43 protein-coding genes (1 of these 43 running past the window's edge) are annotated in these 57,671 nt (G+C 63.3%); 19 read left to right on the top strand and 24 right to left on the bottom strand.

Going from position 1 to position 57,671, the window contains the following annotated elements:
* The 8 genes in view from ilvC to leuB are tightly spaced (at most 35 nt apart) and all read left to right on the top strand, a layout consistent with a single transcriptional unit that may run on beyond the window.
* Positions 1–488, top strand: the 3' portion of a protein-coding gene (gene ilvC, locus QZ266_RS02040; RefSeq protein WP_295691240.1) for a ketol-acid reductoisomerase. The gene continues 529 nt to the left of window position 1, outside the view; 488 of the gene's 1,017 nt are visible here — the last part of the coding sequence; its start codon lies off the left edge, out of view; it ends in the stop codon at positions 486–488.
* A 35-nt stretch (positions 489–523) separates the two neighbouring features.
* The gene (gene ilvG / locus QZ266_RS02035) at positions 524–2,245 is read left to right on the top strand and encodes an acetolactate synthase 2 catalytic subunit (protein WP_295691238.1); all 1,722 of its coding nucleotides are present in this window, start codon (positions 524–526) and stop codon (positions 2,243–2,245) included.
* 2 nt (positions 2,246–2,247) lie between these two features.
* Positions 2,248–2,568: an ACT domain-containing protein gene (locus QZ266_RS02030; protein WP_295691236.1), complete on the top strand. Its 321-nt coding sequence runs from the start codon at positions 2,248–2,250 to the stop codon at positions 2,566–2,568.
* Positions 2,550–4,139: a 2-isopropylmalate synthase gene (locus QZ266_RS02025; protein ID WP_295691234.1), complete on the top strand. Its 1,590-nt coding sequence runs from the start codon at positions 2,550–2,552 to the stop codon at positions 4,137–4,139. The genes QZ266_RS02030 and QZ266_RS02025 overlap by 19 nt, the downstream gene beginning before the upstream one ends.
* A gap of 14 nt (positions 4,140–4,153) precedes the next feature.
* Positions 4,154–5,110: a branched-chain amino acid transaminase gene (locus tag QZ266_RS02020; protein ID WP_295691232.1), complete on the top strand. Its 957-nt coding sequence runs from the start codon at positions 4,154–4,156 to the stop codon at positions 5,108–5,110.
* On the top strand, positions 5,100–6,539 hold the full coding sequence (leuC, locus tag QZ266_RS02015) for a 3-isopropylmalate dehydratase large subunit (protein ID WP_295691230.1): 1,440 nt from the start codon (positions 5,100–5,102) through the stop codon (positions 6,537–6,539). The genes QZ266_RS02020 and leuC overlap by 11 nt, the downstream gene beginning before the upstream one ends.
* Positions 6,532–7,131, top strand: a complete 600-nt coding sequence (gene leuD, locus QZ266_RS02010; RefSeq protein ID WP_295691229.1) for a 3-isopropylmalate dehydratase small subunit — start codon at positions 6,532–6,534, stop codon at positions 7,129–7,131. The genes leuC and leuD overlap by 8 nt, the downstream gene beginning before the upstream one ends.
* Positions 7,128–8,189 (top strand): 3-isopropylmalate dehydrogenase, encoded by a 1,062-nt coding sequence (leuB, locus tag QZ266_RS02005; protein WP_295691228.1) that lies wholly within the window; start codon positions 7,128–7,130, stop codon positions 8,187–8,189. Before leuD ends, leuB begins: the two co-directional genes overlap by 4 nt.
* Positions 8,190–8,235: 46 nt before the next feature.
* On the opposite strand, the gene QZ266_RS02000 is transcribed toward leuB, so the two are convergent.
* The 9 genes from QZ266_RS02000 to QZ266_RS01960 form a co-directional block, all read right to left on the bottom strand.
* Complete coding sequence (locus QZ266_RS02000; protein ID WP_295691227.1) at positions 8,236–9,399, bottom strand: membrane dipeptidase; 1,164 nt, start codon at positions 9,397–9,399, stop codon at positions 8,236–8,238.
* 111 nt (positions 9,400–9,510) lie between these two features.
* Positions 9,511–10,419 carry a hypothetical protein gene (locus tag QZ266_RS01995; RefSeq protein ID WP_295691226.1) on the bottom strand — a complete coding sequence of 303 codons (909 nt, stop codon included), beginning with the start codon at positions 10,417–10,419 and terminating at the stop codon, positions 9,511–9,513.
* A 135-nt stretch (positions 10,420–10,554) separates the two neighbouring features.
* Positions 10,555–11,421: an ATP-binding protein gene (locus QZ266_RS01990; protein ID WP_295691225.1), complete on the bottom strand. Its 867-nt coding sequence runs from the start codon at positions 11,419–11,421 to the stop codon at positions 10,555–10,557.
* Complete coding sequence (locus QZ266_RS01985) at positions 11,411–12,604, bottom strand: SpoIIE family protein phosphatase (RefSeq protein WP_295691224.1); 1,194 nt, start codon at positions 12,602–12,604, stop codon at positions 11,411–11,413. Before QZ266_RS01985 ends, QZ266_RS01990 begins: the two co-directional genes overlap by 11 nt.
* Before the next feature lie 7 nt (positions 12,605–12,611).
* On the bottom strand, positions 12,612–12,914 hold the full coding sequence (locus QZ266_RS01980) for an STAS domain-containing protein (protein ID WP_295691223.1): 303 nt from the start codon (positions 12,912–12,914) through the stop codon (positions 12,612–12,614).
* A gap of 34 nt (positions 12,915–12,948) precedes the next feature.
* Positions 12,949–13,278, bottom strand: coding sequence for an Hpt domain-containing protein (locus tag QZ266_RS01975; RefSeq protein WP_295691222.1), 330 nt, complete (start codon positions 13,276–13,278; stop codon positions 12,949–12,951).
* 141 nt (positions 13,279–13,419) lie between these two features.
* Positions 13,420–14,463 carry a LacI family DNA-binding transcriptional regulator gene (locus tag QZ266_RS01970; RefSeq protein WP_295691221.1) on the bottom strand — a complete coding sequence of 348 codons (1,044 nt, stop codon included), beginning with the start codon at positions 14,461–14,463 and terminating at the stop codon, positions 13,420–13,422.
* A gap of 121 nt (positions 14,464–14,584) precedes the next feature.
* Entirely contained in the window at positions 14,585–15,256 is a 672-nt protein-coding gene (locus QZ266_RS01965; RefSeq protein ID WP_295691220.1) for a ChrR family anti-sigma-E factor, read from the bottom strand.
* A complete protein-coding gene (locus tag QZ266_RS01960; RefSeq protein ID WP_295691219.1) occupies positions 15,253–15,837 on the bottom strand; it encodes a sigma-70 family RNA polymerase sigma factor in 585 nt (194 codons plus the stop codon). Before QZ266_RS01960 ends, QZ266_RS01965 begins: the two co-directional genes overlap by 4 nt.
* Positions 15,838–16,057: 220 nt before the next feature.
* Here QZ266_RS01960 and QZ266_RS01955 point away from each other — a divergent pair, with 220 nt between their 5' ends.
* The 4 genes from QZ266_RS01955 (at position 16,058) to QZ266_RS01940 (ending at position 21,752) form a co-directional block, all read left to right on the top strand.
* The gene (locus QZ266_RS01955; RefSeq protein ID WP_295691218.1) at positions 16,058–17,410 is read left to right on the top strand and encodes an NAD(P)/FAD-dependent oxidoreductase; all 1,353 of its coding nucleotides are present in this window, start codon (positions 16,058–16,060) and stop codon (positions 17,408–17,410) included.
* Complete coding sequence (locus QZ266_RS01950) at positions 17,407–18,198, top strand: DUF1365 domain-containing protein (protein ID WP_295691216.1); 792 nt, start codon at positions 17,407–17,409, stop codon at positions 18,196–18,198. The genes QZ266_RS01955 and QZ266_RS01950 overlap by 4 nt, the downstream gene beginning before the upstream one ends.
* Complete coding sequence (locus tag QZ266_RS01945) at positions 18,198–19,439, top strand: cyclopropane-fatty-acyl-phospholipid synthase family protein (protein WP_295691214.1); 1,242 nt, start codon at positions 18,198–18,200, stop codon at positions 19,437–19,439. The genes QZ266_RS01950 and QZ266_RS01945 overlap by 1 nt, the downstream gene beginning before the upstream one ends.
* A 168-nt stretch (positions 19,440–19,607) precedes the next feature.
* Positions 19,608–21,752, top strand: coding sequence for an EAL domain-containing protein (locus tag QZ266_RS01940; protein ID WP_295691213.1), 2,145 nt, complete (start codon positions 19,608–19,610; stop codon positions 21,750–21,752).
* 22 nt (positions 21,753–21,774) lie between these two features.
* On the opposite strand, the gene QZ266_RS01935 is transcribed toward QZ266_RS01940, so the two are convergent.
* The 6 genes from QZ266_RS01935 to QZ266_RS01910 form a co-directional block, all read right to left on the bottom strand.
* A complete protein-coding gene (locus tag QZ266_RS01935; RefSeq protein ID WP_295691212.1) occupies positions 21,775–23,298 on the bottom strand; it encodes an MFS transporter in 1,524 nt (507 codons plus the stop codon).
* Positions 23,299–23,425: 127 nt separating this feature from the next.
* Positions 23,426–24,460, bottom strand: a complete 1,035-nt coding sequence (locus QZ266_RS01930; RefSeq protein WP_295691210.1) for a LacI family DNA-binding transcriptional regulator — start codon at positions 24,458–24,460, stop codon at positions 23,426–23,428.
* A 49-nt stretch (positions 24,461–24,509) separates the two neighbouring features.
* Positions 24,510–25,862 (bottom strand): MFS transporter, encoded by a 1,353-nt coding sequence (locus tag QZ266_RS01925; RefSeq protein ID WP_295691208.1) that lies wholly within the window; start codon positions 25,860–25,862, stop codon positions 24,510–24,512.
* Positions 25,863–25,885: 23 nt separating this feature from the next.
* Complete coding sequence (locus tag QZ266_RS01920) at positions 25,886–27,238, bottom strand: gluconate:H+ symporter (RefSeq protein WP_295691206.1); 1,353 nt, start codon at positions 27,236–27,238, stop codon at positions 25,886–25,888.
* Positions 27,229–28,254, bottom strand: a complete 1,026-nt coding sequence (locus QZ266_RS01915; protein WP_295691204.1) for an SMP-30/gluconolactonase/LRE family protein — start codon at positions 28,252–28,254, stop codon at positions 27,229–27,231. The genes QZ266_RS01920 and QZ266_RS01915 overlap by 10 nt, the downstream gene beginning before the upstream one ends.
* On the bottom strand, positions 28,251–30,575 hold the full coding sequence (locus QZ266_RS01910) for a glycoside hydrolase family 3 N-terminal domain-containing protein (protein ID WP_295691202.1): 2,325 nt from the start codon (positions 30,573–30,575) through the stop codon (positions 28,251–28,253). Before QZ266_RS01910 ends, QZ266_RS01915 begins: the two co-directional genes overlap by 4 nt.
* Positions 30,576–30,923: 348 nt before the next feature.
* Here QZ266_RS01910 and QZ266_RS01905 point away from each other — a divergent pair, with 348 nt between their 5' ends.
* The 3 genes from QZ266_RS01905 (at position 30,924) to QZ266_RS01895 (ending at position 36,323) form a co-directional block, all read left to right on the top strand.
* Positions 30,924–32,816 (top strand): glycoside hydrolase family 9 protein, encoded by a 1,893-nt coding sequence (locus tag QZ266_RS01905; protein WP_295691200.1) that lies wholly within the window; start codon positions 30,924–30,926, stop codon positions 32,814–32,816.
* Positions 32,817–32,882: 66 nt separating this feature from the next.
* Positions 32,883–35,456: a glycoside hydrolase family 3 protein gene (locus tag QZ266_RS01900; protein ID WP_295691197.1), complete on the top strand. Its 2,574-nt coding sequence runs from the start codon at positions 32,883–32,885 to the stop codon at positions 35,454–35,456.
* A gap of 81 nt (positions 35,457–35,537) precedes the next feature.
* Positions 35,538–36,323 (top strand): enoyl-CoA hydratase-related protein, encoded by a 786-nt coding sequence (locus QZ266_RS01895; RefSeq protein ID WP_295691195.1) that lies wholly within the window; start codon positions 35,538–35,540, stop codon positions 36,321–36,323.
* 3 nt (positions 36,324–36,326) lie between these two features.
* On the opposite strand, the gene QZ266_RS01890 is transcribed toward QZ266_RS01895, so the two are convergent.
* The 3 genes from QZ266_RS01890 to QZ266_RS01880 all read right to left on the bottom strand — a co-directional run bounded on the left by QZ266_RS01890 (position 36,327) and on the right by QZ266_RS01880 (position 41,843).
* Complete coding sequence (locus tag QZ266_RS01890; protein ID WP_295691194.1) at positions 36,327–39,449, bottom strand: efflux RND transporter permease subunit; 3,123 nt, start codon at positions 39,447–39,449, stop codon at positions 36,327–36,329.
* Positions 39,446–40,573 carry an efflux RND transporter periplasmic adaptor subunit gene (locus QZ266_RS01885; protein WP_295691191.1) on the bottom strand — a complete coding sequence of 376 codons (1,128 nt, stop codon included), beginning with the start codon at positions 40,571–40,573 and terminating at the stop codon, positions 39,446–39,448. The genes QZ266_RS01890 and QZ266_RS01885 overlap by 4 nt, the downstream gene beginning before the upstream one ends.
* Before the next feature lie 124 nt (positions 40,574–40,697).
* On the bottom strand, positions 40,698–41,843 hold the full coding sequence (locus tag QZ266_RS01880) for an endo-1,4-beta-xylanase (RefSeq protein WP_295691188.1): 1,146 nt from the start codon (positions 41,841–41,843) through the stop codon (positions 40,698–40,700).
* A gap of 682 nt (positions 41,844–42,525) precedes the next feature.
* On the opposite strand from QZ266_RS01880, the gene QZ266_RS01875 reads away from it, so the two are divergent.
* Positions 42,526–44,238, top strand: a complete 1,713-nt coding sequence (locus tag QZ266_RS01875) for a glycoside hydrolase family 43 protein (protein WP_295691186.1) — start codon at positions 42,526–42,528, stop codon at positions 44,236–44,238.
* Between the two features lie 338 nt (positions 44,239–44,576).
* Here the strand turns inward: QZ266_RS01875 and QZ266_RS01870 are convergent, their stop codons facing one another.
* Entirely contained in the window at positions 44,577–47,006 is a 2,430-nt protein-coding gene (locus QZ266_RS01870) for a glycoside hydrolase family 3 N-terminal domain-containing protein (protein WP_295691184.1), read from the bottom strand.
* Between the two features lie 232 nt (positions 47,007–47,238).
* Between QZ266_RS01870 and QZ266_RS01865 the strand changes: the two genes are divergently transcribed.
* Positions 47,239–48,012: a FadR/GntR family transcriptional regulator gene (locus tag QZ266_RS01865; protein WP_295691181.1), complete on the top strand. Its 774-nt coding sequence runs from the start codon at positions 47,239–47,241 to the stop codon at positions 48,010–48,012.
* A gap of 131 nt (positions 48,013–48,143) precedes the next feature.
* Positions 48,144–49,928 (top strand): IlvD/Edd family dehydratase, encoded by a 1,785-nt coding sequence (locus QZ266_RS01860; RefSeq protein WP_295691178.1) that lies wholly within the window; start codon positions 48,144–48,146, stop codon positions 49,926–49,928.
* A gap of 46 nt (positions 49,929–49,974) precedes the next feature.
* Here QZ266_RS01860 and QZ266_RS01855 read toward each other — a convergent pair whose 3' ends face one another.
* The 5 genes from QZ266_RS01855 to QZ266_RS01835 form a co-directional block, all read right to left on the bottom strand.
* Positions 49,975–50,835, bottom strand: coding sequence for an SMP-30/gluconolactonase/LRE family protein (locus tag QZ266_RS01855; RefSeq protein ID WP_295691177.1), 861 nt, complete (start codon positions 50,833–50,835; stop codon positions 49,975–49,977).
* Between the two features lie 83 nt (positions 50,836–50,918).
* A complete protein-coding gene (locus QZ266_RS01850; RefSeq protein WP_295691174.1) occupies positions 50,919–52,352 on the bottom strand; it encodes a sugar porter family MFS transporter in 1,434 nt (477 codons plus the stop codon).
* A 49-nt stretch (positions 52,353–52,401) separates the two neighbouring features.
* A complete protein-coding gene (locus QZ266_RS01845; RefSeq protein ID WP_295691173.1) occupies positions 52,402–53,160 on the bottom strand; it encodes an SDR family NAD(P)-dependent oxidoreductase in 759 nt (252 codons plus the stop codon).
* Positions 53,157–54,320, bottom strand: coding sequence for a fumarylacetoacetate hydrolase family protein (locus QZ266_RS01840; RefSeq protein WP_295691170.1), 1,164 nt, complete (start codon positions 54,318–54,320; stop codon positions 53,157–53,159). The genes QZ266_RS01845 and QZ266_RS01840 overlap by 4 nt, the downstream gene beginning before the upstream one ends.
* A 113-nt stretch (positions 54,321–54,433) precedes the next feature.
* Positions 54,434–55,483 (bottom strand): LacI family DNA-binding transcriptional regulator, encoded by a 1,050-nt coding sequence (locus QZ266_RS01835; RefSeq protein ID WP_295691168.1) that lies wholly within the window; start codon positions 55,481–55,483, stop codon positions 54,434–54,436.
* Between the two features lie 440 nt (positions 55,484–55,923).
* On the opposite strand from QZ266_RS01835, the gene QZ266_RS01830 reads away from it, so the two are divergent.
* A partial coding sequence (locus QZ266_RS01830; protein WP_295691165.1) for a sialate O-acetylesterase occupies positions 55,924–57,671 on the top strand: 1,748 nt, incomplete at its 3' end.

The raw sequence follows: 57,671 nt of genomic DNA, 5'->3' as shown, positions 1-57,671 counted from the left end.
GCGGCGCCAATTCCGGCGTGATCGAGACGACTTTCGCCGAGGAAACCGAGACCGATCTGTTCGGCGAGCAGGCCGTCCTGTGCGGCGGCGCAACCGAGCTGGTCATGGCGGGCTATGAGACCCTGGTTGATGCCGGCTACCAGCCGGAAGTGGCCTATTTCGAATGCCTGCACGAGCTCAAGCTGATCGTCGACCTCCTCTATGAAGGCGGAATGGCCAAGATGCATGAATTCATCTCGGAGACCGCCATTTACGGCGATCTGCGCTCGGGACCCCGCGTCATCAATGACGAGACCCGCGCGCGCATGCGTGAGGTTCTCAAGGACATCCAGGACGGCACTTTCGCGCGCGACTGGATCACCGAGAACCAGGCCGGCAAGCCGCAATACCAGGCCCTGCTGCGCAAGGATCTGGAACATCCGATCGAGAAAACCGGCGCCGCCCTGCGCGCCGACATGCCGTGGCTGCAGCCCGGCGCGAACGCCTGACCGGCGCACGACGAGAAGAAGAAGGACGAGATGTGATGACGGCCCTGCCCGCCACCGAGATCGACGACACGGCCTCCGCTGCCGACGCCGCACAGACGCGTACCCGCCAGACCGGGGCGCATGCGGTCGTACGGACACTGGAAGCGTTGGGTGTGACCCGGGTCTTCGGCTATCCGGGCGGGGCCATCATGCCGGTCTATGACGCGCTGACCGGCTCGTCCCTGAAGCATATCCTGGTCCGCCACGAACAGGCCGCCGCATTCGCGGCCGATGCCCAGGCGCGCCTGACCGGCAAGGCCGGCGTCTGTCTGGCCACGTCCGGACCGGGCGCCACCAACCTCCTGACCGGCATCGCCAATGCCTATCTGGACAGCGTCCCGATGATCATCCTCACCGGCCAGGTTCCGTCCGGACTGATGGGGACCGACGCTTTCCAGGAAGTCGATGTCTTCGGCATGTCCATGCCGGTCGTGAAACATTCGATCATTATCCGCGATCCGATGCGGATCCCGGAAATGATCGCGGAAGCCTTCCAGATCGCGGAGGGCGGACGCCCCGGCCCGGTCCTGATCGATCTGCCGAAGGATGTCCTACAAGCCGAGGCGTACCCCACCTTTCCCCCAGGGTCTCGGCCTGAGGCCGGGCCGCCGAGCCCGCCAGAATCAGACCTGGCGAGCGCGACGGCCCTGCTGGCCCAATCGGACCGCCCCGTCCTCTACATCGGTGGCGGCGTCACCTTGGGCGGTGCCGTCGACGCCGTGCGCGACTTCATGGCGCGCACCGGCATACCCGCAGTCGCCACACTGAAGGGCCTGGGCTGTGCCCACCCCGACAGCGAGACCTATCTCGGCATGCTGGGCATGCATGGCGGACGCGCGGCCAATGTGGCGGTCGATGAAAGCGATCTGCTGATCTGTTGCGGTGCGCGCTTCGATGACCGGGCGACGGGTCGTCTGGACAGTTTCGCGCCCGGCGCCCGGATCATTCATATCGACGGCGATGCCGCCGAGATCGACAAGCTGCGCCGGGCCGAGATCGGCCTGGCCGGCGACATCACGGAAATCCTCGCCGGCATCACCAATGACTGGCTGGATATTGCGGCGTGGCGCGACACCTGTATCGAGCGCAAACACCGTCACGCCTTCCGCTATGACGCGCCAGGTTCCGGCGTTTATGCCCCGGCCATGCTGAAGGAATTGTCGGAAGTCGCTGGCGATGACTTCATCGCCGCCTGCGATGTCGGCCAGCACCAGATGTGGGTGGCCCAGCATTGCCGTTTCTCGCGCCCGGAACACCATCTGACCTCAGCGGGCCTGGGCGCGATGGGCTATGGCCTGCCTGCCGGAATCGGCGCTGCGATGACGCGGCCGGATGCCAAGGTCGTCACCATCACCGGCGACGGCTCGATCATGATGAATATCCAGGAATTGGCCACGGCCCGCCGCTATGGCGTGCCGGTCAAGATTTTGCTGCTGGACAACGCCTCGCTGGGCCTGGTTCGGCAATGGCAGGAGTATTTCTTCGAAGAGAATTTTTCCGAGATCGACCTCTACGACAACCCCGATTTCGCGGAAGTGGCCCATGCCTTCGGCATCGAGGCGTTCACCGTTCACAGCCGCGAGGAAGTGCCCGCGGCGATCGACCGCCTGCTCAAGGCACGCGGCCCCATACTGGCGCACGTCCTGATCGACCCGCGTGAGAATGTCTGGCCGCTTGTGCCGCCGGGCGCGTCCAATGCCGACATGATGGAGAACTGATCATGCGCACCTTGCTTCGTATTGATATCGCTGACGCAGAAGGCGCCCTGATGCGGCTTATCGGTCTTGTCGAACGCCGCGGCTTCACCATTGCAACGCTCGACAAGGCGGCCTCATCGAACGGTCAGTCCACAGTGACCATGTCGCTCGATGCCCGCGATGACGCGCGCAACATGGATGTGCTGGCCCGCCAGGTCGCGCGCCTGCTCGACGTGCGCGGCGTCTTCACGCCCGATTTCGAGCCCCAGATTGCCCCGGAAATCGCTGCCCAGGCAGCCGGTACGCCCCATCGATGGAGGCAAGCATGCCCGCCCCGACACTGACATCTGTGAACACCCCGCAGCCGGACCGGTTGCATATCTTCGACACCACGCTGCGCGATGGTGAACAGGCTCCGGGCTTCTCCATGAACCCGGCGGAAAAACTGGAAATTGCGCACCTGCTCGAGGCCATGCGGGTCGATACGATCGAGGCCGGCTTCGCTGCGGCCTCGCCCGGCGACAGCGAGGCCATCCGCCTGATCGCATCGGAAATCCGCAATTCCACCCTGTGCTCGCTGGCGCGCGCCAATGAGAAGGACATCGATGCGGCTGCCCACGCGCTCGAACCGGCGCATCGCAAACGCCTGCATATCTTCATCGCGACCAGTCCCATCCATCGCGAGGCCAAGCTGCGCATGTCGCGCCGCGAAGTGCTGCAGACGATCGAGCGTTGCCTCCGGCACGCGGCGGGCACATTCGATGAGATCGAATTCTCCGCCGAAGATGCCCTGCGCACCGAGCCGGATTTCCTGGTCGAGGCCATGGCCTGTGCCGCCGCCCATGGCGCCGATGTCCTGAACGTTCCCGACACGGTCGGCTATTCCGAACCGGACGAGATCCGCGCCGTGTTCGAGAAACTTGTCGCCCAGGTCCAGCGCCCGGACCATGTGATCTTCTCCGCCCATTGCCACAATGACCTGGGACTGGCCGTCTCCAATTCGCTCGCCGCCGTAAAGGGCGGGGCCCGCCAGGTCGAATGCGCGATCAACGGGATCGGCGAGCGCGCCGGCAATTGCTCGCTGGAGGAAATCGTCATGGCCTTGCAGGTCCGGGCCGACATCTTCCCGGCTGTCAGCCATGTCGACGCCACCAAGATCTGGTCGGCCAGCCAGCGCCTGGCCCGGGTGACCGGTACCGCGGTCGCGCCCAACAAGGCTATCGTCGGCAAGAATGCCTTTGCCCACGAGGCCGGCATCCATCAGCACGGCATGATTTCCGACCGCCGGACCTATGAGATCATGACACCGGAAAGCGTCGGAGCGCCGGGCTCGGCCCTGGTGCTGGGCAAGCACTCAGGCAAGCACGCCCTGGTCCAGCGCCTGGCCAAGCTGGGCTATCAGCCCGACCCGGACAAGCTGAACCAGGTCTTCAAGGATTTCAAACACCTGGCCGATGAGCTGGGCGAAGTGAATGATGCCGATCTGGTTGCCATGATGGAAGGCTTCTCCCCCAGCGGTTCGCGCTGGACCGTTCTGCGCACCGAGTTGCGCACAACGGCCGGTCGCCAACCCAAACAGTTTGCCCGCATTGAACTGGAGCATCCCGACCGCGGCCGCGTCTCCGACATCGCGTCCGGCGACGGCCCGATTGCGGCCGCCTTTGCGGCGGTCCAGCGTATCACCGGCACGGACGCCACCGTGACGGCTCTGGAGACCCGCATGCGATCGACCGCGACCGGTCGCGAATTCGTTGCCGATATCAGCATCGACATTGACGGCACGATCTTCTCCGGGCGCGCGCGTGGCCCCGATATCGTCACCGCAGCCATCGACTCGCTGCTCTTCACACTCGATCGCGGTGAGGCCTATGGCCGGGCCGACATGACCCAGAAACAACCGGCTCAGGCCGTCTGACAGGACACAGTAAAATGGCAATCCAGGAAACCGACTTCATCTGGCGCAACGGCGAACTGATCGACTGGCACGAAGCCCAGACGCATGTTCTCTCACACGCTTTGCATTACGGCTCCTCCGTCTTCGAGGGGATCCGCTGCTACGACACGCCGACCGGCCCGCACATCTTTCGGCTGACCGACCACATCAAGCGACTGTTCAACAGCGCCAAGGTCTATCACATGCCGATCGAGCACACCGAAGCAGAGGTCGAAGCGGCCTGCCGGATGGTGATCCGGTCCAATCATCTGAAGGACGCCTATATTCGCCCGGTCGCCTTTTTCGGCTATGGCGGGATCGGTGTCCTGCCGGGTGCCGACAGCAAGCCTGAAATCTGCATCGCCGCCTTCCCCTGGGGCGCCTATCTCGGTGAGGAAGCGCTGACCAAGGGCGTGGATTGCTGCATTTCCTCGTGGAGCCGACCGGCCCCGAACACCATTCCAACCGGCGCCAAGGCGGGCGGAAATTATCTGTCTTCCATGTTGATCAGCCATGAGGCGCATTCGCGTGGCTTCGACGAAGGCATTGGTCTGGACGTCAATGGTCTGGTGTCGGAAGGCGCCGGGGAGAACATCTTCGTCGTCTCCGATGGCGTCATCCGCACCCCGCCGAGCTCGGCCTCCATCCTGTCAGGCCTGACCCGGGATTCGGTGATGAAACTGGCCGAGGCGGAAGGTTTCGATGTCCGCGAGCAGACCCTGTCCCGCGAGAGCCTCTACTTCGCCGACGAGATTTTCTTCACCGGCACGGCAGCAGAGATCACTCCGGTCCGCTCGGTCGACGGACATGTTGTTCGCGCGGGCGGTCGGGGACCGATAGCGGAACTGATGCAGGAGCGCTTCTTCGGCCTGTTCTCCGGCGATACGCCGGACCGTCATGGCTGGCTGCAGCCGGTCCAGGACAATGCGATGGAGGTTCAGCATGTCGCCTGAGACTGAGCGCACGGGCGAGGCCCCGCGCTCCCTGTTCGACAAGGTCTGGGAGGCTCACCAGGTTCGGGACGAAACGGTGGAGACGCCGGGTCTGCTCTATATCGACCTGCATCTCGTGCATGAAGTGACCTCACCGCAGGCTTTCTCCGTGCTCGATGAGCGCGGGCTGGGCGTGCGTCGCCCCGACCGCACCCTGGCAACGATCGACCATGCCACGCCGACGCTCGACTTTGCGCCGGGCGAGACGCCGCCCTATGCGACCAAGGCGGCGCAGAGCCAGGTCGAGCGCCTGCAGGACAATGCGAAAAAGCACGGCATCACCCTGCATGGCTGGGGCAGCGGTCATCGCGGCGTTGTCCATGTGATCGGGCCGGAACTGGGCGCGACACAACCGGGCATGACAATTGTGTGCGGTGACAGCCATACGGCCACTCATGGCGCCTTCGGGGGCCTCGCCTTCGGCATCGGCACCACGGAAGTCGGCCATGTCCTGGCGTCGCAATGCCTTCTGCAGCGCAAGCCGAAATCCATGCGCGTGACCGTCGATGGCGAGATCGCGACGGGCATTTCGGCCAAGGATATCATCCTCGCCATCATCGCCGAACTCGGAGTCGATGGCGGCACCGGGTGCGTAATCGAGTATGCTGGCAGCGCGATCGAGGCCCTCGACATGGAAGGCCGGATGACGGTCTGCAACATGTCAATCGAGGCTGGTGCCCGTGCGGGCATGATCGCGCCGGACGAAACCACTTTCGACTGGCTGAAAGGCCGCGAACACTGCCCGCAAGGCGCCGAGTGGGACGCCGCGGTCGCCCATTGGGCGACTCTGCGCAGCGACCCGGGAGCCCGCTTTGACCAGGAGGTCATGATTGACGCCGCGTCGATCCGGCCGATGGTGACCTGGGGCACAGCCCCGGATACCGGCATCGCCGTCAACACGCCCATTCCGACGCCGCGCACCGCATCCCAGAAGAAGGCGCTCGCCTATATGGGCCTCGAGGCCGGAAAGCCGGTGGCCGGCGCACGCGTTGATCAGGTCTTTATCGGCTCCTGCACCAATTCCCGCATCACCGATCTGCGCGAGGCGGCCGCCATCATGAGCGGTCGGCGGGTGGCGGACGGCATTCGCGCGCTCATCGTGCCCGGTTCGGTTGCCGTCAGGGCCCAGGCCGAGGCGGAAGGTCTCGACCGGATCTTCATCGAAGCCGGCGCCGAATGGCGTCAGCCCGGCTGCTCCATGTGTATCGCGATGAACGGCGATCGGGGCGAACCCGGCCAGTTGGTCGTCTCGACTTCGAACCGGAATTTCGAAGGCCGCCAGGGCCCTGGCGTCCGTACCATATTGGCCAGCCCGGCAACCACCGCGGCCGCCGCGATTGCAGGGCATGTCATCGAACCCGCCGAATTGATGGAGCCCGCCCATGCCTGATCCTGCTCCAAAGACTCAGGATGATGTCCGCCAGATCGACAGCCGGACCTTTGTCATCGATCAGGAAGACATTGATACCGACCAGATCATTCCGGCCCGTTTCCTGACCACGACCACACGGGACGGTCTGGGCAGGCTGGCCTTTCATGACTGGCGTTATGACGGAGACGGCAGGCCGCTTGATGCCGTTTCACTGAACAGCCTCGACACCGCTGCCTGCCGGGTTCTCGTTGCCGGTCGCAATTTCGGATGTGGCTCGTCGCGCGAACATGCGCCCTGGGCCCTGCATGATTTCGGCTTCCGGGCCGTCATCTCCAGCGAGTTCGCCGACATTTTCCGCTCGAACTCTGCCCGCAACGGACTGCTTCCGATCGTCGCGCCGGAGGCGGCTCATCACTGGTTGCTCGCCAATCCCGGCATTTCAATCAGGATCGATCTGGCCAGCCAGCATGTTGATCTGGGCAATGGCCCGAGTTTCGATTTCGAGATCGAACCCTTTGCCAAACACTGCCTGATGGAAGGCACGGATCCGCTCGGCTTCCTGATGAGCCATGCCGACGCCATCGACGCTTACGAGGCTGACATCGCATGAACTATCGCATCACCCTCCTGCCCGGTGACGGGATCGGACCGGAAATCACCGCAGTCGCCCGCGCCGTGCTCGAACATGTCGCCGCGCTGGAAGGCTTCCGAATCGAGTTTGAGACCTGTGCCTTTGGCGGTGCCTCCATCGATGCATTCGGGGAGCCGCTGACAGACCAGACGCTTTCGGCCTGCCGGGCGGCCGATGCGGTTTTTCTTGGCGCGGTGGGGGGGCCGAAATGGGATCGGGCCGACGCCCGGCCGGAAGCCGGCCTTCTGTCCCTGCGCAAGGCGCTGGGCGTCTATGCCAATCTGCGTCCGGCCGCCGTGCATCCGGCTCTGGCCGGAAAATCACCCCTGCGCCCGGACCTCGTCGCGGGCACGGATGTGCTGATCGTGCGCGAATTGACCGGTGGCATCTATTTCGGCGAACGTGAACGGACCGCCGACACAGCCAGCGATAAATGCACCTATTCACGCAGCGAGATTGAGCGGGTGGCGCGCATCGCCTTTCAGCAGGCCCGACTGCGCCGCGGCAAGCTGACCTCGGTCGACAAGGCCAATGTGCTGGAAACCAGCCGTCTCTGGCGCGATGTCGTCAGCGAGATGGGCGCCCGCGATTTTCCGGATGTCGCGCTCGACCACATGTATGTCGACGCCGCCGCCATGCACATGCTGCGCGCACCGGCGAGCTTCGATGTGATCGTCACCGAAAACATGTTCGGCGATATTCTCTCCGACGAGGCCTCCATGCTGCCCGGTTCGATCGGACTGCTGGGATCGGCGTCGCTGGGCGACAGCAAGCCGGGCCTGTTCGAGCCCATCCACGGCTCCGCGCCGGACATTGCCGGCCAGGACAAGGCCAACCCGTTCGGGGCCATCGAAGCCGCCGCACAATTGCTGGAAAGCCTCGACGAAAACGCTGCCGCAAAACGACTTAGAGACGCGGTCAATGCGATGCATGAAGCCGGCGAATGGACCGGTGATCTGGGCGGAACGCTCAGCTGCTCGCAGGCCGGGGTCAAACTGGTTGAACGCCTCGAGGCCGAGGCGGTGGCGGCGGAATAGCCGCCGCCACCAGCGCCTGTTCGGTCAGCGCCTGTTTGGGCAGCGCCTATTCCGCCGGCAGATTCTCGAGAAAGAAGCGGATCATGTTCTCGCCCATCACCTGGCGCACCTCGTCCTCGCCCAGACCGGCAGCGAGCAGCCGGTCGGTGAGCACGGCATATTCAGAGGCGTCAAATGTCGTCGTGACCGTTCCGTCATAGTCGGAGCCGAGCGCGACATGGTCGATACCCACCAGATCGATCGCGGCCAGCAATGTCGCCGCCACGCCTTCGGGGCTGTCATCACAGGTGACATCGGCCCAGAAGCCGATCCCGATCAGGCCGCCGCCGGCTGCAATCCGCTGCATGAGCGCGTCGGGAATATTCCGCTTCACTGCGCAGTGGCCGTGCACGCCCGTATGGGACACCACGAGGGGGCTGTCCGTCATGGCCAGCACATCCTCGACGACTTGCGGGGACGAGTGGGCAACATCAATGATGAGGCCACGCTCATCCATGCGGTGAATGACCTCGCGCCCAAAATCGGTCAGCCCGTCATTGGATACACCATGCAGGGAGCCGCCGAGCGCATTGTCGAAGAAATGCTGCAGGCCGAGCATGCGATAGCCGGCATCCCAGAGCACATCAACATTCCCGATTTCCCCCTCAAGCGGATGGGCTCCCTCGGTTTCAAGCAGGCCCGCCATCGCGGCCGGATCGGTTTCGCGCGCCGCCAGGACCGCTTCGAGATCGGCCCGGGTCCGCACCACGGTGAAGCTGTCATCGCGCTCTGCCAGGCGGTTCAGCCGATCGGCATGATAGACCGCGCGTTCCAGGATCGAATCCCAGGTCCGCATCGGCCAACGCTGGACGATGGCGAGCGCCGTGATGTCGTCACTGTCGGCGGTGTTGCTATCGTAATTCTGGCCAGAGGGCGTCTTTGTCACGCTGGAGAAGACCTGGAAGGCGACCTGCCCGGCCCGAAGGCGCGGCAGATCGGTATGACCCCGACCATTCCATCGGGTCGGATCGCGCATCCACAACAGCATGTCGGAGTGTAGATCGCCGACCCGGAGCGTGCCGTGCAGCGCCTCGGCCTCAGCGGTCAGACCATAGGGTTCGTGGGGTGTGACGACATTCATGTCGGCATCGATCCGGGCCGGTAGAATGAAGAAGACAAACCCCACAGCGACGAGCAGGACGCCGACGCAAACAGCCAGAATGAAACGCATGAAGACCCACCTCGATAACCACGGCCAAAGGCATAAACCGGAATTCCGGACAGAAAAAGGGCGGCCGGTAAGAAGCGGCCGCCCTGAAATCCGTCACGCTGAAAGCGTCGACTACTCGCTGTAGAGCTCGGAAATCGACAGCGTGGCATCGGCATTCTGGCCCTGGCTGTACGAGCCAATCCAGATGTCATAGGTGCCGGAAGCCGGATTGGAGAAAGTCAGCGACGGGTTGAGGCCGACATTGCCGCCATCATCATCGCAATACCAATTCCCATTGGGATCATTGACGAGAATGGTCGTGTCCGAGTTCGATGCCGCGGACAGGATCAGCGGGAGCGAACCGGCGCTGAAGCTCAGTTCGAAGTCCGGAGCTGACGACACCCATCCAGCACACCCATTGCGCACTTCCGAGGCGCGGTGTGTGCCGCCGGAGATGATGTTGACCCGATAGGGATCCGGAGCGAAACCGCCGCTCAGATTGGCACCGCCGAAATTGGCCGGAAGGGACCAGTCAATGCTCTGATAGCTGCCGCCACCCTGGGAGGGCTGGCCGCCAGCCATGCCGAGTTCGGAAATCGACAGGGTCGCCTGGGCATAATCGCCCTCGGAATAGGAGCCGACCCAGATGTCGTACCGACCGGAAGCCGGATTGGCGAATGTCATGCTCGGATTGAGGCCTTGGCCGCTGTCATCGTCGCAATACCAGTTGCCGGCCGGCCCGTTGACCACGAGCGTCGTGTCGGAACCGGAAACCGAGCTGATGGTCAGGTCGAACATGTTGCCGGCCTGGTAATAGACCGAATAGTCAGGCGCATTGGCGATCCAGCCACGACAGGAGCTGGAGAGGTTGCTGGCGTGCAACTGTCCACCCGATGTCAGCGTGACGTTATACGGATCCGGCGTGAAGCCGGAGCTTAGATTGACCGACCCGAAAGACGGCGGCGCGGTAAAGTCTTGCGCGGTGGCCGCGCCAGCCAAAAATGCGGATGCGATGACGCTCGCAATAATCTGGGTTTTCATCTGGATCCCCTCCCTGTAGTCCGTGTGGAACACCCCTGCGTTCCGAATAACACGTCTTGTCTGTGGAAGATTAGAGGATTTCCCGACTGAACCATAGCTGAACGCGAAAATATTCGGATTGCGGCGTCCGGGCCGCTAGCCACGCCCGTTCTTCGGCAGAAGGATGGTGGCCTCGACGATATTTCCGGCTCCCAGATAGGTCAGGGACGAGAAGGCCAGGTCCTTCGCCATCGCGATGCCGCGACCCCGATATCCGTCCATCGGGCGCATGTCCGCCAGATAGCGGACATGATCAAATCCGTCACCTTCATCCTGGATTGTCATCGAGATGATGCGGTCGCTGCGCTTGAAGCTGAAGATCACCACCCGGTGCGCAAAGGCCGGATTGCCGAGGCGGGCCTCGACTTCCTCGCGCCAGCATCCCTCCAGCAAAAGATCGTGCTTCAAGGCGGCATCGATTTCCAGATTGCCATGCTCGACGGCATTGATCAGCAATTCCTGCAGCCCGACCGCGACAAGGTCCGAATTGGGGCAGGCAAGCGCGACCATGGTCGCCAGATTGCGGGCTTCATCCAGGGTGCGAAAGACAAATTGTCCATTGATAATCGTGCCAATCGCCGACTTTCGTCGGGCGACATCGGCGCGCAGGGACATCACCTGATCGCGGAAATCCTTGGTCGAGCGAACGACCGACATGACGGATTCAAGATCGACATCGCTGTGCAGAACGAAATCAGCCCGCGTCCCGGTGGTCGGGTCATCGGTGATGAGAATGGACTGGAGCGCGCCGGCATTGTGGTCAGCAGCCCGGCCTATCTCTCCGCCGTGGGCATCATCGGCGATCACAAGGCCGACCGTCGCGCCTTGCGGAAGCTCCGCCTCGAGAACAACCAGCTCCCCATAGCGCTCCACCATTGATTGGCGTATCGCGATCGCCAGCGGCGTCTCATCAAGGCGGACCCAGATTGCGTCGGATAGCGTCTTCGTGGTCTCACCTGTCACCGGTCACCTCCAGGAGCAGGAGTGTGAGGTCGTCGCGGCTCTGGGCCTCGGGATCATCGAATACCTGCCCGATCATGGCGCTCATGAAACCGGCGCCACCTTCCCGCGAGACCACGTCATGCGCGAGCCGCGCGAGATCTTCCGGCTCCAGTGACAGATCGGGCTGTTCGAAATTTTCGTACAGCGCGTCGCTGTAGCAAAGCAGCCGGTCACCCTGCTTCAGGCTGGTTTTCCAGGTGTCATAGCTGACCCCCGGGGCGCATCCGAGAATAAGGCCGCTGCCACCCAGAGCCTGCCAACCGCCCGAGGCTTCCAGCAGGATTGGAGGCGGGGCCCCGGCAATCGCGTAATGCAGGTGGCCGGAGGCGGTATCGATCACCGCATAAAAGGCGGTGGCGAAATGCTCTACCGGCAGGATCTGGTACAGGTAGTCATTCACCGCGGCCAGCCAAAGCCCTGGCTCGGACCGGTCGTGGCGCAGTGTGTCGGTCAGCATGTGAACGCGAAAGGCGTTGATCGCGGCGGCCACGCCATGCCCCGACAGATCGATCATCAGGATGCCAAAACGGGTTTCATCGATCTCGAAGACCTGCCAGAGGTCGCCGCCCAGCTGATTGGAGGCTTGATAGAAGGTCCACAAATCTGCACCACGCGGGCGGGCAATCGCGGCGACGTCCTCATCGGATTTGAGGAGCGAGATCTGCATCGCCTCGGCCGCCTTCAGCTCCTCCTCCATCCGGCGCCGATAGCGCTGGAGGCTGTTCATCATGCGGCGACGTTCAAGATGCAACCGCACCCGCGACACGATCTCGTGGGGGTGAATGGGTTTGGAAATCACATCCGAGGCACCGGCATCAAAGGCCGACGCCCTCTGGTCGGCATCCTCAAGGGCTGTCTGAATCAGGATCGACACAGGCAGGTTCAGGCGTTGCCGGACTTCCCGGCAGACATCAAACCCGTCCTTGTTCGGCATAACGATATCGAGAACGACGATCTCGACCGGCTCACGTTCGAGAACGTCCAGCGCCTCCACACCGTCACTGGCAAACAGGTGATTGGTGAAGCCCGCGGCCTCGAGCACAGCGGCAATCATCAGGCGCGAGGATTTCTGGTCATCAACGATCAGGATGAGCGCGGTATCCACTGCGTGGTCTGACAGGAGTGACTCGTCGGGCCCTGACATCGCCACCTCAGACGATCTTGATCAGCTGGTCTACCTTGGACAGCTCGACCACTTTGGCAACATGCCCGGTCACGCCTGACAGCACGAGGGCCTTGCCCGACTTGTCAGCCTTGTCCTTGGCCAGAAGCAACATGCCGATACCGGCAGAGTCGATCATCTTGGTGGTCGTGAGGGAAAGTTCCACAAGCTCAGGCGTGCAAGCCGCGATCTCGTCAACAATCCGTCGGAAAGGCTCGTGGTCGTCAAAGGTGATCACACCGGATATCCACACGAGAAGTCGGTCGTCCCGGTTTTCAGTCCTGTATTCCATCGAATCTTCCTCCGTGCCGTCTGGGGCATCAAGCTCAGGATGCGGACTCCAGACGAGAAATCGAGCGATCGAGAACCTCGGTCAACGCCGCGCCCGGATCGCTGGCATCGCGTTCCAGCTCGGCGGCAATCTGGCTGAGCTGAACCAGGCCAATATTGGAGGCGGCCCCCTTGAGAGCATGCGCCGAAGCCTTGGCCTGATCTTCATCAGAATTGGCAAGCGCCTCATAATAGGCTTGCCCGAGAGACCGCAAATCCGTGACGAACTGGTCTTTCATTCCGGCAAACACCTCGACGCCGACGGCATTGACCAGGGTCTGGATTATGAGCGGATCGATTTCCGGTTGAGTGCGCCAGTCGCTCACATGTCTCTCCCCGATTGCTCATCCCGGCCCAAGAAGGCCGAGCTCGCTGCCAACCCTGCATCAAGGCCGCTAACAATCCCTGAAATTCGGGGACATTCAGACAGCTGCCACAGAGTGCAGCCTTCCGGGAGATTTGTGAAGCTAAGAGGCCGGTGCGGCTGAGGAATCGCGGATCACGATCTCGGAGCGAATTTCACGGCGCGCGGCGGCGGCCTCATCGCCATTGAGATGGCTGGCCAGCAATTCGATGGCCGCACTGGCCATGTCCGAAATCGGCTGTCGAACCGTGGTCAGTTGGGGCCAGATCGCCGTCGCCGTCTGGGTGTCATCAAAACCCACCACCGTGAGATCACGCGGCACATCAAGCGCATGCTTGTGTGCCAGAGCGATCACAGCCACCGCCATGTCATCATTGGAGGCGAAGATCGCGGTCGGTCGATCGGCGAGCGACAACAGGCGATCCGCCGCTTCCAGGCCCGATTTGTACGTAAATGCACCCGGCGCGATCAGGGCAGGATCGCTTTCCAGCCCATGCGCTGCGAGTCCTTCGAGGAAGCCGGCATGTCGTTCCCGACTGGCGCCATGCTCTTCCGGACCCAGCACGAAGCCGATCCGCCTGTGGCCAAGCTCGATGAGATACTCAGTCATTCGACGCGACGCGGCGCGGTCATCGGTCAGCACACAGGGAGCGCGATCCAGATCATTGTCGGGCGCGATGCGGACATGTGGAATACCCGCCTCCGCAACGGCAACAAGCACGTCTGCATTGTCGCAAACCGGCGGCGGCATCACGATGCCGTCGAAATTCGAGGTGCGCAGCATGGCCGCGATCTCGGCGGCCCAGTCCTCGCCGGCAGCGCCACAGCTCTCCAGCACCAGATGATATCCGGATGTACGACAGCGGTTCAGCGCGCCGATCAGCAATTCACTGATATAGCCGGCGCTGGGATTGTCGTAGAGGAGGCCGATGAAATAGGCGTTCGCGCGGGCAAGGTTTCGCGCCGACAGGTTTGGCCGGTAGTTGAGTTCCTTGATGGCAGCCTGGACGCGCTCGCGCGTCGCGGGGCGGACATTCGGCTCGGCATTGAGCACACGCGAGACGGTCATCGCGGACACGCCTGCCGCACTTGCCACATCCTTGATGGTCGCGCCGGACTGCTTGTTCGCCCGTGTCTTCACACTCATGCTGGCCGTCACCCCGGGACCTGACGAAATCACGTGAGCCGGCATGGTAGCGCAAACGCCGCGCGACCGCACCCGCCTTCGTCACTCGCCGGGGGACCCAGTGTCGGCAAGCCTCACCGGCTCAGAGACCGGTAAAGACCTGAAATGCCCGAAGAAGCGGATTGTCAAAACGAAGCTTGCCGCAGGTCAGTGCCAGACAGACACACACGCCCGACGGATCGATCCGGATATCGTGCTCGATATCGGGATGCGCCTCTTCCACATCGCCGCGCCGGTACTCCTGATCGCCATCCCAGAAACTTCCCTTGAGGACGAGCGTCAGTTCGGAACCATTGTGACCGTGATGTGGAATGGCAACGCCGGGTTCGGCCTTGAGCAACCAGAGACGCTCGTCTTCATCACCGCGCCAAAGCACGGCCTTGCGCAGGCCCGGCCCGAGAAATTCCCATTTTACCTGTACGCCCGTGCGTTCCAGATAGGCGGCAAGCGCCGGCGGGATATCGACATCTGCGAGCTCTGCGGGGGTCGCTGCAGAGGCAGGATCCGTGACCTCGTCTTCGCTTCCATCGACTAGGTCGAGCAGATCATCGGCTGAGAAAGGCAATGCCTCTCCTGTCGGCAGCTGCTCAAGCAGGGAGCCGCCTATTCGGTCGAGGCGCGCCAAACGGGCCCCGGCTTCGTCATTGAGTTCAATGTGGGAGCGAACAAGCACGCCCTCGGCTTCGCTCGCCAGTGCTCCGGCGGCGTAGTCGAGATACCAGGTATCGTCCAGCACATGACCGCGTTGGGTCATACCAAGTCTCCAAGTGTCGTCTTCAGCTTGCCCATGGCGAGCCTTATTCGTGATTTTACTGTACCGAGCGGCAAGTCGAGCCGGTCGGCGATTTCGCTGTGAGACAGCCCTTCCGTGAAGGCCATGTCGATGACCTGACGCTGGTCAGGTGACAGGGTTTCGAGTGCGGCCCCGACGCTTTGCGCCGACTCCGACATCTCGCACAAATCGTCCGCGGCAGGCGCGGGTTCCGGCTGCAGGGACGGATCGGTTTCGTCCATCTGCTCCGCCCGCTTCGCCTTGCGGAACTGGTCAATGTGCTGATTGCGGGCAATCGTGTAGATCCAGGTCGAGGCGCCGGCCTTGGCCGGGTCAAAACTGGCCGCGCGGCGCCAGACCGCCAACATCACGTCCTGCGTGATATCCTCTGCCTGCGCCTTCGGCACGCGACGCTGAAGCAGGAATGACCGGATCCGTGGCGCGAAATGATCGAACAACGCCCTGAAGGCCTGACGATCGCGCGCCTGTCCGACCCGCACGAGCAGGTTGGACATGGCCCGGCTGTCGACCGCAGCACTCGGGCGCTCAGTCAGATCCGTCATGAACCCCTTTCCCGGGTCGAAAGCCCGGCGGTTGGCCGGACGAGCAGGTATCTGGACAGCAGCGTACATGGTTCGGCTTACGAAGACAGCGTCGGACCGGATCACTCCTCAGTTGGATAAATGCGCAGCCTACGCGCGACGCGCGTGTGATCCGCTTTGGGATCGGAGGCGTAACTGTCCCCGAGAATATTTCTGAAGCCTCCCTCACGCGAGAACCTCCATGACCCAATCACCCAAGCGCCGCGTCGCGGTCATCGGTTCCGGTATTTCAGGCCTGGCCGCCGCCTGGCGGCTGTCAGGGACTCACGAGGTCACGGTCTTTGAAGCGGCTGACCGCCTGGGCGGCCACGCGAATACGGCGACGGTCGAGCTCGAGGGCCGGTCCTTCGGGGTCGATACCGGCTTCATCGTCTATAATCCGCGCAACTACCCCAACTTCGTCAGCCTTATGGACAAGCTGGACGTCGAGACAGCCGAAAGTGACATGTCCTTCGCGGCATCGATCGGCAATGGCGGGTTCGAGTATTCGTCCAATCCGAGCGGGCTCTTCGCCCAGCGTCGCAATCTCGTTCGCCCGCGCATGTGGCGGATGATCGCCGACATTCTGCGTCTGAACCAGCACGCGCGTGACAGCCAGAGCACCGAGACCAGCCTCACCCTCGACGAGTTTCTGAAAGAGAAGGGTTATTCCCGCACCTTCCGGGAAGATCACATTCTGCCCATGTGTGCAGCCATCTGGTCCTCGCCGGTTGATCAGATGCGGGGCTTCCCGGCCGACAGCTTCTTTCGCTTCTTCCTCAATCACGGCCTGCTGCAACTGACCGACAGGCCTCAATGGCGCACGATTGCTGGCGGCAGCCAGGCCTATGTCAAAGCGTTGGCGAAGGCGATTGACGGTAGTATCCGGGTCGGCGAGCCGGTTCAGGGCCTGCAACGGTCAGAACAGGGCGTCACGGTCTCACTGTCTGACGGCACGCTTGAATCGTTCGACGATGTCGTGCTGGCCTGCCACTCCGACCAGGCTCTGAAACTGGTGTCGGATGCGGATCCGGAAGAAAGAACACTCCTCTCGGCGATCCGCTACCGGCCGAATACGGCTGTGCTGCACACGGATACGCGCCTCATGCCCCGCCGCCGCTCCGCCTGGGCGAGCTGGAACTATCTCGAGCGCCGGCGCGGTGACACTCATGAAATCAGCCTGACCTACTGGATGAACCGGTTGCAGCCGCTGCCCGTTGAGACCCCGGTCCTGGTAACCCTCAACCCGCAGACCGAGCCGGATCCCGACACGGTCCTGCGCGTCGATTCCTATGACCATCCGGTCTTCGATCAGGCTGCCATCTCCGCTCAATCTGCCATCGGCCAGATCCAGGGCCGGGGCGGCATCTGGTATTGCGGCGCCTGGCTCGGCTCCGGTTTCCACGAGGACGGCCTGCAGTCAGGACTGATCGTCGCCGACGCGCTGGGCGCGACGGCGCGACCATGGTCGCGGTCGAACATGAACGCACGGATCGCCTGGCCCGGCTCCGCTTCAGCGGCGACAAGCGACGCCCTGCCTATCGCCGCCGAATGACACCGCGCCCCGCCTCACTTCTCATTGGCCAGGTCGGCCATACGCGGCGCGGGCCGCGTCATCACAGCCTGCGTTACCGCATGGCGTCCGTCCTCGTTGATATCGACGGACCGGATGTCCCGCGCTCCCGCCGGCTCGGCTTCGGCTTCAATCGCGCAGCCCTGGTGAGCCTGTTCACCCGTGACCATGGCGGTGCGGACATGGCGTTGCGGGACTGGGTCGAGACCCGTCTTCGGGAGGCCGGCGTGTCGGGCCCCTTTGGCCGCATCCAGCTGCTCGCCGCGCCGCGCGTACTCGGTCTGGCCTTCAACCCGGTCTCCGTATTCTTCGCGCACGCCCCAGACGGCAGGCTGATCGGCCTGATTTTCGAGGTCAGCAATTTCCATAGCGGGCGCTGCGCCTATGCCTTCCCCGTGGAGACAGAAACCGTGGAGACAGAAACCGACGCCGACGGATCTGTCCGCCTGACCACCGAAAAGCGGTTCTTTGTATCGCCCTTCAATCCGGTCGCCGGGACCTACCAATTCCGGATCAATCGCGATGCCGGTGTCTACCGGCTGGGTATTCAGCTGATCCGCGATGACGCCGTTGTGCTCAGCGCGGCGCACACCGCCCGGCTGGAGCCGCTCGAACCTGCCCGACTGCGCGCCGCCGCCTGGCTCGTCGCAACCAATACGGGGCGCATTTTTTTTGGTATCCTGTGGGAGGCGTTGAAATTGCGTCTCAAGGGGCTGGCGATGTTCGCCCCACGCCGCGGAACCATTGACACCATGCCGGGGAGGCATTGATGGACGCGTATAGTAACCAATCCACGACGGGGAGTATTCACCCGTCCCGACTTCAAGCCTTCGCCGCGCGTCGGATCACCCGGGCGCTCGATGGACTGACCTCTGCCCGCCTGCGGGTCGAATTGCCCGGCGGCTACCGATTTGCGGTTGGACCCGATCACGCGAAGATGGTCGCTGACTGGACCATCAGTCGCTGGAATGCCCTGCTGCGCATCGCTGCCAGCGGCGTGCTGGGCTTCTCCGAAGGCTATGTGAATGATGAATGGCAGACCTCTGACCTGCCGGCGCTCCTCACGGCCCTCGCCACCGAATTGGACAAGGTTCACGCCGCAAAAGGCCGGGGCGGACCGAGCCGTCTCCTGGCACGTCTGCAGCACTGGATGAACGCCAATACGCGCCGCGGGAGCAGACGTAATATCTCCTTCCACTACGATCTCGGCAACGCCTTCTACGAGCAGTGGCTCGATGAGAGCATGACCTATTCCGCGGCCCTGTTCGAAAGCGAAGACGACACGCTGGCGCAGGCCCAGACCCGAAAATACCGGCGGATCTGCGAGAGCCTGAATCTCAAACAAGGAGACCGCATTCTGGAAATCGGCTGCGGTTGGGGCGGGTTCGCCGAAGTCGCAATCCGTGATTTTGGATGTCATGTTACCGGGCTGACCCTTTCCAGGGAGCAGCTGGAATATGCCCAGTCACGCCTGGAGAAGGCCGGGCTGGGCGACAAGGCCGATCTTCGATTGCAGGACTATCGGGACGTCTCGGAGCGTTTCGACGCGGTCGCCTCGATCGAGATGTTCGAAGCGGTCGGCGAAGCGCATTGGCCGATCTATTTCAAGCAAGTCCATCACTGTCTCAAGCCAGGTGGGCGAGCCGCGCTGCAAGTCATCACCATTCGCGAAGGCGATTTCGACCGCTATCGCAGCGCGGTCGATTTCATCCAGAAATACGTCTTCCCGGGCGGCATGCTGCCGCCAGCCCCCCTGTTGGACACGCTCGCCGGCGAGGCCGGCCTGGTCGCCAAGGACAGCTTGATGTTCGCGGATGGCTATGCCCGCACCCTGGCGGCCTGGCACCAGGCCTATCGAGCGAGCTGGCCGGATATCGAGCCGATGGGATTTGATGCCCGTTTCGACCGGATCTGGCGATTTTACCTCGCCTATTGCGAAGCCGGCTTCAGAACCGGCCGGATTGATGTCGGACAATTCGTCTACGCCAAGCCTGGACACGAGGCCGGCTAGATCTTCCGCGCCAGATTGCCCGCGCCAGATTTTCCGCCCGCCCGGGGCGGTGGTCCTGCCCCGCGGGCGATTGCTTCGATTTGAATCAAATCATAACCCGGCGCTGACCGGACCTTTACCTCTTTGCGCCATGTTCCGCCTTTCCAAGAAGACCAACAGGTGGACTGGATGGGACAGACACTCGACAGCACGCTGAGCCGCTACATCAATGTGGCGACACTGGTGAGTCTGATTGCCTCGGTGTTGACGATCTACTTCTTCGTCGGCGCCCTGAATCGCAATGCCGTCGAGCATGATCGCCAATTATTGAGCGCGGGCATCGAGGCGGCTTCGCGCCAGAATGAAACCTGGGTGGCGGACTATGGCTGGTGGAGCGAATTGCTCACACTCTGGGATGAGCGAGAAAAAGCCATCCTGTCAGATAGCCTCGCCTCGTCCTTCTCGGACCATACCGCTTTTGACTTCGTCACGATTATCGGCGCCGACGACGTTCGCAGCATGGCGTGGCATCGCGAGTCCGGCCAGCAGCTCCGGACCGACGTCCTCAATCATGAACAGGTTGCAGCCCTGCGGGCCGACCTCGCGGCCGGTTATGAGGCCGAGCATTTTATTTCGACCCATTTCCTGAAAGTTCGAGGCCAGCTCTACATGGCCTCCATCACGGTCCTGGGTGAGTTTGAAGACCGCACCTCGATGACGGACCCGTCCGTCGATCCGGTGATCATCATTGGCACAGCCGTCGATCGGAGCTTCCTGGGCGAGCTCGAAGACGTTTTCCAGGTTTCGGATGTGTCGCTTCACCAAGGCGCGCTCCCGCACGCCAATGCCGGCCTCGAAATGACCGACGATGCGGGCCACTCCATCGGCTGGCTCGGCTGGCAAGCCTCGCGCCCCGGCAATGAAACACTGCGTTTCGCCTTCCTGCCGCTCCTCGCCTACATCCTCGCCTTCTTCGTTGGCGCCCAGTTGATTGCGCTCAAGGCGCGCACCCTGGCGCGTCACGCCGCCAGCAATGAAAAGCGCGCCATCATTGCCGCCGGCACCGACAATCTCAGCGGCCTGCCAAACCGGCTCGGCTTCACCAGCTTCGTCGAGAGCACGGCAGCGACCAGGGCGGCCGAAGACGGCAAGGCGGCGGTGATCTATATCGATCTCAACGGCTTCAAGGCCGTCAATGACAAGGCCGGACACCGCGCGGGCGATGATGTTATACGGCGTGTGGCGCACCGCTTCAGCCGTGCGGTGGATGCCCATATCCATATCGCCCGGGTCGGCGGCGACGAGTTCGCCTGTGCGCTCGTGGGGGCAGACGATACCCGCGAAGCGCTGAATATCGCCCGCAGCCTGTCAGAGAGCCTGGCGCGACCCTTCGAGATCGATGGACGCCCCTTCGAGATCGGCGCCGCAATCGGCATCGCCCATTCCGATGAAGGCGCGCCCAAGACATTCAGCCAGCTCATTCATGATGCTGACCTGGCGATGTATCGGGCCAAGGCCGATCAACTCGACAAACCGCTTATCTTCAATGCAAGCCTCGGCCTTGAAGCCGATGCCCGCCGGGCGCTTGAAGCTGATATCGAAGCGGGCCTGGATCGCGACGAATTCTTCGTGGTCTATCAGCCCATTGCCCGTGCCAGTGATGCCAGCACAGCGTCGGTTGAGGCGCTTCTGCGTTGGGAGCACCCGACGCGAGGCGCCGTGCCTCCGGATGTCTTTATCCCGGTCGCCGAGGATTCCAAACTGATCCGGCGGCTGGGCGATTTCGTCGTTGAATCGGTCTGTCGCGAGATTGGCCCGGATGCGCCGCACACGGTTTCGATCAACCTGTCTCCGGCCCAGCTCAATGATGGACGCCTGTGCGAACGCTATCTGCGTGAGCTGACATCACATGGCATGACCCCGGATCAGGTCGAATTCGAGCTGACCGAGGCGGTCCTGGTTGATGATTTTGAACAGGCCCAGAGCCGTTTGATGGAACTCCATGAGGCGGGTTTCAAGGTCAATCTGGATGACTTCGGAACCGGCTTCGCTTCCATGGGGTATCTGCACATGCTCCCCTTCTCGAAGATCAAGATCGACAAGACTTTCGTGCAATCCATCGGGCGCGGCGAAGGCCCGAACAAGATGCTGCAAGCCCTGGCTCTGCTCGGCGACGCCCTGTCGCTCGACATGGTCGCGGAAGGTGTTGAAACCGAGGGTCAGGCCGCCATGCTCCGCCTGCTCGGTTTCGACTATCTGCAAGGCTGGCATTTCGGTTACCCGCTCCGGTCCGAACAGCTCAAGATCCGCAAGGCGAGTGACCAGGCCGCCTGACGCCGCCGGGTCACTTTCACGCTCAACTTGTCGTCTGCTCCGCTTCGGCAGTACGCGCTTTTCGCTGCTCCCGCCTGGCGAGCCCGGCATGCAGTCGCGCATGCCGGCTCGAGGTGAGCGGGTAACCCCAGATCAGCGGGACAGAGAGCGCGTAAAGTGCGATCGGTCCCAGACAATAGACCAGTCGCAGGGAGAGCACGCCGATCTCCGTCGACGCCTCGACCCCGCCCGATGCGTGATAGCCGAGCAAGCCGACAATGTTCAAAGCCAGACCGGTAAAGATCGCCGCTGCGAGCTTCTCCGACAGGCCGAGCACCGCAAAATACGTCCCGGCCCGCCGACCGCCCGTGCGCGCGCTGTCGATATCCACCACATCCGCCAGCATCGCCAATGGCAGGAATTGCAGACCACCAAAGGCAAAGCCCTTGAACAGGAACAGACAGAAGAAGGCGAAATAATCCCCCTGCCCCAGCAGGAGATTGCACGCACTCACGACGCTCACGAAACCGAGCGTGACCATGAAGGCCCGGTGCTTGCCGATGGTCCGGCCCAGCCAGAGCCAGAACGGAATCGCGGCGATGCCGGAGATAAAATAGAGGAAATAGGCCGCGCCAATCGTCGGAATACCGATGATGTCGCGGATGAAGAAGAGTGACACGGCATTGCGCAGGCTCTCACCGGCAATGACCAGAAAAGCGATGATCAGCACGCGCCGCATCGGCCCGTTGCGCCAGAGATGACGAAAGCCCTCGATCATGGGGACGCGCTCGCGCGGCGCAGGCGGCGGCTCCTTGACCGTCGTGATGATCAACGTGGAGAGCAGCGGCACCGCAATGATGATGGCGATGGCCAGACCCATCAGGACCGGCCCGGTCAGGGCAGCCCGACTGGTTGGCGTCCGGGTCATCAACTCGCCGGTAAAGGCACCGGTGATGTCCCGCCAGATCGCGACGAAAATCTCGGTAACAGCGCCGCCATCCGCGAAAATCTCGATCACCATTGGCACTGCCGCAGCCATCAGAAGACCGGTCAGGTAATAGAATTCCCGCGCGGCCGTGACCTGGCTGCGGACATGGTAATTCCCGGACAATTCGGCACCCCACGCCCGGAAGGGGATCTGGATCATGGTGGCGCTGGCGAAGAAAAGTGTCAGCCAGACCAGGAAATAGAGAATGCCTGCGCCCTCATGGGGCACGAAAAGGAACCAGGTCGAGACCATCAGGGCCGGCGCACCCAAGGCGATATAGGGCTTGCGGCGTCCGAACCGGGTTCGCCCGCGATCCGATATCTCGCCCATCAAGGGGTCGGTAAATACATCGGTGAAACGGGCGACCATGATGATCAGACCAATCACCGACAGGGACAGACCGAGCTGCCCGGCGTAATGCGCCGGCAACCAGATCGCCAGCGGATAGCCATAGACAGCCAGTGGCAGGGCCAGGGATCCGTGCAGGAAAATTGTCGAGCGCTTGACCGGCGGTTCTCCGCCCGCCCCTGCAGCCATATCTGGCCCAGCGGCCGGATCGGCCGTCACCTTTTCACCCATAATTTACCTCCCAGTACAGCCGACCCTGTTTGTTTTATTGGAGGGTCCGGCGATTTTCCAAGTTTGAGTATGCCGGGAGGCCGGTGTCAAATTAAACAAGATCCAGGACACAGGAGCGTGGCTGGCATCAGGACTGACGGACCGGGCCCGTCGAGTCGCGATGGATGATCTCATAGTCGAGATACTCATTCGGTGCGCCCGACAGAGCCGGGTCGGACTGGGTCGCCGCGTCAATCAATTGCCGGGTCGCCTCATTCCCCATCGCCAGGAGCGGCTGACGCACCGTCGTCAGGGCCGGCCACATTTTCTCGGCAATCTCTGAATCGTCGAAGCCGACAACCGACACATCGCCGGGGACATCGAGGCGTAATCGGTGCGCCGCCATAAGCACACCGGCGGCCATGTCGTCATTGGCGGCGAAGACGGCCGTCGGCCGATCGGCCAGGGCGAACAGGGCATCACCCGCCTTCAATCCGGTCGAGAAGCCGAAATCCCCGGGGTGCACCAGAGTCTCATCGAGGACGAGACCAGACTGGTCGAGCGCCTCCTTATACCCGGCGAACCGCTCATGCGTGGCATTCTGGTCCTCCTTGCCGCGCACGAAGGCTATCCGGCTGTGACCCAGTGCAATCAGATGCGCCGTCAATTCACGCGCCGCCGCGCGCTCATTGATCTTCACGATGATGCGGGCATCGGGCAGGTTATTGGGTCCGACCCGCGCAACCGGCACATCAAAACGCTCGAGCACATGATACAGGCGCTCGTCATTGGACAGGGGCGGCACCAGGATGAGGCCGTCCGGCTTGGACGCCTCGACGAGGCGTTCGAAACGCGCGACCAGGTCGGCCTCCGGCATGTCCCGCAAGTCTTCCATCAAGGAGACCATGAGCTGGTAGCCACGCTCCTGGCAGGTCTGGACAGCCCCGAACTGGATGGCATTCACATAGGCCGAACGGTGGGAATGGCTGATCATGTGGATCGCATAGGAGCGCCGCGAGCGCAGGGCCCGAGCCGGACTGGAGGGCACATAGCCGACATCCTCGGCTGCCGCACGAACACGCTCTCGCAAGGCATCCTTCACGTGCGGCTCATTGTTGAGAACCCGTGACACTGTCTTGATGGAAACGCCTGCCTTCTCGGCGACGTCGATCATTCGCGCCATGGCAGCGCCTCCCCGGATGCGCGCAGCGGTCGCGCCAACCATTGCCGTGTCATTCCTGCCCGCCGATCTGACCGACGATGCGGGCATGGAGGCGCCGATTCAGCGGCAATCTTAGAATGAGCAGCGTGGAGAGGGCCAGCAACAGGGACGGCACCAGGAAGATGTGAAACCGAATACCCTCGGCAGTGGCCTCGCTCTGGGTCACCGCATCAATGTCATAGCCGACCTCGGACAGCATGAAACCGACGAACAGGCCCATCAGCCCACCCGCGAGCTTCTGCACCAGCAGGACAGACCCGAACACAGCCCCCTCATTGCGCTCTCCGGTCTTCCACTGACCGTATTCGACGGTATCGGGAACAAAGGACCAGACCAGAACTCCGAAAGCGCCGAACGCCGCGCCATAGCCGATGATCTGGAGCGGCACGCCTGAGATGACCCGAGCGCCGCTGATCGCCAGGTCCAGTCCGCAAAGGATTGCCAGGCCGCAAGCGAGAATCCAGCCAGCCTTTTTGCCAAAGCGGCGGATGAAAAGCGTCCAGACAGGTATCGAGACCAGGGTCGCGCTGGCATAGGCCGTCATGACGACTTCCTTGCGGGCGAAAACCGGGGCGTTGACCTCGATGAAGAAGCTGAGCGGTATGAGCAGGCTGGCAACCGCGCCGGATTGCAGGAAGATCATGCCCAGCAGGATCGCCAGCGCATGATTGTTCCGGATGGCGGGGATGAATCGCCAGAGACTGGGCGGCGGATAATCCGTATCCTGACCGGGAGGTGGCCTTTCCCGTGTTCCGGCAAAGCAAAGGGTCAAGGCGGCCGTCGCGATCACGGCGCCAATGAGCGCCGCCAGCTGAAAGCCGAGCGCATCGGTGTCATCGCCGCCACCGAAAGTTCGCACAAGCGGAAACCAGAGACCGGAAACCGTCAGCAGACCGGCAAAGGCGAAGAACATCCGGACGCCGGAAAATGTGGTCCGCTCCACGCTGTCATAACTCAGCCGGGAGGCGAGTGCGGAATAGGGCACGGCGACGATGGTATAGGCCGTCCGGAAAAGAATATGGGCCAGGGTCAGCGCCGCAATCAGGGCCAGGCCCTCCAGGGGCGGGATCCAGAAAAGCGCACAGAAACTCGCACCCAGCGCCACACCACCGAAGAGGATATGGGGGCGGTAAGTCCCGAAGCGCGACCGGGTCCGCGCCGCCAGACTCGCCACGACAGCGTCCGTCACCGCATCCCAGGCCATGCCGACGAAATAGATCCCGCCGGCCACTGCCGGGCTCAGCCCGACGACTTCGGCATACCAGAACATCAGGACGAGCGAGAGCGCGTTCCAGTAGATGTTCAGCCCGAAATCACCGACACCATATCCGGCGTAGCGGCCGAAACCTGTCGCGGTCGCCACAATCCCTCCCCTACCGGTCACTGTCAGACCAGCATCGACAGGATGAGCGCGCCCGCAAATCCGGCAAGTCCGATGATCAGCGTGGCGATTGTCCAGCTGGCGAGCGTTTGCCGCACATCAAGCCCGAATATACGACTGACCAGCCAGAAGCCGCTATCATTCACGTGTGAGAGCGCCGTCGCCCCGGCCGCGATGGCAATCACGCACAGCGCCAGATGAGCGGGCCCGAGACCAGCAGCGTCCGCAAGCGGGGCGGTCAGACCGGCCGCCGTGATCATCGCAACCGTTGCGCTGCCCTGCGCGACACGAACCAGAAGCGCCAGAACAAAACCGGCCACCAGCGGGACCAGCCCCAAAGCCATCGTGCCCTCTGCCAGCTGCGCTCCGGCGCCGGTATCGACGAGCACTTGTTTGAACGCCCCGCCAGCTCCCGTCACCAGGATCACCGCACCGGTCGGCTCCAGCGCGCGCGCGATCCCGTCGGAGAAATGCCGGCGTTGTTCATCGCTGGTCGGTCGAAAGGCCAGCCAGGTCAATCCACAGGCCAGCAAGAGCGCCATGAAGGGATGCCCGATCACCGCCAGTGAATAGCCGAGCGCCGGCGGCAGATCGAAACGCGCCGCCAGGGTTCCGGCCAGGATGAGAAGCAGGGGCAGGCTGATCAGTGCAGCGGTCAGACCTGCCTTGGCCGGCCGCTTGGTCGGGCTGGCCGTCTCGCCGGAAACGGCACCGACCGGGAGATAGCCGGCGCGGTCCAGCCAGCCGGCGAATAGCGGGCCGGCCAAAGCCAGGGCCGGCAATCCGGCCAGAAGACCGAACAGGATCACAAGGCCCAGATCCGCACCCAATATCTCGGCCACTGCGATCGGGCCTGGCGTCGGCGGGATGAAGCTGTGCGCGACCGCCAGCCCGCAGAGCAGGGGCAGACCGAATGCAAGGGCCGGCCGCCCGGTCTGGCGGGCAAAGGCAAAGACCAGCGGGGCGAGAATGATCAGGGCGACGTCAAAGAAGACCGGGATGGATGCGAGCAGGCCCAACCCACCCATAAGCCATCGCCCACTGCCCGCCTGGCGCCCGGCGAGCAGGCGTTGAGCCAGGCTTTCCAGCCCGCCCGAACGTTCGAGAATGACGCCGAACAATGCGCCGAGACCAATGACAACCGCGACGAAGCCCAGCGTCCCGCCCATGCCCCGGGTCAAGGTGTCGAAAGCGTCAGCCGGTGCCATCCCGGCCGCGAGCGCAGCCAGCGCACTGACCAGGATCAGCGCGGCAAAGGCGGGCATGCGCGCCCGAAGGATCAGCGCCAGCAAGGCCGCTATCGCGACCAGGGTGGCCAATAGCGGCCGGTACTCGGCCAGCCAGCCCCCTACATCCATTGCACACCCCGGCTCCGGGTCTCGAGGCGCAGAAGCCGGTCCTGAGCTGTCATGAAGAGCGTGCGACCGTCTTCACCGAAGGCGCAATTGGCCGTACCGCGCCCGGTCAGTATCCGCCCCAGCAATGTGCCGTCCGGAGCGAGGATCAGAACTCCGCCCGGGCCCGTCGCAAAGATATGGCCCTGATCATCGATCGCCATACCGTCAGGCAGGCCCGGCCCGTCCAGACCGGTTGCGTCAAAGAGGTGTTGATCGCCGATGATCGCGCCGTCCGCATCAAGGTCAAGGCGACGGATGACCGGTGCGCCGGGATCCGACTGCGCCACATAAAGCCGGCGCTCATCCGGTGAAAGCGCGATACCGTTCGGGAAGCTCATATCGGAAACCAGCCGCTCAACCTGGCCGTCGGGCCGACGGCGATAGACGCCATTGACCGACATTTCCTTCAGCGGCGAGGCGTCCAGGCCCTCGAGGCCATAAGGCGGATCGGTGAAATAGATACTGCCATCCGAGGCCTCGACCAGATCATTGGGCGAGTTGAAACGCTGGCCCTCGAACTCACTGACCAGCGGCGTTCGCGACAATGTGTCCGGGTCAAGCACTTCAACGGACCGGCTTCCGTGAACACATGCGAGCAGGCTTCCATCTGCGCGCATCCACAAACCGTTCGCCCCGGGCTCGCGAAAGCCGGCGGCCTCGGATGCCGGGATGCCCGACGGGTCAAGCCAGACCTCGACAGCCTCGCCCGGTCGCCATCGATAGGCCCGGTTGGCCGGTACGTCGGTGAAGTAGAGGCAGCCGCGCTGCCGGTCCCAGGCCGGACCTTCGGCCCATTGATAGCCTGTTCCCAGAACCCGGGCTTCGCTGCCCGGACTGATCAATCCGTCCAGACGCGGATGCAGGCGCTCGATCTGCACCACGGATTCGGATGCGGGTTGGGATGTCGAGCGTTGACACCCGGCCACGAGCAGGCTGGCGCCACCGCTGGCCAGAAGGAAGCGACGGGTTTTCATCATTCCACCTCAATTCGGGTTGCAATCGATGCGGCAGGGCTCCGCGACCGCCCGGCTTCACTGACTGTCACCGTGACGCTCTGGCGCAGATCAGACGATGACGCGCCAACATGGAGGTCGACAGAGCCGGCCTCTATCCGCCAGTCGCCCGGTGCCTGAAACACGGCAAATTGGGCCGGGTCCAGGATGAAGCTGACAGAGCGGGTTTCGCCTGCGCCCAGCGCGAGACGGGCAAAACCGCGCAATTCCAGACGCGGCCGCGCGACCGAGGCTACCGGATCGCGCATATAGAGCTGGACCACCTCGTCGGCCGCCCGGTCCCCCGTATTGGTGACCGGAATGGTGAGTCGAATGGTGTCACCCGGCGCGACACTGTCTGCGTCGAGACGGATATCGCCATACTCAAACTCCGAATAGCTCAACCCGTGCCCGAAGGCGTAGAGCGGCGTGATCGGCAGGTCGTGAAACCGGTTGCTGTCGCGCGACAGATCGGGGTCCGCGGGCCGACCGCCCGGGTTTTCGGAATAGGTGAAGGGCGCCTGCCCTGTCGTACGCGGGAAGGAGACCGGCAAGCGGCCCGCCGGTGAGACTCGGCCGAAAATCACATCCGCAAGCGCCGGGCCGGCCTCGACGCCCAGCATCCAGCTGGCGAGGACGGCATCCGCTCGCTCGGCAATATCCGGAATGGCGAGCGGACGGCCACTCACCAGGACAACTGTGACCGGACGCCCCGTATCAAGCACGGCGCGCGCCAGGGCCCTCTGGCTGTCGGGCATGTAGAGGCTGGATCGCGAGCGCGCCTCACCGGACAGGTCGTAATCCTCGCCGACAACCAGGATGACCTGATCGGCCGCTTCCGCCGCAGCGATGGCCGCCGCGATACCGGACAGGTCATCGCTGGTGGGAGAGGCGCCGGCCTCATAGGTGATTTCCACGCCCGCCGGGGCACCTTGACGCAAGCCCTGCAGCAGGCCGGTCACGGTCTCCGGCGTCCCGCGCGCACGCCACGACCCCAATTGCGTGGACGCGTCCTCGGCCAGCGCGCCGATCACCGCAATCCGCCCCGCATCCGGGCCGAGCGGCAAGGCAGACCCGCGGTTCTCGAGAAGCACCACACTGCGCGCCGCGATGCGTCGCGCCTCGGCACGGGCCGCATCGGTCAGCATGGCCGCCGCTTCCCGCTCGGGGTCGTGATAGGCCATGGGATTGTCGAACAATCCCAGTCGCTCCTTGGCAGTGAGGACGTGCATGACCGCCCGATCGAGATCCGCCATCAGGCCGGGATCAGCCTCGATCGCGGTGGCGAGGTCCTGGGCGAACACATTGCTGGTCATGTCCATGTCGACCCCGGCCCGCAAGGCGAGTTCGCCCGCATCGGCGCGGGTGTCTGCGACCCCGTGATTGATGAGCTCAGCGATCGCATTCCAGTCGCTCACGATGAGGCCGTCAAAGCCCCATTCGCCGCGCAGGACTCCGTCGATCAGATGCTCATTTGACGTACTGGGCACACCGGCGATATCGTTGAACGCTGTCATCATCGACGCCGAACCCGCCTCGCTGGCGGCATGGAATGGTGGCAGATAGATCTCGTGCAGGTTGCGCTCGGAAATGTCGGCGGTGCCATAATCACGGCCGCCGATCGGCGCGCCATAGGCACCAAAATGCTTCGCCGTCGCCATCAGCGTGTCACCGGCAGCCAGATTGTCAGACTGGAAGCCTTCGATCTGGGCGACCGCGATCCGGGCGCCAAGATAGGGGTCACTGCCCGCGCCCTCGACAATCCTGCCCCAGCGCGGATCACGTGCGATGTCGATCATTGGCGCAAACGTCCAGTGGAGGCCTGCCGCGCTGGCCTCCTCGGCCGCGATCCGACTGGCGCGCTCGAGATCCTCCGGGTCCCAGGTGCTGGCCATGGCGATCGGAACAGGGAAAATGGTCCGGTAGCCATGCACCACATCCATGGCAAAAAGGAGCGGAATGCCGAGCCGGCTTTCCTCGACCGCCACTTGCTGCAGCTCGCCCAGGGGTGCCGCACCGGCAACGTGAAGATAGGAACCGATCTCGCCCCGTCGGACCCGGTCGAGCTCGTCCGGTGTGAGGCGTGAATTGAGATTGCGCGAACGCCCGCCCGCGGCCTGGTGCAACTGGCCGAGCTTCTCGGCCAGCGTCATCTGCGCCGCCAATTCGCGGACCCGGGGCGACGCCGTCTCTGCCGTGACGCTTGCCTGGGTTGTCGAACCGCCAGACGTGTCCGCCGGTCCACCGCCTGGCTGGCAGGCGGCGAGCGCGGCCGACAGGGCCAGCACGGAAATACGCAATGTCATGAAAAGTCCTCGCAGCAGCCGAAAATGCCGAAGCCCAGTCCCGGGTCCGGGCCATCAATCAGGGGGATGAAGCGCCGGTGAACCACCCGCGCGATCGACCCGCCATCACCCGTACGGAAACACCATGGCGAGTCATTCGATTGACCGGAATTCGCATGCCTGACCTCCCCGTGACGCGCCGTTGACAGCGTTGTCAATTGCTGACAATTTCACGACAAGAACACAATCTGTCAAGCGTGACCGGGGGAGGTCAGGCTTTGGAGAGGTCCCGAACCGTGCCACGGCAGTGGAGCTTTCCAGGAACGGGTCACGTCGGGGAGCGCATTGAAATACAATCGTAAAATACCCATGCATGCGCGACTCGCGGCGACTGCGTCCGCGTTCGCCTTCATGACGATCGGCTCTGCTCTGGCAGAGGAATGCACCGTCGAACCCGCCTTTCCCGGTGACGCGCCCGCCCTGCGGCTGAACCAGATCGGATTCGAGACCGGAAGCCCCAAGACAGCCATTCTGCGCAGCGCGGCAGACGCGCCGGTCAGCTGGCTGGTCCGCGACGAGAATGGTCATGTCCACCTCGCCGGAGAGAGCACGGTCTTCGGTCCCAATGAGAGCTCTGGCGACGCCGTCCACCGCATTGATCTGAGCGCTCTGGACGAGCCCGGATCCACCTACCGACTGGAAGCTTGCGGCGAGATCAGCCACCCCTTCGCGATCACGACTCGCCCGTTCGACCGCCTCAGCGTCGACGCGCTCACCTATTTCTACCACAACCGTCTCGGCACCCCGATCGAAGCCGACTATATTCAGGGTCAGGACTGGCAACGCGAGGCAGGCTTTCAGGACAGTCGACCGACCTGTTTTCACGGCACCGACGAGGCGGGCAATAGCTGGCCGGGCTGCGATTACCGATTGGACGTGACCGGCGGCTGGGCCGATGCCGGCGATTACGGCAAATACGTCGTCAATGGCGGCATCTCCGTCTGGACACTGCAGAACTTCGTCGAACGCCTGGCCCACCAGCCGGAAGCGGTTCGCGGCATCTGGACCGATGGCCGCTCGCCCATGCCGGAAAACGGCAATGCCGTCTCCGACATCCTCGACGAGGCCCGCTGGCAACTCGAATTCATGCTTTCCATGCAAGTCCCGGAGGGCGCCCGGCAATCAGTCCCGCTCGGACGCCAGGACGGGCGCGAACCGCTGACCCTGACGGAAATCGATGCCGGTGGACTGGCCCACCACAAGGTCCATGAACGTCACTGGCTGCCGCTGCCCCTTCTGCCCGCCGATGCCGGGGAAGAGCGTTTCCTGTTGCCGCCCTCGACAGCCGCCAGCCTCAATCTGGCAGCCTCGGCAGCCCAGGCGGCCCGACTGTGGGAGACGCTGGACCCGGCGTTTGCCGCGCGCAGTCTGAACGCCGCCCGACGCGCCTATGCGGCAGCACGGCAGCATCCGGACATCTATGCCTATGACAATTTTGGCGGCGGCGGCGCCTATGGCGATTTTGATCTTGCCGACGAATTCGCCTGGGCGGCGACCGAACTCTATCTGACCACGGGTGAGGACGCTTTCCTCGCCGATCTGCAGGCCGACGCACCCACACCGGCCGAAATGCCGATCCTGCAGGTGCAGGGGTCAACCATCGCCTGGCCGGCGGTCCATCTTCTGCCCGCGCTAACGATCGTGCAGAATGAGGCGGACCTGCCCGAGCCACTGGTCACACGGGCGCGCGAACAAATTCTCGCCGCCGCGGACCAGTATCTCGCCCACCGCGATCAGGAAGGCTATGCCGTGCCCTTGAGTGCGGACCAGTATGTCTGGGGATCAAACGGCAATCTTGCCAATCGCGGCCTTGTGCTGGCGATCGCCCACGACCTGACCGGCAACCCGGCCTACCGCCAGGGTGCCATCGACGCGATGGATTATCTGCTCGGCCGCAATGCGCTCGATCAATCCTATGTCGGCGGGTATGGCGCCCGTCCACTGCTCTATCCCCATCATCGCTTCTGGGCAGCCGGGGCCGACCCCGAATTTCCGCCCGCCCCTCCGGGCGCCCTGTCCGGAGGCGCCAATGCGACCAATATGAGCGACCCTGTTGCCAGCGAGATGCAGGGCCAGTGCGCGCCACAGACGTGCTGGGTCGATGATTACCGGGCCTATGCGCTCAATGAGGTCGCGATCAACTGGAATGCACCTTTCTTCTGGCTTGCTGCCTGGCTCGACACCACCGCTACAACCGATTGACGCCGGCCGGTCGCCGGACACCAACTCATTGTTCAAACCCCAATTGCTCAAAACGAGGACACTGACATGCGCGGATACGCCCGAAACGTCACGCTCCGACTGACCTGCTCTGCTATCGCCCTGCTCGCGCTCACGGCCTATCAGGCGCCTGAAGACGATAGCGAAGCAAGCGCTGCGGCTCCGGAAACCGCCAGTGCGAGTGATGTGGCCGCAGACGGGGTCATTCATCCGGAATTATGGCCGAGCTTCACGCCGCCGCCGCTGGCCCCGGATGTGGAAGCCCGGATCGATGCGATTCTGGCGACCATGACGCTGGAGCAGAAAGTCGGCCAGGTCATCCAGGCCGACAGCGGATCGGTGACACCGGAAGAGGTCCGGGAATACCGGTTGGGCTCGGTTCTGAGCGGCGGCAATTCCGCCCCCGGTCCGCTGCCCTACGCGGATACGCAAACCTGGCTGGAAGCCGCCGACGCCTATTTCAATGCCTCGATAGACCCGGACGGCGTTGACATCGCCATCCCGATCATCTGGGGGATCGACGCCGTACACGGTCACGCCAATCTGCGCGGCGCGGTCGTCTTCCCGCACAATATCGGCCTCGGCGCGATGCGGAATCCCGACCTGATTGAAGATATCTACCGGGTCACAGCCCGTGAGCTCTCCGTGTCAGGCCATGACTGGACGTTCGCGCCGACGCTCGCAGTGCCGCAGGATGACCGATGGGGCCGCACCTATGAGGGCTTCTCCGAGGATCCCGCCATTGTCGCCTCCTATGGCGACCGGATCGTTTACGGCCTGCAGGGACGCCCCGGCACAGACAGCTTCATGTCGACCGGCCGCGTCATCTCCAGTGCCAAGCATTATCTCGCCGATGGCGGCACCGAGAACGGGCGTGACCAGGGCAATGCGATAATCTCGGAAGCCGAGCTGCGCGACATTCACGCGGCCGGCTACCTCACCGCCGTTCCGGCCGGTGTCCAGACCGTCATGGCGTCCTTCTCCAGCTGGTGGGATCAGCCGATGCACGGCAATGAGGCCCTGTTGACCGATGTGCTGAAGGACCGTCTCGGTTTCCAGGGCTTCGTGGTAGGTGACTGGAATGGTCATGGCCTCATCGCCGGCTGCACCTCGACCGATTGCCCGGACGCCTTCAATGCCGGAATGGACATGTACATGGCGCCGGACAGCTGGCGCGAGCTCTACCATTCGACCCTCGGCCATGTCCGCTCCGGCGTGATCAGCGAGGCCCGACTCGATGACGCCGTTCGCCGCATCCTGCGTGTGAAAATCAACTCGGGCATCTTCGAATTGCCCGCGCCCAGCGCCCGCCCGCTGGCCGGCAATGCGGACATTCTCGCGGCCCCGGAACACCGTGAGATTGCCCGACAAGCGGTCCGCGAGAGCCTCGTCCTGCTCAAGAACGCCAACCAGACCCTGCCACTGGAAGCCGGGCTGACAGTGCTCGTCGTCGGCGACGGCGCCGACAGTATCGCCAAGGCTTCCGGCGGCTGGACCCTGTCCTGGCAGGGCGGCGGTCACGAAAACTCCGAATTCCCCAATGGCCAGACCATCCTCGACGGTATCCGCGAAACCGTGGAAGCCGCCGGCGGCACTGTTATCCACGATCCTGACGGCCAGTCCGGTGCCAGCGCCGATGTCGTGATCGCCATCTATGGCGAGGACCCTTATGCGGAATTCCAGGGAGATCGTGACCATCTCGACTTCGTGCCGAATGGCTTCGACACGGAACGCCTGTCCGAACTGGGCGCCGACGGCACACCGGTGGTCAGTGTTTTCCTGTCAGGACGCCCGATGTGGGCCAATCCGGAAATCAATGCATCGGACGCCTTCGTGGCAGCCTGGCTCCCGGGGAGTGAAGGCGGCGGTATTGCCGACATGTTGTTCCGCAGCGATCCCGGTTTCGATTTCACCGGTCGGCTTTCCTACTCTTGGCCCGCCACTGCCACCGGCGAACCCCTGAATCCGGGAGATGCCGATTACGACCCTCTCTTCGCATTGGGCTATGGCCTGAGCTTCGGAGAGCCGGACCCCCTGGGGCCACTGCCCGAGGAGTCTGGTCTGTCCGCGCGCGACACTGCGCCGGAGGGCACCTACTATTCGCGCGGTCAGGCGATCCCACCCTGGCAGGTGTCCGTGATCTCGGGAGACACGAGCGACAGCTCGCAAGTCCTGCCGGTCGAACTCGACGGCATTCGGGTGGGCGCAACGGATCGCAATGCGCAGGAGGACTCACTTCATGTGATCTGGAACCGCGCCGATACAGGCATTCGGATCGCCGCCGAGGAGGCCATTGATCTGGAACGCCAGGCGAATGGCGCCATGGAACTGGCCTTTCAGGCCCGGGCATTCGGCAATGCCCCGGCCCTTGTGGAGGTGGGTATGGGATGTCAGTCCGATACACCGTGTACAGCGACAGTCCCGATCAGAATCGTGCAGGGCAATTGGGCCGAATACCGCATTTCACTCAATTGCTTCGCCGATGCCGGGGTCGACATGAATGCGATCAATTCGGCTTTCATTCTCAACCTTCCGGCCGATGGCGGCGAGATCGGCATCAGCGAGGTCCGGCTGGAGTCGGATACTGACGCCATGCGGACCTGCGGAAACACCGCCAACTGAGACTGAGGCACAGCGCGACTTGCCGCCGGGTGGCGGGCGGGGACAGAGTGTCCGTCCCAGCCTGCCAGCCCGGAGATTTCAGTGACCGATGCGCCGATCTATCTTGAACGCCATGACCGGCACGCGACGCTCATCCTGAACCGGCCGACGCGGCGCAATGCGCTCAATGCGGCGATGTGGGCGGCCCTGCCCGACCTGCTGGATACCGCCGCAACCGATAACCGGATCAAGGTACTGCTCGTCCGCGGGGCAGGCGAAAGCTTCACGGCCGGCGCAGATATTTCAGAATTCGAGACGGTCTACGCGACCCCGCAATCGGCGCTGGCCGGAACCCGCGCCATCGCCGCCGGTCTCGACGCACTGGCCCATTTCCCCAAGCCGACACTCGCTGTCATTCGTGGCGCCTGTGTCGGTGGGGGATGCGGGCTGGCGCTGTCCTGCGATCTGCGCTTCGCGGCATCCGACGGACGCTTCGGCATCACCCCGGCCAAGCTGGGACTGGCCTATACACTCAATGACACCAAGAGACTCATCGATGCCGTGGGAGTCTCTGCCGCCAAGGACCTGCTCTATTCGGCCCGTCTCGTCGATGCCGAAGAGGCGCTTCAGATCGGCTTGATCAATCGCTGTTTCGAGCCGGACCAGCTGGATCGTGAAGTCGCCGCCTATCTCGACCTCATGCTCTCGCGCTCAACCGGGTCTGCCCGGGCCATCAAGCGCGTCATCCACCTGATCCGCGCCGGGGTCGATTGCGATACGGACGAAACCCGCCAGCTCTTTCTGGACTCCTTCCAGAGCGATGACTTCCAGGAAGGCTATCGCGCCTTTCTGGGCAAGCGGGCTCCCGATTTCGACGGCAATGGCTGAACGCTACTCGGCCGGAACGTTCACAGCAGCGTCACCATGCTGGCGCGCCTCCTCTTCCAGCCGTCGCGAGACCCAGTTCGGGGTCTTGGTGAAGCGGCCGAGCACGCCATAGGCGACCGGAACAACGAAGAGGGTGAAGAGTGTGGCCACGGCAACGCCCGCGAAAATCACCACGCCGATCGTGATCCGGCTTTCCGCGCCCGGCCCCGTGCCGATGACAAGCGGGAAGGCACCAATGGCCGTCGAAATGCCGGTCATCAGGATGGGCCGGAACCGGGTTTCCGCGGCATCCATCGTCGCGGTCCGCAAGTCACGGCCGCTCTCCCGCAGCTGATTGGCGAACTCGACGATCAGGATACCGTTCTTTGCAGCCAGCCCGATCAGGATGACCAGCCCGATCTGCGAGTAGATATTCAGGCTGGACCCGACGACCTCGAGCCCGAACAGGCCGCCGGCCACCGCCAGCGGCACGGTCAACATGATGACCAGCGGCTGGATCAGGCTCTCGAACTGCGCGGCCAGCACCAGGAAGACGATTAGCAGGGCCATGCCGAAGGCGAAGAGGACCGCCGAATTGGCATCCAGAAACTCCTTTGCCCCGCCCAGATAAGTGGAGCTCATTTCCGGCGGCAGGTCCCGCTGGGCCCAGTCGTCCAGCCACGCAACCGCTTCACCGAGCGTATAGCCTTCCGCCAGTGTCGCCGAGATGGTCACGGAGCGTTGGCGGTCGACCCGATTGCGTGCCGATGCCTCGCCAACCTCGCTCAGGGAGACGAGGTTGGAGAGCGGGATCAGCTCGCCGCTGCGACCGGACACATAAAGGGCTTCCAGATCCTGGGAGCTGGACCTCGCCTCACGCCGGTTCTCCATGATCACATTGTAGGCTTCACCGCGATCGATGAATTGTCCGACACGGCGCGAGCCGAGATGGGTTTGCAGCGTCTGCCCGATCTCGGCGACAGAGACGCCGAGATCGGCTGCCCTTTCCCGGTCAATATCGACAATCAGGCGCGGACTGGTCGGCTCGTAATTCTTGCGGGCTCGCAACAGGGCGGGATTGCCTTCCTGGATAGCCGCCAGCAGACGCTCGGCCTGGCGATCGAGACCGCCATAATCGGGCCCTTGCAGGACGAATTGAACATCATCGCCGCCGCCACCGCCGCCCAGCGATGAGCGCATCGAGGCGAAGGCCTGGACGCCAGTCAGCTGCCCGAGGCGGCCATTGAGCTCACGCATGATCTCGCTGCCCGGCCGACGCTCGTCCCAGTCAGCCATGGTGCCGATGACAAAACCGGAATTGAAGCCGCTTCCGCCCCAGCCCGGAGAGATGACCAGCACCCGGCTCAGCTCACCCGAATTCACATATTCCATGGCAATCGCTTCAACCTGGTCCGCCTGCGCGGACATGTAGTCGAAGCTTGCCCCTTCCGGTCCGGCAAAACGGCCAAAGAAGGAACCGCGGTCCTCCGGCGGTGTCAGTTCGGAGGGAAGGCGGTCGAGCAGGAAGGCCGATCCGCCCATGGCCACGGCGACCATCGGAACGATGATGACCGGCATTTTCAGCGCAATCTCGAGGCTGTCGCGATAGGACTGACGGGCTTTCTCGACCAGTATGTTCACCCATCGGGTAAGCCCCTTGGCTTCGCGACTTGGCTTGAGCAGCTTGGACGCCATCATCGGCGAAAGGGTCAGGGCGACAAAACTGGACAGCACGACAGCGCCGGCAATGGTCAAGGCCAGTTCGGTAAAGATGCGACCGATGAATCCCGGCAGAAAGACGAGCGGCACGAAGACCGCGACCAGAACCGCCGTTGTGGCGATCACCGCAAAGAAAACCTGCCGGCCACCGCGCAGCGAGGCCAGGGCCGGTGGCTCGCCCATATCAACCCGGCGCTGGATATTTTCGAGCACAACAATGGAATCATCCACGACCAGGCCAATCGCGAGCACCAGCGCGAGCAGGGTCAGGATATTGATCGAGAAGCCGGCGACCGCGAGGACCGCAAAAACCCCGACCAGGCAAACGGGAACCACCGCCGCGGGAATGATGGCGGCGCGGAAACTGCCGAGGAAAAGATAGATCACGAGCACGACAAGGGTCGCGGCAATGGCCAGGGTCCGCCAGACCTCCTTGATGGATTCCTCGATGAACACGGTATCGTCCGAGGCGGAGATCATCTCCATCCCCTCAGGCAGGTTGAGCCGGATGCGGTCGGCCTCGGCCGCGATCAGGTCGGCGACCTCGACGGAATTGGCCTGGCTTTGGCGGACAAAGCCCAGCCCGATCATGTTCTGGCCGTTACCGCGGAAAAGCGTGCGCGGCTCTTCCGCCGCCAGCTCCACATCCGCGACCTCGGCCAACCGCACGACATGCCCGTCGCCGGTTCGGGCGATCGGCATGCGGGCAAAAGAGTCGGGATCGGCAAAGAGGCGCTCGACACGGACCACAATCTGGGTGTCAGGCGTTTCCACTGATCCGCCCGGAACCTCGACATTCTGTGACCGCAGGGCGCCATCAATGTCCGCCACCGTGACGCCACGCGCCGCCATGGCCTGGGGGTCCAGCCAGATCCGCATCGAGTAGCGGCGCTGGCCGCCAATGCGAACCTGGGCCACCCCGTCAATGACCGAGAAGCGGTCGAGCAAGGTACGCTCGGCATAGTCGGACAAGGCCTCGGACGTCATCCGGTCGGAGAGAAGATTATACCAGATGAAGGGCCGGGCATCGCTGTCCTGCTTGCGCACCTCAACCTGTTCCACATCCTGGGGCAGCCGGTCGATAATGCGCGATACCGAGTCACGCACATCATTGGCGGCGGCTTCGATATTGCGGTCGAGGGAGAAGGTTATGGTGACGCGCGATGAGCTGTCGCGCGATGAGGAGGTGATGGACTCGACGCCATCAATGCCCGACAGCTGATCCTCGATCAGCTGGGTGACACGGTTTTCGACCACTTCTGCATTGGCGCCGGGATAATTCGCAGAGACGGAGACAACCGGGCGGTCGACATCCGGCAGTTCACGCAAAGGCAAGTCACGCAGACCCAGCACGCCGAAGACGACGATCAGGGCACAAAAGACGAAGGCGAGAACCGGGCGACGAACCGCAATATCGGAGAGTGTCATTGTGCTGCGCTGCTCCCGGAAACAGCCATCCCGGTCATTGCGCCATTGGCACCCAGCTGCATCTCGCGCGTGATTGTGACGGAGGCGCCGTCCCGCACGCGGTGCACGCCTTCGGCGATGATCCGCTCGCCGGTCTCGAGGCCGGACAGCACCTCGACCATTGTGCCGGATCGGCGTCCAAGGGTGATCGTGCGCTGACGGACGATCGTCCCGCCTTCGCTGTCCTCAACCACATAAACATAGGTTTGATCGAGGTAACGGGTCAGGGCCGCTCCGGGCACGGCCGGGCGATCACGGACATCGCGACGGACTTCCACCGTCATGAGCTGTCCGGGCAGAAGCCGCCCGTCGAGATTTTCGATTTCCGCACGAATGGTGACGCTGCGCGTGACCGGATCGATACGGCTGTCGATCTGGGCGATCGCGCCGGAAAAGACCTCGTCGGGATAGGCCGAGGTCCGCGCGGCGATTTCCATCCCCGGTGCGACCACGGCCAGGAAGCGCTCGGGCACGGTGAAATCGAGTTTGATCAGACTTGTATCATCCAGCCGCGCGATCGAGTCGCCGGGACGGACCAGGCCGCCAAGGCTCACTTCCCGAAGGCCGACAATCCCGGCAAAGGGTGCCCGGACAATGCGGTCGGCCAATTGAGCCTCGATGGAGGCGACGCGCGCCGCGGCGCGTTCGACGGCGGCCGTTGCCTCGTCGAGGCGCGATTGCGGGACCACGGCACGGGCGATCAGGTCATTGGTCCGGTCGAGCTCCCGGCGGGCTTCGCGCAAGGTCGTCCGCGCCTCGGTCAGGCCGGCGGCCTCCTCGGTATCGGTGAGCTCTACCAGGATCGTCCCGGCCGCCACGCGCTGGCCGGACTCGAAATTAATGCGCGAAATCGTATCCGTCACACGCGCCGTGATGGTCACCGTCTCATTGGCACGCGCGGTTCCGAGCGCTTCCACGATATCGGCGAACTCGACACTGGGTACGGTTGCGATCGCGACCGGCAGGACGCGGGCCCCTCGACCCGGTCCCGCCTCATCAGACGGCACAAGGGCCCGAATGGCGACAATTGCGGTCATTGCCGCGAAGGCAACAAGAATGACGATCAAAAAGCTGGCACGGCGCATGGCAATCTCCTGCCGGCATAGATGGCTTGGACCCATGCAAAGGCAAGGCATGAAATAAACACCGACCGGCAAAGGCCTTTTTTTCGCACCTGCTGGTTCGGTCTTGCCTCCGAATGCACGCGTATCAGCCTCGCGGCGCAGCCGCCTCGAATGCGGCTGCGATTGCTGCGCGCAGGGGTTTCGCCCGGAATTCGGCATCAAATGGCGTCGTCCGCTTGGCCTCCCCATCGGCCCGCGGCCAGATATTCTGGAGCCAGGAATAGCGGTCGGAAAGGCCCCAGACCAGCACGTCACGGGTCTGCGGATAGCTGAACATCAGATCGAGATACCGGCGCGCCAGATCCGCGACGGCCTGGTCCCGACTCTCGATATCATAGGGCAAATTCTTGTCGTGAACGTCGAACTCGGTAATCGCGAGATCGAGACCAAGGCCGGTGACCTGGTCCAGAAAACCGCGCCAGTTTTCCTCACGAGCCGTGTCGAAGCCGACCGATGCATCATAATTGCCCGAGCCGATATGGCTCTGGACGCCAAGTGCATCGATGGGCACGCCACGCTCCACCATGCCCTCGAGAAGGCGCTGCACGCCCTCCTGGTGAGTCTCATGGCCGGCCTCCCAGCTCATATAGTCATTGTAGACGATTTCCCCGTCCGGATCGGCCTCGCGCGTTGCGTGGTAGGCGATATCGATGATGTTCTCGCCGAGATGACGCGTCAGCGACGTCTCGCGCAGACGCCCGGTCGACGGATCAATGGTTTCATTGACCACATCCCAGGAAGTGATCCGGCCGCGATAGCGCGCGACGACCGCGCGGATATGCTCGACAACGAGGCGCTCGGCCTCCGTGCCGGGACGGCTGCCGAAATCATGATTATTCACCCAGGCAGGCGAGAACTCCTCGCGATTCCACAACAATGTGTGGCCGCGCATCGCCATCCCGTGCACGCCGGCGAACTCAACCAGCCGGTCCGCGGGATCGTAATAGAAGGTCTCGGCATCGGGTCGCAGGACATACCATTTGAGCGCATTCTCATGCACCAGAATGCCGCATTCACGCTCGATGAGAGCCCGATAGCCCGGGTCGTTGAACGCGCCGGTGAGGGTCCCGGGGCGGCCCATTCCCACGGCAGTTCCAAACCGCATCCCCTTGGACTGGGCCAGGGCGTGCAGAGAGGGCGTATCATCGCCCATCGCCGTTGGAGCCGAACAGGCGGCAAGCCCGCCGGCGGCCAGCAAAAGCGCCTGGCGTCTGTTGATGTCTCTGGTCAAAAATCCCTCCGATCAGGTCATTCACGCTGAGAACGGGGGGCCGGCACCGCGAACCGACATGCTGCGCATCCAGGAGGTCGTCATTGAGACCGGACCGGCATGCATGACAGCCCCTCGACAACCGGCCCGGTATGCGGGCACGCCCGGCCGCTTTCTCACCAACCCCATTTTCCAGCGCTGTGGCGACGATCCGATTGGCGTATCAGAAAAGTCTGACTAATGGAACTCAAATACCCCGACCCCGATCACCAGAATCGAGGCCTCGCGATTGATGACCCCCTTGTTCCAATTTGCCCTGAAGTTCCGCCGACTTCGCGGCCAACCCCGCTTTTAGTCAACAAAATCGAGGACTTTGAACAGGTGGTGACGAGAGAAGAGACGTTGACGCCGATTGCATGGCGTCGATAAGCTCCGTCGATGAACGACGCGGGAGGTCGAGCGCCATGTCGGACAATACGTCAAGTCACTTGCCAGAGCGTGAGAGCCGGACTGCCCGCGCCATCGCGGCGCGGTCGGGCCAATGCCCCAGCGGCAACCCGTTGGCGATGCCCGCGCCAAAACCAGTGCCGACCGTGATGACAACAAGCCAGCGGCTCCAGGCGAGGCAAGCCCCGCCCGGCCACCGGCTGCCCCGCCGCGACCCCATCGCCGGGAAACCCGCCATTGAATTGGAGATGATGCCATGACCAAGCACGCATTCGCGGTTCTCGGCCTGGTTGCGCTTTCAGCGTGCGCACAGCAGACCGGCAGTCCTGAGGAGCCGTCAATAACAACGGCCCGGTTCGAGCGCTTCGTGTATTCCGGCAGCGACCCGGTCCATGAAGACATCCAGCGTGGACCGAATACCTATCTCAACCCGGTCCTGGGCGGCTTCTACCCGGACCCCTCCAACACCCGCGCGGATGACGACTACTTTCTGGTCACATCGACCTTCGCCTATTTTCCGGGCCTGCCAGTCTTCCGCTCCAGCGACCTGGTGAACTGGGAACAGATCGGCAATGCCGTCGACCGCCCGGATCAGGTCGATTTCGGCGAGCTGGGCCTGTCGCGCGGCCTGTTTGCGCCCGCCATCGAATTTCATGACGGGGTCTTCTACATCTTCAATACCTGTGTCGATTGTGGCGGCAATTTCGTCATCACCGCACGAGATCCGGCCGGCCCTTGGTCCGACCCGACCTGGCTGCCGGAGCTTGTCGGCGGGATCGACCCGGCCCTGTTTGTCGACGATGACGGCCGCGCCTATGTCGTCAATAACGGCCCGCCCGACCGGACACCCAAATATGACGGTCATCGCGCCGTGTGGGTCCAGGAATTCGACCTCGAAACACTCACAACCTTCGGCCCGCGCACCGTCCTGATCGATGGCGGGGTCGACTTCTCCGAACAACCGGTCTGGATCGAGGGTCCGCACATCTACAAGGTCGATGGTCGCTATATTCTGACGGCCGCAGAAGGCGGCACCGCCGAGAACCACTCCCAAGTCGTGTTGGCCAGTGACGCGCCGATGGGTCCTTACACACCCCATGGCGACAACCCGTTCCTGACCCAACGGGACCTGCCGCGCGATCGGGCCAATCCGATCACCTCGGCGGGGCATGCCGATCTTGTGCAGACCCCCGACGGGGATTGGTGGGCGACCTTTCTGGCCGTCCGGCCCTATGGAGATGACCAGTATAATACCGGTCGGGAGACCTTCCTCATGCCCGTGCGCTGGGTGGATGGCTGGCCTCGCATTACCGACGCAGGCGAAGCAATCCCCTATGTGGCAACGGCGCCGGACCTGCCGGGGCGGGCAGCATCGGCCCGCCCGATGGGCGGCCCATTCACGCGCATCGACGAATTCGACGGCACCGCGATGGATCCGGAGTGGATGATGATGCGCAATCCGCGCGAAACCTGGTGGGCGCTGGAAGGCGGCGAGCTCCGGCTCTGGCCACGCGCGGCCGGGCTGGGAGACAATACCAACCCATCCTATTTCGGGCGCCGACAGCAACATATGAATGCCCGGGGTGAACTCACTCTCCAATTCGTACCGGATACCCTCGGTGCTCGCGCCGGCCTGGCTGTCCTTCAGAATGATGATTTCTGGTTTTTCATCGGGCTGGAAATGACAGAGGAGGGCCCGGCTGTCCGCTTGCGGCAGCGCGCGGGCTCCGGACAGGGCAATCAGGGGGTCGTCCTCGCGACCCGCCTGCTTGATGCCGTCCCTCGCAGTCCGCTTAGCCTCCGTGTGACCGCACGCGGCGCCGTCTATGATTTCGACTATCGCCTGCCCGATGGTGACTGGCAGACCCTGATGCAGGATGCCGACGGCTCACACTTATCGACCCGGAGCGCGGGCGGCTTCGTTGGCGTGACGATGGGTCCGCACGCCTATTCTCCAAACGGAGGATAGACGGGGCTGCCAGGCCCCTGCCGATCGATCCGGTGGCTCGCCGGCGGGCCTGGACAGCTGTCCGGGACATCCGCCGTGCGGAAAACGCTGGCAGCATCACCAGCGTCGGTCAGGATCGGCGCCGCCACGCCCTCCGAAATCAGGGCAAAACCGTCTGCCGCAGGACGACCGGGACATATCATGGCTTCACCCGCGCAACCGGTACCGGCGCCCGCCTCGGAGGAGGGGGTGACAGTGCTGAAAGGTGACTGACACGCCGCCAGCACAACCAGCAATACCGCCAGAGGCAGGTATCGAGAGAGCATCCAGCGCATCACGGTACCATTTCCGCGTCCGGCCTAGTCGTCGGCGACTGTCAGGGTAACCGACTGAAGATCCGACGAATCCGACCCGACCGAGACGGTGAAACTGCCCGGCTCGACCACACGCTCCATATCGAGATCCCACAGAGCCATGGAGCGCGGCGCGATTTCCAGACGCACCGTGCGCGTCTCGCCCGGCTCGAGGGAGATTCGCTCGAACCCGCTCAGCTGGAGAACCGGACGCGTGACCGTGGCATTGTCATCTCGGACATACATCTGCACGACATCAGCCCCGGCGCGGTCGCCGGAATTGGTGACATCCACCTCGACGAAGGCACTGTCCCCGACGGCAATCGTCTCTTCCACAAGTCGCGGTTCGGAATAGTCGAATTGGGTGTAGGAAAGTCCGTAGCCAAACGGGTAGAGCGGCGCCTCTTCGTCGAAGAGATAGCCCCGGCGTGCGGACGGTTTGTGATTATAGAAAACCGGCAGCTGCCCGACCGAGCGGGGCATGGTCACCGGCAGATGGCCACTCGGGCTCACCTCACCCAGCACCAGGTCGGCGACGGCATTGCCGGTCTCCTGCCCCAGATACCAGCCCTCGATCAGGGCATCGGCATTTTCCGCCAGGAAGTTAACGGCGAGCGGGCGGCCATTGAGGAGAACCACGACCGTTGGTTTGCCGAGCGCGAAGATCTCGCGTGCCAGATCGAGTTGCTGACCGACCAGTTGCAGGTCAGCCCGGTCACCGAGATGAGAATCTGCCCAGGCCTCACGGCTCAGCTGTTCATTTTCGCCCAGCACCAGGAGAATGACATCGGACTCGCGTGCGGTTTCGACTGCCGCCGCGATCAGGTCGGCATTCACGGCCGGATCGATGAGGTCCACGGCATCAGCGGCCCATTCACGACTTTCGGTGAGACGCACGCCCTCTGAATAAACGACATCGAAGGCCTCGCCCGAGGCGTTCTGGAAACCCTCGAGAATGCTGACGACATGACGCGGCTGATCGGAATAGCCACCGATCGGTGTATCCACGGCGTGGGTACCGATCACGGCGAGCGTTCCGATCGCGTCCGGGTCCAGCGGCAGCGTCTCGTCCCGATTTTCCAGCAACACCATGGCGCGCTGGGCTGCGGTGCGGGCGAGCGCAATGGCGTCCTCGGTCGCGGTGCCGGCCTCGGCGGCTTCCGCATTTGCATAGGGAGCTTCCCAGACACCGGTGAGGAATTTCAGGCGCAGGATACGGCGAACGACCGTGTCGATCTGCTCCTCGCTCACGCGGCCGTCAGCGACCATGTGCGGCAAGCTCAGGAAGCCGTCACCATGCGGGAGTTCGACATCAACCCCGGCGTCGAGCGCGCGGATCGCCGCATCCTCGATATTGTCATACAGGCCGTGACGCGAGATCAGCTCGCGGATGGCGAAATAGTCACTGACGACGAGGCCCTGATAGCCCCATTCATCGCGCAGGACGTCGGTCAGCAGCCAACGATTGGCATGGCTCGGTACACCGTCGATCTCATTGTAGGACGCCATGATCTGCATGACCGGCATTTCCTCGACGAGACGTTCGAACGGGGTCAGAAAAATCTCGCGCAATTCCCGCTCGGAGATTTGCGCCGGACCGATATTCATGCCGCTCTCCGGCTGGCCATGGCCGGTCATGTGTTTCAGCGTGACGAAGACACGCTCATCCGCGAGCGGCAGATCATCACCCTGGAAGCCACGCACCGCGGCGATGCCGAGTTCGGACACGAGATAGGGGTCCTCGCCATAGGTTTCCTCGATCCGGCCCCAGCGCGGATCACGGGCGACGTCGACGATCGGCGCCAGCGTGAGATGCACCCCGCGCAGACGCATTTCGCGTGACGCAATGTTGAAGACATCCTCGAGCAGAGCCGTATCCCAGGTGGAGGCCAGACCGATGGATTGCGGGAAGCTGGTCGCATTCGGCGCGACATAGCCATGCAGCGCCTCCTCGTGGAAAAGAAGCGGAATACCGAGTCGGGTCTCCTCGATCGCCCAGCGCTGGGCGGCATTGATATAGTCGACCGTCTCGCGCTCATTGCGATTGAACACGCCGGCATTGGCACCGGCTGCCGTCGTTCCGGCCTCGACGCCCTGGCGGTCATAGGGCCGCGAGATCTGGCCCAGGCCATTGGGGTAATTCTCCGAGGCCCGCTCGGCCGAGAAATCGCCCGCCGGCGTCTGGATTTCTGACTTGTTCTGCCAGATGCCGATCATCTGGGCGACCTTCTCCTCGATCGTCATCCGCGCGAGCAGGTCCTCGACCCGCGCCTCGATCGGCTGGCTGGCATCGCGGTAAACCGCGTCCGGACCTGGCCGGTCTGGCGCCTGTGCGGCACAGGCCGTCTGCGCAGCGAGCGCTGCAAGGAGTGTGGCTGGCACCGCTGCCCGGCGCGTCTGCCGGACAAATTCAAAGGCATGCGTCAAGACGCTCATACTGGTCTCTTCCCCTGTCACAGGCCGGATCTTCACATGTCCGGCGCTTGCTGTTTGGCCGATAGTAAGACGAGGCCAGGGGGTCAGGTCAATGTATTTGTCGGAGTATATAGCGTCATATGGACAGGTCATCCCCCGGGAAGTATGACCGTATCGGCAAAACCCGTGGTTTTCCGGGCGGTTTCGCGATGGTTTCCCGTCGCGGGTTTCAGCAGGATTGAAGGATGACGACATGGCGCCGACAGACAGGATTACCGGCAAGCCACGTCGGCGCACGGGCAATCCGGCCCGTATCCACGGCACGATTGCCCATGATCTGGGGGTTGCCATTGTCTCTGGCCAATACACGCCGGGTGAGGTCCTGCCGAATGAGATCGACTTCTCCGAGCGGCTGAAAGTCTCTCGCAGCGCCTACCGCGAGGCGGTCCGCATCCTGTCCGCAAAGGGATTGGTGGAGAGCCGACCCAAGACCGGTACGCGCGTCACTCAGCCGGAACGCTGGAACCTGCTCGATCCGGACGTTCTGGCCTGGTATTTCGCAACCGAGCCCGACCCGAAGCTGATCGATGGCCTGTTCGAGCTCCGCATGATCATTGAACCGGCGGCGGCCGCACTGGCAGCCGAACGCCGCGAGTCACACCATCTGACCATCATGCGCGAAGCCTTGATGAATATGGAGCGGCACACGCTCAATACCGAGGAAGGCCAAAGCGCCGACCGGGCCTTTCATGATGCCGTCCTCGACGCCTCCGGCAATATGCCATTGCGCAGCCTGTCCAGCACGATCGGCGCAGGCGTCCGGTGGACGACCGTTTACAAGGCCCGCAAGGACGAGCTGCCACGGGACCCCATGCCCGATCACTGGCGCGTGTTTGATGCGATCGCCGCGGGCGGGCCGGACGCGGCCCGGTCGGCCATGGCGGAACTGGTCGGCGGTGCGCTTCGCGACACGGCCCGCGCGCTGCGCCGCAGCCAGACGGCAGAAAAGACGCCGGACGCAGGCTGACACCGCTGAAGTTTCTGCCCCAGCACGCCAGTCTCTTTGCGCCGCCACCTTGCTAGCCCTGGCAATGCACTCTATTTGTCGGAGTAATCAAAGCTCTCGATCAGAGGGCAGACCGGTAATTGAGACCCCTCATGACGAAACCCCTTCGATCTCGCGCCTGGTTCGACAATCCCGACAACCCGGACATGACGGCCCTCTATCTCGAGCGCTATCTGAATTACGGCCTGACACTCGAAGAGCTCCGCTCGGGCAAGCCGATCATAGGTATCGCCCAGACCGGCTCCGATATCGCCCCCTGCAACCGCCACCATATCGAACTGGCCAAGCGGGTTCGTGAAGGCATTCGTGAGGCTGGCGGTATCGCGCTCGAATTCCCGGTCCACCCGATCCAGGAGACCGGCAAGCGTCCGACCGCAGGACTCGATCGGAACCTCGCCTATATGGGCCTGGTTGAATTGCTCTACGGCTATCCGCTGGATGGTGTCGTTCTGACAGTCGGCTGCGACAAGACCGCGCCCGCCTGCCTCATGGCCGCAGCGACGGTCGACATTCCGGCCATCGCACTCTCCGTCGGTCCGATGCTGAATGGCTGGCGACAGGGGAAACGCATCGGGTCGGGGTCCATCATCTGGCAGGCGCGCGAAATGATGGCGCGCGGCGAGCTGGATTATGAAGGCTTTATCGAACTGGTTGCGACATCGGCGCCCTCCGTCGGCTATTGCAACACGATGGGCACCGCGTCGACCATGAACTGCCTGACAGAGGCCCTGGGCATGAGCCTGCCGGGCTCGGCGGCGATCCCCGCCCCCTACCGCGAACGTGGCCAGGTTTCCTATCTGACCGGCAAGCGCATCGTCGAGATGGTGCATGACGACCTCAAACCGTCCGACATCCTGACCGAAGATGCCTTCCTCAACGCCATCGCCATCAATTCCGCACTGGGCGGCTCAACCAACGCTGCCGTCCACCTCACCGCGCTCGCCCGCCATGCCGGCGTCGATCTGCCGCTCAAGCGCTGGCAGGAACACGGTCACGATATCCCGCTGATGGTCAATATGCAGCCGGCCGGCGCCTATCTGGGCGAGGACTTCCACCAGGCCGGCGGCGTGCCGGCGGTGGCGGCGCAACTCATGACGCAGGACCTTCTGCGCGAAGACGCGAAAACGGTGAATGGGCTGACGATCGGTGAGAATTGTCGGGGCGCGGAGATCGTCCTGCCGGACGTGATCTGGCCCTTCGACGCCCCTCTTCTGAAGGATGCCGGCTTTATTGTCCTGGGCGGAAATCTCTTTGACAGCGCGCTGATGAAGACCAGCGTGATCGCCAGGGCCTTCCGCGAGCGTTACCTGTCGAACCCTGATCATCCGAATGCGTTTGAGGGCGTTGCCCACGTCTTTGATGGCCCGGAGGACTACCACAGGCGCATTGATGATCCGGCGGAACAGATCGGCGATGACGGCATTCTCGTGATGCGCGGATCCGGCCCGATCGGGCATCCCGGCGCTGCGGAAGTCGTGAACATGCGTCCACCGGACTATCTGATCAAGCAAGGCATTACCGTCCTGCCCTGCATCGGTGACGGGCGGCAGTCCGGAACCTCCGGGTCGCCCTCCATCCTGCATGCCTCTCCAGAGGCGGCGGCAGGCGGCAATATCGCGCTCCTGAAGACCGGTGACCGTCTGCGCATCGACCTCAACAGCGCTATGGTGGACTGGCTGGTTTCGGAGGATGAAATCCACCTCCGTCGCGCGGCGCTGGAGGCCGCGGGCGGCTATCCCTTCCCCGCCTCACAGACACCCTGGCAGGAGCTTCAGCGCGACACGATCGGCCAGTTGGAAACCGGTGCGGCGCTTGAACCCGCGGTCAAATACCGTCGTATCGTCGAGACCTTCGGGAATCCGCGGGACAATCACTGACGGCACTGCCCGGCCCGGCGCCTTGTCGGCGCTGCCGGGCGCAAGATCAGAGCCTGATCAGGGATTGAGGCTGACCGGCTGTGTCCACCCGCACCCTGAACAACCCGCCTGCCAGAGGCTGGCTTTCCCGTTGATCGGGCGTCTGATGCAGCCAGGCAGTGGTGCAATAGAGCGTTTTCAGATCATCATCACCAAAGGCGGCTTTGGTAATGGCTGACACCGGGAATTCAATCTTGCCCAGCTTGCGTCCATCCGGCGCATAGCGTGCGACGCCCCACCCACCGAACAAGCCGACATGCAGGATACCGGCACTGTCCATGGACGGGCCATCGCAATAGCCCTCATCCATCACCGCGAAGACCCGTCGGTTGGAAATCTCACCGGCCGTGTGATCGAAGGTCTCGATCGTCTTTTGCAGTGTGTCGTGATGGTAGAGCGTGTTGCCGTCCGGGCTCAGAACCGGGCCATTGGTAACGCCATAGCCATCGGCCTTCAGAACCGCGCCGCTATCCGGCGTCCAACGATACAGCGCGCCGGTCTTGAGACGCTCGCTGTCATCCATCGAGCCGAACCAGAGTGAACCGTCCGGCGCAACATAACCGTCATTCAGCCGGTTTTGCGGACGGTCGGTCTCCACGGCCTCGAGGAGGCTGAATGCCCCGGTCGCCGGGTCAAAGCGATACAGGCCGCCGCGAACGCCACAGATCAGGCTTCCGTCCTCGGCTGGCAGGGCGAAACCGATCTGATCCGGCGAATCCCAGCTGGCCCTGGCCCCATCGTCAACGCTGTAACGGTGCAGCTTGCGGCCCTTGATATCGACAAACCAGACGCCGCGATCGCGCGCTGACCAGACCGGGCCTTCGCCCAGCTCGGCCTTGAGATCCCAGATGAGTTCGACTTGGGTCATGGCGATATCGCTAGAACGGATGTTTCAGAAAAAAGACCCGGGCAGGTTACCCCGCCCGGGTCCGCAGGGACTATCGTGAAGATCTAGCCTTCCATGTCCTCAAGCTCTTTGCCGCGGGTTTCGCGAACCATCTTGATCACGAACCAGATCGAGAGCACGGCGAAGACGGTGTAGATGCCGTAGGCACCTGCCAGCCCGATCGTGCCGAGCAGGGAGAGGAAAGTGATGGAGATCAGGAAGTTCGTTCCCCACTGGAAGAGGCCGGCGACTGCCAAACCCGATCCGCGGATCTGATTGGGGAACATTTCGCCCAGCATGACCCACATGACCGGGCCCCAGGAGAAGTTGAAGAACATCACATAGATATTGGCCGCGACCAGGGCGAGCAGAGCCATATTGTCCGACAGGCTCAGTGATCCATCGATCAACTCGCCGGTCGAGAAGGCAAAGGCGCAGAGGCCGAGCGTGATCGCCATGCCGATCGAACCGATGACCAGCATCGGCTTGCGGCCCAGCTTGTCGATGACGAGCAGAGCGACGATCACCGAACCGATGGACAGCGCGCCAGACAGGACATTGGTCAGCAGGGCATCGCTCTCGGTGAAGCCCGCCGCCTGCCAGAGCACGGCGCCGTAGTAGAAGATGATGTTGATGCCAACCAGCTGCTGGAAGCTCGCCAGGCCGATACCCACCCAGACGATCGGACGGATCTTCTTGGTGATCGGGCTGATGAGGTCACGCAGGCTGGGCTGATGATCATCGACCAGCGAGGCCTGGATTTCCCCGACCTTGCGCTTGGCCGTAACGGGGCCAAACAGCTTGGACAGCACACTGGTGGCCCGTTCCGTCTTCTTCTTGAAGACCAGGAATCGCGGGCTTTCCGGGATGGAGAACAGCGCGATCAGGAAGATGATGGCGGGCACAAGCTCCATCCAGAACATCCAGCGCCATGTCTCGAAGCCGAGCCAGAACTCAACCGTCGAACCGCCGGCCGTCTGGGCCAGCAGGTAATTGGAGAGGAAGGAGAAGAAGAGACCGGCAATAATGGCGATCTGCTGGATGGTGGCGAGGCGTCCGCGAATGCTAGCTGGCGCGATCTCGGCAATATAGGCCGGTGCCATCACACTGGCCGCACCAACGGCCAGGCCGCCCAGGAGGCGATAGACCACAAACTCTGTCGAGCCTCCGGCAATCCCTGATCCGAAGGCCGAGATAATGAAGAAGACCGCGGCAACGACCAGCAAGGTGCGGCGACCGAAGATGTCGGCGGCGCGCCCGGCGATCAGAGCGCCGACCGCACAACCCAGCAGCATGGACGCGACATTCCAGCCTGTCCCGATCGCTTCCGAGTTGAAGGCGGTCTGAAGGCCGTCGACCGTGCCGTTGATCACGCCACTGTCATAGCCGAAGAGGAAGCCCCCGATCGTCGCAACGATCGCGATGGCGAGGATATAGCCCATATTCGGCGCTTCGGCGGGTACCGAAGCGCTTTCGGCGCTATCTGCCGTTTCTGTCATTGTCCAACTCTCCCCTTATAGGCCTTTTGGCCCTTCTTGATGATGCGACCTAGCTCCAGCCCGCATCGACGAAATATGCATGTCCGGTACAGGCCCGGGCGTCATCGGACGCCAGAAAGAGGGCCATGGCCAGAATATCTTTCGGCTCCAGCCGGATTTTCAGGCACTGGGCCGCCACGATCTCGGCTTCACCGTCAGGCGTGTACCATTTTTCCTGACGCCGCGTTTTCACATTGCCTGGCACGATACAGGCGACCCGGATTCCATCGGGCCCCAATTCGCGCGCCAGAGCGCGTGTCATGCCCTCGATAGCCGCCTTGGCGGTCTGGTAGACCGACAGGTCAGGCAGGCCGAGATGCCAGGAGATTGACCCGAGATTGATGACAACCCCGGCACCCTTTTTCTTCATTCCGTCGGCGACGGCGCGGGTGGCGAAATACTTGTGCCGCAGATTGACGGCCATGCGGTCATCCCAATAGTCCGGCGTTACGTCGGCAATTCCGTGTCGATCATCATTGGCAGCATTGTTGATGAGAACATCCACCGCGCCAAACCGGGCCTGGATTTCCTCGAAAGAGGCATGGAGCGCGTCGAGATCGGTCAGATCGCAATGGCGATAAACCGGCGCCGGGTCGAGATCCGCGAGACGATGGGCCAGGGCCTCGCCCGCTTCATCGCCAATATCCAGAAACACCACCTGTGCACCCTGACGGGCGAACCCTTCGGTCAAGCCGGCGCCGATGCCGGACCCGCCGCCGGTCAGAACGACGAGACGCCCCTTGAGCGAGTGATAGAGTGTCGGGTTCATGCGGCACCCCGCAACAGGCCACGCGCCGCCAGATTATGCATCAGGCCGGCAATCCCCAGCGTCCAGGCTGGCGCCTGATCGCAGGTGGTAACCTCGTTCACGAGCGCGCCGAGCGTTGGCGTGGACACGGTGACACGATCACCGACCTTGTGGGTGAATCCCTGACCCGGCGCATCCCGATCCGCGACCGGCGCGAACATCGTGCCAAGCATGAGGGCAAAGCCGTCGGGGTATTGGTGATGCTTGCCAATGACCTGGCCAACCAGGTCAAGCGGGTCGCGGCTGATCTGCGACATCGAGCTCTGGCCGGTCAGCGTGAAACCATCCCTGCCCTCGATTACGAGCGAAACCTCGGCCTTGCGAACATCGTCGAGGCTGAAAGCGTCATCGAACAATCGAATAAAGGGGCCCAGCGCGCAGGAGGCATTATTGTCCTTGGCCTTGCCCAGGAGAAGGGCGGAGCGGCCCTCAAAATCGCGCAGATTGACATCATTGCCCAAGGTGGCGCCGACCGGCCGCCCCTGGCCGTCACAGACCAGGGCGATTTCCGGCTCCGGATTATTCCAGACCGAGTCAGACCGCACACCGACCTCATCACCCCAGCCCACGGCAGACAGGGCCGGCGATTTGGTGAAGATTTCGGCATCCGGACCGATCGCCACTTCCAGGTATTGCGACCACAAGCCGTCGGAAATGAGCGCGGTTTTCAGGTCGGCGGCAGACCGGGAGCCCGGCTTGACCGACGCGATATCGGCGCCGATCCGTGCCTGGAGTGCGTCTCGGATGTCGCGCGCCCGATCCGCATGGCCCTGAGCTCGCTCCTCGATCACACGCTCGATCGCCGATATGGCGAAGGTCACACCCGACGCCTTCACGCATTGCAGATCAACCGGTGCCAGCATCCGGGCGGCTCCCGGAGAGGCCTCGGCAAAGCTTGCGGCCAGACCAAGATCATCGATCGCGCCAAGGTCCTGTCCGACGGCTGTCTTGAGGGCGTCTGCATCAGCGAGCGCCTCGGAGACGGTGGCAGCAAAACGGGAGATATCCAGACAACGCCCCTCGCGGACCAGAACCGGTGTCGGCCCTTCCGGCAAGGCAAGACGGCCGATCAGGACAGCATCGTCCCGGTCTGCCGGCAGGCAGTCAGCTAGCTTGGTCATTCCTCCCCCGAGGACTGTCTGTGGCTACAGGTCCGTTTCGGACTTTTTAATAGCGCTAACATCATTTTCTGACGCAATGAAGTCAAGCCTCCCGGCGCGTGTGTTTCAAAGATTCAGGAATTGTGCGGGACCGGGCCCGTCGAGGCCCGCACGACCAGCTGGTGCGGCAGAAGCTGGTCAATGGGCGCACGGCTGTCGCGCCGCGACTGGTCGCGCGATTCCTGGAGCGCCAGACGCAAGGCCGCTTCGGCCATGCGGGCGACGGGTTGACGGACCGTTGTGAGCTCGGGCCACACAGCTGTCGCCAGCGGCGTGTCATCGAAACCGGCCACGGACAGGTCACCGGGCACATCCAGCCCTCGCCGGTGCGCCGCTGCCAGAGCGCCGGCCGCCATGTCGTCATTGGAGGCAAAAATCGCCGTTGGCGGATTGTCATCCGACAAGAGCCTTTCCGCCGCTTCAAATCCGGACCGGTAGTTGAAGCCCCCCGGTTCCACGAGACAGTCAGCGGGCGGATCCGCGCGCCGGATCTCCGTTTCGAAACCCTTCAGGCGCTCGACACTGGCCGTCTGGTTGACCGCGCCTTCGATGAATCCGATCCGGCGATGCCCCAATTCAATCAGGTGGCGCGTCATCTCCGCTGCGGCCGCAAAATCATCCATGCGGACACCATGGGCGTCCGCGCGGGCATGCCCGGTTCCGACAGCAATTGCGACAACCCCCGCATCACGCAACGCCGCGATGGCGCGTTCGGATTCGGCGTGCGGTGCGGGCAGGATGACCCCGGCCACACCACCGGCGATCAGGCGCCCGATGGCAGCCGCTTCGCTTTCGAGCGAGGGGTCGCATTTCTCGATCACGAGCAGCGCACCACTGGTCTGCGCGCCATCCAGGGCACCGACCAGGAATTGCGACAGATAACCGGCAGACGGGTTGGAATAGAGGAGGCCGATCCGGCCGGCCCCATTGCGCGCAAGGCTGCGCGCCGCGGCATTCGGCGAATACCCCAGCGCCTTGACCGCCCGCATGACACTGTCACGTGTCGAAGCCTTTACACCGGGCACATTGTTCATGACGCGCGAGACCGTCATCAAGGAGACACCTGCCTCCCGTGCGACGTGGTCCATCGTCACGCCCCCGGTACGCTTTTTGGTCCTGCTCACGCGGCCTCCCCGCCTCGTCGACTTATTGGTCAGACTCACCATTCAAGCATCCGCCGGCTTCAGCGCGCGGGCAAGACTGCTCGCCACACGCGCCGCGGCGACCTGGTCCCTGACGGTGAACCGCGCACCGTCCAGACCGTCGACACGGCCGGGCTCGCCGGCATGTTGAAGCGCGCCAGGTCCATGCCGGGTCCGGTCACAGGCGGGCCCGGCTGCGCACGGGCGATGATACGGGAAAGAACGCGGGGACGATCGGGGGGGAAAGTGGTCGCGATGATCACTGGTGAGTCGCATGCCTGTCCCGGTAGAAGAAACGAAGGGACTGAATGCCCGCACCTCTCTTCAACCACCCCTTCCATGTCCGGATCCCGCGCGACGTTGACAGAGGCTCAGGGGTGCGTCAATCAATTGTCTGACAATTTAAGGGGGAAGGGCGCACGATGAAGAACACCCGTATCAAGGCCACCTCAACCGGCCCCAACCGCACGCTCGCATCCCCGGACACCCGACCGGATCAGGGTCTTCAGCAGGCTCGGAGCATCGCTCATGGCACCGCCGGCCTGTCCCTTGTCCGCCTGCCTGTTCTGGCACTTTCCCTGGCCCTCGCCGGCTGCTCGATCGGCGACACCGTCGCTCCCGACGACGGCGCTGATCACCAGACAGGGCTCACGCGTTCCGGTTTGCTCGATCCGGTCTTTACCGACCACATGGTCATCCAGCGCGCCCAGCCGGTGGCCGTCTGGGGCGAGGCTGAGCCGGGAAGCATCCTGCAGGTCGTTCTGGGTGATGACAGTCAGGACGTCACAACCGGTGCAGACGGGCATTGGCAGGCAGACTTCGCCCCACACGCGGCCGGTGAACGTCTGACCCTGGAGGTCATGACGGCGGCCGGGACCAGGCAACGCGTCGACGATATTCTCGTTGGTGATGTCTGGCTGTGCTCGGGGCAATCCAATATGGAGTTCGAGGTCGCCCGGGCCCTCAATCCCGGAAACGAGATCGCCGGGCCACACAGTCCGGCGATCCGGCTACTCACGGTCGCGCATGAGAGCCGGGTGACGCCGCAATCCGATCACGCCAACCCGAACACTTGGCAAATCGCATCGCCGCAAAGCGTCGGGGATTTCTCGGCAGTCTGCTACTTCTTCGCCCGCGAGCTTCAAAACCGCCTCGATGTCCCCATGGGCCTGATCGATGCGTCCTGGGGCGGCTCCCAAATTGAAGCCTGGATCAGTGCCGAGGGGCTCGCGACGATTGGCAGCTTCGATACGCCGCTGAACGCGCTGGCGCTCTATGGGACCGACCCGGTCGCAGCCACCGCCCGTTTCGGAGAGTCGTGGGAAGCCTGGTGGCAATCTGCGGCCGGCACGACACCCTGGTCAGACCGCGCTGTCCTCGCGGAACCCGGACGGGCAACCCCCGGCCGGATGGGCGACTGGCGCAGCTGGGGCGAGGCGGGCATGGCGCATCATCTCGGCATGGTCTGGTTTACCCGCCAAACAGAATTGAGCGCCGGGCAGGCGGCGCAGGACGCCTGGATAGATCTGGGCGGGATTGATGAGGTCGATGCCAGCTGGGTCAATGGGGCCTTCGTCGGTGCGACCTTCGGCTGGGGCTCCCGGCGCAGCTATGAACTGCCGGAAGGCAGTTTGCGCGCCGGAACCAATACCATTGCGGTCAATGTGCTGAACAGCTGGGGCGCTGGCGGGATGATCGGCCCGGACGATGCGGTCAAGCTGCGCTTTGCCGATGGTACCGAAACTCCGCTGTCCGGAGGCTGGCGCTATGAACCGGTCCCCGCCTCGCTTGGCTCACCGCCCCGCGCACCCTGGGAATCGGTCGGCGGTCTGACTGGCATGTATAACGGGATGATCGCACCGCTGGAGCAGACCCGGCTGGCCGGCATGATCTGGTATCAGGGCGAGTCCAATACGGGTCGGGCCGATGCCTATGAGGGCCTGCTCACCACCCTGCTCGCCGACTGGCGCCGGCAATTCGGTGCCGACATGCCGGCCCTCATCGTCCAGTTGGCGAATTTCGGCGACCTCGCCGACCAGCCCGTTGAATCCGGATGGGCCCGGGTGCGCGACGCCCAGCGCCGGGTTGCCGAGGCAGACCCACGCGCCGGCCTGGTGGTCACGATCGATATCGGCGACCGGCTCGACATACACCCGCCCAACAAGCAGGA

Origin of the sequence: uncultured Maricaulis sp. (genome assembly GCF_905480005.1) — a bacterium.
Taxonomy (GTDB): Bacteria; Pseudomonadota; Alphaproteobacteria; order Caulobacterales; family Maricaulaceae; genus Maricaulis.
Note: the sequence above shows the minus strand (reverse complement) of the source record. Positions and strands in the feature narration are given on the sequence as shown.

Coding starts and splice junctions, on each gene's coding strand:
- QZ266_RS01940 (WP_295691213.1), top strand. CDS start 19,608: ATGGGACAGACACTCGACAGCACGCTGAGCCGCTACATCAATGTGGCG.
- leuB (WP_295691228.1), top strand. CDS start 7,128: ATGAACTATCGCATCACCCTCCTGCCCGGTGACGGGATCGGACCGGAA.
- QZ266_RS01920 (WP_295691206.1), bottom strand. CDS start 27,238: ATGGATGTAGGGGGCTGGCTGGCCGAGTACCGGCCGCTATTGGCCACC.
- QZ266_RS02020 (WP_295691232.1), top strand. CDS start 4,154: ATGGCAATCCAGGAAACCGACTTCATCTGGCGCAACGGCGAACTGATC.
- QZ266_RS01850 (WP_295691174.1), bottom strand. CDS start 52,352: ATGACAGAAACGGCAGATAGCGCCGAAAGCGCTTCGGTACCCGCCGAA.
- QZ266_RS01980 (WP_295691223.1), bottom strand. CDS start 12,914: ATGGAATACAGGACTGAAAACCGGGACGACCGACTTCTCGTGTGGATA.
- leuC (WP_295691230.1), top strand. CDS start 5,100: ATGTCGCCTGAGACTGAGCGCACGGGCGAGGCCCCGCGCTCCCTGTTC.
- QZ266_RS01845 (WP_295691173.1), bottom strand. CDS start 53,160: ATGAACCCGACACTCTATCACTCGCTCAAGGGGCGTCTCGTCGTTCTG.
- leuD (WP_295691229.1), top strand. CDS start 6,532: ATGCCTGATCCTGCTCCAAAGACTCAGGATGATGTCCGCCAGATCGAC.
- QZ266_RS01910 (WP_295691202.1), bottom strand. CDS start 30,575: ATGACATTGCGTATTTCCGTGCTGGCCCTGTCGGCCGCGCTCGCCGCC.
- QZ266_RS01950 (WP_295691216.1), top strand. CDS start 17,407: ATGACACCGCGCCCCGCCTCACTTCTCATTGGCCAGGTCGGCCATACG.
- QZ266_RS01875 (WP_295691186.1), top strand. CDS start 42,526: ATGACCAAGCACGCATTCGCGGTTCTCGGCCTGGTTGCGCTTTCAGCG.
- QZ266_RS01900 (WP_295691197.1), top strand. CDS start 32,883: ATGCGCGGATACGCCCGAAACGTCACGCTCCGACTGACCTGCTCTGCT.
- QZ266_RS01890 (WP_295691194.1), bottom strand. CDS start 39,449: ATGACACTCTCCGATATTGCGGTTCGTCGCCCGGTTCTCGCCTTCGTC.
- ilvG (WP_295691238.1), top strand. CDS start 524: ATGACGGCCCTGCCCGCCACCGAGATCGACGACACGGCCTCCGCTGCC.
- QZ266_RS01935 (WP_295691212.1), bottom strand. CDS start 23,298: ATGGGTGAAAAGGTGACGGCCGATCCGGCCGCTGGGCCAGATATGGCT.
- QZ266_RS01885 (WP_295691191.1), bottom strand. CDS start 40,573: ATGCGCCGTGCCAGCTTTTTGATCGTCATTCTTGTTGCCTTCGCGGCA.
- QZ266_RS01840 (WP_295691170.1), bottom strand. CDS start 54,320: ATGACCAAGCTAGCTGACTGCCTGCCGGCAGACCGGGACGATGCTGTC.
- QZ266_RS01945 (WP_295691214.1), top strand. CDS start 18,198: ATGGACGCGTATAGTAACCAATCCACGACGGGGAGTATTCACCCGTCC.
- QZ266_RS01915 (WP_295691204.1), bottom strand. CDS start 28,254: ATGATGAAAACCCGTCGCTTCCTTCTGGCCAGCGGTGGCGCCAGCCTG.
- QZ266_RS01960 (WP_295691219.1), bottom strand. CDS start 15,837: ATGACGGATCTGACTGAGCGCCCGAGTGCTGCGGTCGACAGCCGGGCC.
- QZ266_RS02030 (WP_295691236.1), top strand. CDS start 2,248: ATGCGCACCTTGCTTCGTATTGATATCGCTGACGCAGAAGGCGCCCTG.
- QZ266_RS01870 (WP_295691184.1), bottom strand. CDS start 47,006: ATGAGCGTCTTGACGCATGCCTTTGAATTTGTCCGGCAGACGCGCCGG.
- QZ266_RS02000 (WP_295691227.1), bottom strand. CDS start 9,399: ATGCGTTTCATTCTGGCTGTTTGCGTCGGCGTCCTGCTCGTCGCTGTG.
- QZ266_RS01905 (WP_295691200.1), top strand. CDS start 30,924: ATGCATGCGCGACTCGCGGCGACTGCGTCCGCGTTCGCCTTCATGACG.
- QZ266_RS01930 (WP_295691210.1), bottom strand. CDS start 24,460: ATGGCGCGAATGATCGACGTCGCCGAGAAGGCAGGCGTTTCCATCAAG.
- QZ266_RS01860 (WP_295691178.1), top strand. CDS start 48,144: ATGACGAAACCCCTTCGATCTCGCGCCTGGTTCGACAATCCCGACAAC.
- QZ266_RS01995 (WP_295691226.1), bottom strand. CDS start 10,419: ATGAAAACCCAGATTATTGCGAGCGTCATCGCATCCGCATTTTTGGCT.
- QZ266_RS01855 (WP_295691177.1), bottom strand. CDS start 50,835: ATGACCCAAGTCGAACTCATCTGGGATCTCAAGGCCGAGCTGGGCGAA.
- QZ266_RS01985 (WP_295691224.1), bottom strand. CDS start 12,604: ATGTCAGGGCCCGACGAGTCACTCCTGTCAGACCACGCAGTGGATACC.
- QZ266_RS01965 (WP_295691220.1), bottom strand. CDS start 15,256: ATGACCCAACGCGGTCATGTGCTGGACGATACCTGGTATCTCGACTAC.
- QZ266_RS01970 (WP_295691221.1), bottom strand. CDS start 14,463: ATGAGTGTGAAGACACGGGCGAACAAGCAGTCCGGCGCGACCATCAAG.
- QZ266_RS02025 (WP_295691234.1), top strand. CDS start 2,550: ATGCCCGCCCCGACACTGACATCTGTGAACACCCCGCAGCCGGACCGG.
- QZ266_RS01865 (WP_295691181.1), top strand. CDS start 47,239: ATGGCGCCGACAGACAGGATTACCGGCAAGCCACGTCGGCGCACGGGC.
- QZ266_RS01955 (WP_295691218.1), top strand. CDS start 16,058: ATGACCCAATCACCCAAGCGCCGCGTCGCGGTCATCGGTTCCGGTATT.